Annotated in this window: 56 protein-coding genes and 1 rRNA gene (1 of these 57 only partly in view); 39 read left to right on the top strand and 18 right to left on the bottom strand. The window is 72.4% G+C overall.

The window, feature by feature from the left end; all coding sequences use genetic code 11:
* The 7 genes from coaBC to KBX00_RS22125 form a co-directional block, all read left to right on the top strand.
* Positions 1-262, top strand: the end of a protein-coding gene (gene coaBC, locus KBX00_RS22155) for a bifunctional phosphopantothenoylcysteine decarboxylase/phosphopantothenate--cysteine ligase CoaBC (RefSeq protein WP_210829935.1). The gene continues 950 nt to the left of window position 1, outside the view; 262 of the gene's 1,212 nt are visible here — the last part of the coding sequence; its start codon lies off the left edge, out of view; the stop codon is at positions 260-262.
* A gap of 87 nt (positions 263-349) precedes the next feature.
* Positions 350-1,543, top strand: coding sequence for a methionine adenosyltransferase (gene metK, locus KBX00_RS22150; RefSeq protein WP_210829933.1), 1,194 nt, complete (start codon positions 350-352; stop codon positions 1,541-1,543).
* A complete protein-coding gene (locus tag KBX00_RS22145) occupies positions 1,540-3,519 on the top strand; it encodes a primosomal protein N' (RefSeq protein ID WP_210829989.1) in 1,980 nt (659 codons plus the stop codon). Before metK ends, KBX00_RS22145 begins: the two co-directional genes overlap by 4 nt.
* A gap of 270 nt (positions 3,520-3,789) precedes the next feature.
* The gene (locus tag KBX00_RS22140) at positions 3,790-4,770 is read left to right on the top strand and encodes an AAA family ATPase (protein ID WP_210829931.1); all 981 of its coding nucleotides are present in this window, start codon (positions 3,790-3,792) and stop codon (positions 4,768-4,770) included.
* Between the two features lie 81 nt (positions 4,771-4,851).
* On the top strand, positions 4,852-5,412 hold the full coding sequence (gene def, locus KBX00_RS22135) for a peptide deformylase (protein ID WP_164445161.1): 561 nt from the start codon (positions 4,852-4,854) through the stop codon (positions 5,410-5,412).
* Between the two features lie 4 nt (positions 5,413-5,416).
* Positions 5,417-6,343, top strand: a complete 927-nt coding sequence (gene fmt / locus KBX00_RS22130; protein ID WP_210829929.1) for a methionyl-tRNA formyltransferase — start codon at positions 5,417-5,419, stop codon at positions 6,341-6,343.
* Positions 6,298-7,743 (top strand): transcription antitermination factor NusB, encoded by a 1,446-nt coding sequence (locus tag KBX00_RS22125; RefSeq protein WP_210829987.1) that lies wholly within the window; start codon positions 6,298-6,300, stop codon positions 7,741-7,743. The genes fmt and KBX00_RS22125 overlap by 46 nt, the downstream gene beginning before the upstream one ends.
* 14 nt (positions 7,744-7,757) lie before the next feature.
* On the opposite strand, the gene KBX00_RS22120 is transcribed toward KBX00_RS22125, so the two are convergent.
* From KBX00_RS22120 to KBX00_RS22110, 3 genes are all read right to left on the bottom strand, one after another.
* Complete coding sequence (locus KBX00_RS22120; protein WP_210829927.1) at positions 7,758-8,129, bottom strand: cupin domain-containing protein; 372 nt, start codon at positions 8,127-8,129, stop codon at positions 7,758-7,760.
* Positions 8,130-8,574: 445 nt separating this feature from the next.
* Positions 8,575-9,459 (bottom strand): septum formation family protein, encoded by an 885-nt coding sequence (locus KBX00_RS22115; protein WP_210829925.1) that lies wholly within the window; start codon positions 9,457-9,459, stop codon positions 8,575-8,577.
* Positions 9,460-9,545: 86 nt separating this feature from the next.
* Positions 9,546-10,433, bottom strand: a complete 888-nt coding sequence (locus tag KBX00_RS22110) for a septum formation family protein (RefSeq protein ID WP_210829923.1) — start codon at positions 10,431-10,433, stop codon at positions 9,546-9,548.
* Between the two features lie 247 nt (positions 10,434-10,680).
* On the opposite strand from KBX00_RS22110, the gene rpe reads away from it, so the two are divergent.
* The 6 genes from rpe to ribH all read left to right on the top strand — a co-directional run bounded on the left by rpe (position 10,681) and on the right by ribH (position 16,171).
* Entirely contained in the window at positions 10,681-11,361 is a 681-nt protein-coding gene (rpe, locus tag KBX00_RS22105; RefSeq protein WP_210829921.1) for a ribulose-phosphate 3-epimerase, read from the top strand.
* Positions 11,342-12,343, top strand: coding sequence for a response regulator (locus KBX00_RS22100; RefSeq protein ID WP_307869043.1), 1,002 nt, complete (start codon positions 11,342-11,344; stop codon positions 12,341-12,343). The genes rpe and KBX00_RS22100 overlap by 20 nt, the downstream gene beginning before the upstream one ends.
* A gap of 378 nt (positions 12,344-12,721) precedes the next feature.
* Positions 12,722-13,783: a bifunctional diaminohydroxyphosphoribosylaminopyrimidine deaminase/5-amino-6-(5-phosphoribosylamino)uracil reductase RibD gene (gene ribD, locus KBX00_RS22095; RefSeq protein WP_210829917.1), complete on the top strand. Its 1,062-nt coding sequence runs from the start codon at positions 12,722-12,724 to the stop codon at positions 13,781-13,783.
* Between the two features lie 2 nt (positions 13,784-13,785).
* Positions 13,786-14,406: a riboflavin synthase gene (locus KBX00_RS22090; protein ID WP_210829916.1), complete on the top strand. Its 621-nt coding sequence runs from the start codon at positions 13,786-13,788 to the stop codon at positions 14,404-14,406.
* Positions 14,403-15,665 carry a bifunctional 3,4-dihydroxy-2-butanone-4-phosphate synthase/GTP cyclohydrolase II gene (locus KBX00_RS22085; protein ID WP_210829914.1) on the top strand — a complete coding sequence of 421 codons (1,263 nt, stop codon included), beginning with the start codon at positions 14,403-14,405 and terminating at the stop codon, positions 15,663-15,665. Before KBX00_RS22090 ends, KBX00_RS22085 begins: the two co-directional genes overlap by 4 nt.
* A gap of 5 nt (positions 15,666-15,670) precedes the next feature.
* On the top strand, positions 15,671-16,171 hold the full coding sequence (gene ribH / locus KBX00_RS22080) for a 6,7-dimethyl-8-ribityllumazine synthase (protein ID WP_210829912.1): 501 nt from the start codon (positions 15,671-15,673) through the stop codon (positions 16,169-16,171).
* Positions 16,172-16,236: 65 nt separating this feature from the next.
* On the opposite strand, the gene KBX00_RS22075 is transcribed toward ribH, so the two are convergent.
* Genes KBX00_RS22075 through KBX00_RS22065 form a run of 3 tightly spaced genes read right to left on the bottom strand, consistent with a single transcriptional unit; the run spans position 16,237 to position 18,709 of the window.
* On the bottom strand, positions 16,237-17,004 hold the full coding sequence (locus tag KBX00_RS22075; protein WP_301548384.1) for an amino acid ABC transporter ATP-binding protein: 768 nt from the start codon (positions 17,002-17,004) through the stop codon (positions 16,237-16,239).
* 2 nt (positions 17,005-17,006) lie between these two features.
* On the bottom strand, positions 17,007-17,852 hold the full coding sequence (locus KBX00_RS22070; RefSeq protein ID WP_210829910.1) for an amino acid ABC transporter permease: 846 nt from the start codon (positions 17,850-17,852) through the stop codon (positions 17,007-17,009).
* Complete coding sequence (locus KBX00_RS22065) at positions 17,849-18,709, bottom strand: ABC transporter substrate-binding protein (protein ID WP_210829908.1); 861 nt, start codon at positions 18,707-18,709, stop codon at positions 17,849-17,851. Before KBX00_RS22065 ends, KBX00_RS22070 begins: the two co-directional genes overlap by 4 nt.
* Before the next feature lie 120 nt (positions 18,710-18,829).
* Here KBX00_RS22065 and KBX00_RS22060 point away from each other — a divergent pair, with 120 nt between their 5' ends.
* The 16 genes from KBX00_RS22060 (at position 18,830) to argH (ending at position 34,867) form a co-directional block, all read left to right on the top strand.
* Positions 18,830-19,111, top strand: coding sequence for a phosphoribosyl-ATP diphosphatase (locus KBX00_RS22060; protein WP_166457935.1), 282 nt, complete (start codon positions 18,830-18,832; stop codon positions 19,109-19,111).
* A gap of 45 nt (positions 19,112-19,156) precedes the next feature.
* Entirely contained in the window at positions 19,157-20,002 is an 846-nt protein-coding gene (gene hisG / locus KBX00_RS22055) for an ATP phosphoribosyltransferase (RefSeq protein ID WP_210829906.1), read from the top strand.
* A gap of 75 nt (positions 20,003-20,077) precedes the next feature.
* Positions 20,078-20,548 (top strand): PH domain-containing protein, encoded by a 471-nt coding sequence (locus tag KBX00_RS22050; RefSeq protein WP_210829904.1) that lies wholly within the window; start codon positions 20,078-20,080, stop codon positions 20,546-20,548.
* Between the two features lie 657 nt (positions 20,549-21,205).
* Positions 21,206-21,853, top strand: a complete 648-nt coding sequence (gene infC, locus KBX00_RS22045; RefSeq protein ID WP_210829902.1) for a translation initiation factor IF-3 — start codon at positions 21,206-21,208, stop codon at positions 21,851-21,853.
* A 20-nt stretch (positions 21,854-21,873) separates the two neighbouring features.
* The gene (gene rpmI / locus KBX00_RS22040) at positions 21,874-22,068 is read left to right on the top strand and encodes a 50S ribosomal protein L35 (protein WP_210829900.1); all 195 of its coding nucleotides are present in this window, start codon (positions 21,874-21,876) and stop codon (positions 22,066-22,068) included.
* Positions 22,069-22,100: 32 nt separating this feature from the next.
* Positions 22,101-22,493 carry a 50S ribosomal protein L20 gene (gene rplT / locus KBX00_RS22035; RefSeq protein WP_093404272.1) on the top strand — a complete coding sequence of 131 codons (393 nt, stop codon included), beginning with the start codon at positions 22,101-22,103 and terminating at the stop codon, positions 22,491-22,493.
* Positions 22,494-22,558: 65 nt separating this feature from the next.
* Entirely contained in the window at positions 22,559-23,356 is a 798-nt protein-coding gene (locus KBX00_RS22030; RefSeq protein WP_210829898.1) for an RNA methyltransferase, read from the top strand.
* Between the two features lie 213 nt (positions 23,357-23,569).
* The gene (gene pheS, locus KBX00_RS22025; protein ID WP_210829896.1) at positions 23,570-24,637 is read left to right on the top strand and encodes a phenylalanine--tRNA ligase subunit alpha; all 1,068 of its coding nucleotides are present in this window, start codon (positions 23,570-23,572) and stop codon (positions 24,635-24,637) included.
* Between the two features lie 36 nt (positions 24,638-24,673).
* Positions 24,674-27,250: a phenylalanine--tRNA ligase subunit beta gene (gene pheT, locus KBX00_RS22020; RefSeq protein ID WP_210829894.1), complete on the top strand. Its 2,577-nt coding sequence runs from the start codon at positions 24,674-24,676 to the stop codon at positions 27,248-27,250.
* 204 nt (positions 27,251-27,454) lie between these two features.
* Positions 27,455-28,456 (top strand): N-acetyl-gamma-glutamyl-phosphate reductase, encoded by a 1,002-nt coding sequence (argC, locus tag KBX00_RS22015; protein ID WP_210829892.1) that lies wholly within the window; start codon positions 27,455-27,457, stop codon positions 28,454-28,456.
* Positions 28,453-29,622, top strand: coding sequence for a bifunctional glutamate N-acetyltransferase/amino-acid acetyltransferase ArgJ (gene argJ / locus KBX00_RS22010; protein ID WP_210829890.1), 1,170 nt, complete (start codon positions 28,453-28,455; stop codon positions 29,620-29,622). Before argC ends, argJ begins: the two co-directional genes overlap by 4 nt.
* 114 nt (positions 29,623-29,736) lie before the next feature.
* Positions 29,737-30,624: an acetylglutamate kinase gene (gene argB, locus KBX00_RS22005; protein WP_210829888.1), complete on the top strand. Its 888-nt coding sequence runs from the start codon at positions 29,737-29,739 to the stop codon at positions 30,622-30,624.
* Positions 30,621-31,910: an acetylornithine transaminase gene (locus tag KBX00_RS22000; RefSeq protein WP_301548383.1), complete on the top strand. Its 1,290-nt coding sequence runs from the start codon at positions 30,621-30,623 to the stop codon at positions 31,908-31,910. Before argB ends, KBX00_RS22000 begins: the two co-directional genes overlap by 4 nt.
* Positions 31,907-32,836: an ornithine carbamoyltransferase gene (argF, locus tag KBX00_RS21995; protein ID WP_210829886.1), complete on the top strand. Its 930-nt coding sequence runs from the start codon at positions 31,907-31,909 to the stop codon at positions 32,834-32,836. The genes KBX00_RS22000 and argF overlap by 4 nt, the downstream gene beginning before the upstream one ends.
* Complete coding sequence (locus KBX00_RS21990; protein ID WP_210829884.1) at positions 32,833-33,345, top strand: arginine repressor; 513 nt, start codon at positions 32,833-32,835, stop codon at positions 33,343-33,345. Before argF ends, KBX00_RS21990 begins: the two co-directional genes overlap by 4 nt.
* 58 nt (positions 33,346-33,403) lie before the next feature.
* Positions 33,404-34,867 (top strand): argininosuccinate lyase, encoded by a 1,464-nt coding sequence (gene argH, locus KBX00_RS21985; RefSeq protein ID WP_210829982.1) that lies wholly within the window; start codon positions 33,404-33,406, stop codon positions 34,865-34,867.
* 148 nt (positions 34,868-35,015) lie between these two features.
* Here the strand turns inward: argH and KBX00_RS21980 are convergent, their stop codons facing one another.
* The 3 genes from KBX00_RS21980 to KBX00_RS21970 are packed head-to-tail and all read right to left on the bottom strand — an operon-like array spanning position 35,016 to position 37,236.
* Positions 35,016-35,738, bottom strand: a complete 723-nt coding sequence (locus tag KBX00_RS21980; RefSeq protein WP_210829882.1) for a hypothetical protein — start codon at positions 35,736-35,738, stop codon at positions 35,016-35,018.
* Positions 35,735-36,520, bottom strand: a complete 786-nt coding sequence (locus tag KBX00_RS21975) for a hypothetical protein (RefSeq protein WP_210829880.1) — start codon at positions 36,518-36,520, stop codon at positions 35,735-35,737. Before KBX00_RS21975 ends, KBX00_RS21980 begins: the two co-directional genes overlap by 4 nt.
* Positions 36,517-37,236: an ABC transporter ATP-binding protein gene (locus KBX00_RS21970; protein WP_301548382.1), complete on the bottom strand. Its 720-nt coding sequence runs from the start codon at positions 37,234-37,236 to the stop codon at positions 36,517-36,519. Before KBX00_RS21970 ends, KBX00_RS21975 begins: the two co-directional genes overlap by 4 nt.
* 124 nt (positions 37,237-37,360) lie before the next feature.
* Between KBX00_RS21970 and KBX00_RS21965 the strand changes: the two genes are divergently transcribed.
* The 5 genes from KBX00_RS21965 to KBX00_RS21945 all read left to right on the top strand — a co-directional run bounded on the left by KBX00_RS21965 (position 37,361) and on the right by KBX00_RS21945 (position 41,541).
* A complete protein-coding gene (locus KBX00_RS21965; protein WP_210829878.1) occupies positions 37,361-38,221 on the top strand; it encodes a sensor histidine kinase in 861 nt (286 codons plus the stop codon).
* Positions 38,218-38,910 (top strand): response regulator transcription factor, encoded by a 693-nt coding sequence (locus tag KBX00_RS21960; protein WP_210829876.1) that lies wholly within the window; start codon positions 38,218-38,220, stop codon positions 38,908-38,910. The genes KBX00_RS21965 and KBX00_RS21960 overlap by 4 nt, the downstream gene beginning before the upstream one ends.
* A gap of 99 nt (positions 38,911-39,009) precedes the next feature.
* Positions 39,010-39,615 carry a DNA-3-methyladenine glycosylase gene (locus tag KBX00_RS21955; protein WP_210829874.1) on the top strand — a complete coding sequence of 202 codons (606 nt, stop codon included), beginning with the start codon at positions 39,010-39,012 and terminating at the stop codon, positions 39,613-39,615.
* A gap of 166 nt (positions 39,616-39,781) precedes the next feature.
* Positions 39,782-40,921 (top strand): LLM class flavin-dependent oxidoreductase, encoded by a 1,140-nt coding sequence (locus tag KBX00_RS21950; protein ID WP_210829872.1) that lies wholly within the window; start codon positions 39,782-39,784, stop codon positions 40,919-40,921.
* Positions 40,918-41,541: an FMN reductase gene (locus KBX00_RS21945; protein ID WP_210829870.1), complete on the top strand. Its 624-nt coding sequence runs from the start codon at positions 40,918-40,920 to the stop codon at positions 41,539-41,541. Before KBX00_RS21950 ends, KBX00_RS21945 begins: the two co-directional genes overlap by 4 nt.
* A gap of 116 nt (positions 41,542-41,657) precedes the next feature.
* Here KBX00_RS21945 and KBX00_RS21940 read toward each other — a convergent pair whose 3' ends face one another.
* From KBX00_RS21940 to ppdK, 5 genes are all read right to left on the bottom strand, one after another.
* Positions 41,658-42,503, bottom strand: a complete 846-nt coding sequence (locus tag KBX00_RS21940) for a universal stress protein (protein ID WP_210829868.1) — start codon at positions 42,501-42,503, stop codon at positions 41,658-41,660.
* Positions 42,504-42,570: 67 nt separating this feature from the next.
* Positions 42,571-43,467 (bottom strand): universal stress protein, encoded by an 897-nt coding sequence (locus KBX00_RS21935; RefSeq protein WP_210829866.1) that lies wholly within the window; start codon positions 43,465-43,467, stop codon positions 42,571-42,573.
* A complete protein-coding gene (locus tag KBX00_RS21930; protein WP_307869039.1) occupies positions 43,467-46,106 on the bottom strand; it encodes a cation-transporting P-type ATPase in 2,640 nt (879 codons plus the stop codon). The genes KBX00_RS21935 and KBX00_RS21930 overlap by 1 nt, the downstream gene beginning before the upstream one ends.
* 243 nt (positions 46,107-46,349) lie before the next feature.
* Entirely contained in the window at positions 46,350-46,790 is a 441-nt protein-coding gene (locus KBX00_RS21925; RefSeq protein ID WP_210829862.1) for a hypothetical protein, read from the bottom strand.
* Positions 46,791-46,802: 12 nt separating this feature from the next.
* Positions 46,803-49,463, bottom strand: a complete 2,661-nt coding sequence (ppdK, locus tag KBX00_RS21920; RefSeq protein WP_210829860.1) for a pyruvate, phosphate dikinase — start codon at positions 49,461-49,463, stop codon at positions 46,803-46,805.
* A gap of 129 nt (positions 49,464-49,592) precedes the next feature.
* On the opposite strand from ppdK, the gene KBX00_RS21915 reads away from it, so the two are divergent.
* The 3 genes from KBX00_RS21915 to KBX00_RS21905 all read left to right on the top strand — a co-directional run bounded on the left by KBX00_RS21915 (position 49,593) and on the right by KBX00_RS21905 (position 52,293).
* On the top strand, positions 49,593-50,093 hold the full coding sequence (locus KBX00_RS21915; RefSeq protein WP_210829858.1) for a GNAT family N-acetyltransferase: 501 nt from the start codon (positions 49,593-49,595) through the stop codon (positions 50,091-50,093).
* Positions 50,094-50,141: 48 nt separating this feature from the next.
* Positions 50,142-50,777 (top strand): hypothetical protein, encoded by a 636-nt coding sequence (locus KBX00_RS21910; RefSeq protein ID WP_210829856.1) that lies wholly within the window; start codon positions 50,142-50,144, stop codon positions 50,775-50,777.
* 121 nt (positions 50,778-50,898) lie between these two features.
* Positions 50,899-52,293: a hemolysin family protein gene (locus KBX00_RS21905; RefSeq protein ID WP_210829854.1), complete on the top strand. Its 1,395-nt coding sequence runs from the start codon at positions 50,899-50,901 to the stop codon at positions 52,291-52,293.
* 60 nt (positions 52,294-52,353) lie between these two features.
* Here the strand turns inward: KBX00_RS21905 and KBX00_RS21900 are convergent, their stop codons facing one another.
* The 4 genes from KBX00_RS21900 to KBX00_RS21885 form a co-directional block, all read right to left on the bottom strand.
* Positions 52,354-52,650, bottom strand: a complete 297-nt coding sequence (locus KBX00_RS21900) for a PRC-barrel domain containing protein (protein ID WP_301548380.1) — start codon at positions 52,648-52,650, stop codon at positions 52,354-52,356.
* 4 nt (positions 52,651-52,654) lie between these two features.
* Positions 52,655-53,035 (bottom strand): hypothetical protein, encoded by a 381-nt coding sequence (locus tag KBX00_RS21895; protein WP_210829849.1) that lies wholly within the window; start codon positions 53,033-53,035, stop codon positions 52,655-52,657.
* The gene (locus KBX00_RS21890) at positions 53,032-54,258 is read right to left on the bottom strand and encodes an NRAMP family divalent metal transporter (RefSeq protein WP_210829847.1); all 1,227 of its coding nucleotides are present in this window, start codon (positions 54,256-54,258) and stop codon (positions 53,032-53,034) included. The genes KBX00_RS21895 and KBX00_RS21890 overlap by 4 nt, the downstream gene beginning before the upstream one ends.
* A gap of 201 nt (positions 54,259-54,459) precedes the next feature.
* A complete protein-coding gene (locus tag KBX00_RS21885; protein WP_301548386.1) occupies positions 54,460-54,840 on the bottom strand; it encodes a PaaI family thioesterase in 381 nt (126 codons plus the stop codon).
* 107 nt (positions 54,841-54,947) lie between these two features.
* Between KBX00_RS21885 and tyrS the strand changes: the two genes are divergently transcribed.
* On the top strand, positions 54,948-56,264 hold the full coding sequence (gene tyrS / locus KBX00_RS21880; RefSeq protein WP_374225345.1) for a tyrosine--tRNA ligase: 1,317 nt from the start codon (positions 54,948-54,950) through the stop codon (positions 56,262-56,264).
* A 601-nt stretch (positions 56,265-56,865) separates the two neighbouring features.
* A 16S ribosomal RNA gene (locus KBX00_RS21875) occupies positions 56,866-56,958 on the top strand; the annotation flags it as partial.

The raw sequence follows: 56,958 nt of genomic DNA, 5'->3' as shown, positions 1-56,958 counted from the left end.
GCCGGAGCAGGTGCTGGTGGTGTTCGCCGCCGAGACCGGCGACGCCGAGGCCAACGGACGGGCCAAGTTGGCCCGTAAGCGGGCCGACCTCATCGTCATCAACGAGGTCGGGCCGGACAAGGTCTTCGGCGCCGAGACCAACGCGGCCACCGTCATCAGCGTGGACGGCTCGGTCAGCCGGATGCCCGAGCAGTCCAAGGAGGAGCTCGCCGACGGGGTGTGGGACCTGGTGGTCGCCCGGTTGGCCGGCAACTCCTCCTGACGGCTGGGCCCGAGACGACCGTGGACGATGCCGTCGACGGTTGGTGACTAGACTGCCGCGGAACGACGTCCAAGACTTAGGAGTACCGTGACACGCCGCCTCTTCACGTCCGAATCGGTCACGGAAGGCCACCCGGACAAGATCGCCGATCAGATCAGTGATGGCATTCTCGATGCCTTGTTGACGCAGGATCCGCATAGTCGGGTGGCCGTGGAGACGTTGATCACCACCGGTCAGGTGCATGTTGCCGGTGAGGTGACGACGAAGGCGTACGCCGATATTCCGACGATCGTGCGGGAGACGATTCTGGGTATCGGGTACGACTCGTCGAAGAAGGGGTTCGACGGGGCGTCGTGTGGGGTGAGTGTTTCGATCGGTTCGCAGTCGCCGGACATCGCGCAGGGTGTGGACAACGCGTTCGAGTTGCGGACCGGGGCGTCGGAGAGTGCGTTGGACGCGCAGGGCGCCGGTGATCAGGGGATGATGTTCGGGTTCGCGTGTTCGGAGACGCCTGAGTTGATGCCGTTGCCGATCGCGCTCGCGCATCGGTTGGCGCGTCGGCTGTCGGCGGTGCGTAAGGACGGGACGGTGCCGTATCTGCGGCCGGACGGTAAGACGCAGGTGACCATCGAGTATGAGGGGTTGCGGCCGGTTCGCCTGAACACGGTGGTGGTGTCCAGTCAGCATGCCGCGGACATCTCCCTGGAGTCGTTGCTCACCCCGGATGTGCGGGATCATGTGATCGCCCCGGAGTTGGAGAGTCTGGGTCTGGACACCGAGGGCTATCGGCTGTTGGTGAATCCGACGGGTCGGTTCGAGATCGGTGGGCCGATGGGTGACGCGGGTCTGACCGGGCGGAAGATCATCGTGGATACCTATGGTGGGTACGCCCGGCATGGTGGTGGGGCGTTCTCGGGTAAGGATCCGTCGAAGGTCGACCGGTCCGCGGCGTACGCGATGCGGTGGGTGGCGAAGAACGTGGTGGCTGCCGGGCTGGCGGAGCGGTGCGAGGTGCAGGTGGCGTACGCGATCGGTAAGGCGCATCCGGTGAGCCTGTTCGTGGAGACGTTCGGTACCGAGACGGTGCCGGTGGCCTCGATCGAGAAGGCGGTCACCGAGATCTTCGACCTGCGTCCGGCCGCGATCATCCGGGATCTGCACCTGCTGCGGCCGATCTACGCCCAGACCGCCGCCTACGGCCACTTCGGCCGCGAACTACCCGAACTGACCTGGGAGTCCACCGACCGCGCCGCCGACCTCAAATCGGCCGCGGGAGCCTGACAACCACCCGGCGTGACGACCGGCGGCCCGCTGACGGGTCGCCGGTCGCCCGTGTCTGCGTCGACGTGCCGTTGGCCCATCTGGACCGGCCGTTCGACTACCTGGTTCCGCAGGCGCTCGCCGCCGACGCCGTGCCCGGCGTACGGGTGAAGGTGCGCTTCGCCGGCCAACTCGTCGACGGCTGGCTGCTGGAGCGCACCGAACGATCCGACCACCCCCGGCTGGCGTACCTGGACAAGGTCGTCTCTGCGGTGCCGGTGCTCGCCCCGGAGGTGGCCCGGCTGGCCCGGGTCGTCGCCGACCGGTACGCCGGCAGCCTGGCCGACGTGCTGCGGCTGGCGGTCCCACCCCGGCACGCCCGGGTGGAGAAGGAGATCATCACCGCGGCCCCGCCAGCCGGGGAGCCGGAACCTGAGCCGGAGCCGGAGCCGGAAGGCTGGCGCGACTATCCGGCCGGGCCGGCGCTGCTGCGGGCGCTGGCCGGCGGGCGCTCTCCCCGCGCGGTGTGGTCGGCGCTGCCGGGGGAGGACTGGGCGGCCCGCTACGCCACCGCCGTCGCCGCCACGGTGGCCGCCGGCCGGGGCGCACTGGTGGTGGTCGCCGACGGACGGGACCTGGACCGGCTCGACGCCGCCCTGACCGCGCGGCTCGGCGCGGGCCGGCACGTCTGCCTGTCGGCCGCCCTCGGCCCGGCGCGGCGTTACCGCGCGTTCCTGGCCGCTCGTCGCGGCGACGTCCCGGTGGTGATCGGCACCCGGGCAGCCATGTTCGCCCCGGTCGACCGGCTGGGACTGGTGGCCATCTGGGACGACGGTGACGACCTGCACGCCGAGCCGCGAGCCCCCTACCCGCACGCCCGCGACGTGCTGCTCACCCGGGCCCAGTTGGCGGAGTCCGGTGTGCTTGTCGGCGGCTACGCCCGTACCGCCGAGGCGCAGTTGCTGGTGGAGACCGGCTGGGCCCGCGAGGTGGTCGCCGACCGGGCGGTGCTGCGGGCGCGTACCCCCGCGATCGTGCCGACCGGCGACGACCCGCAGCTGGCCCGCGATCCCGGTGCGGCGACCGCCCGGCTGCCGAGCCTGGCCTGGACCGCGGCCCGGGAGGCACTGCGCGCGGACGCGCCGGTCCTGGTCCAGGTGCCCCGACGCGGTTACCTGCCCTCGGTGGCCTGCGCCGACTGCCGCACCCCGGCCCGCTGCCCGCACTGCGCCGGCCCGCTCGCGTTGCCCTCGGCCGGCGGGTCGCCGGCCTGCCGTTGGTGCGCCCGGATCGCCGCCGCGTACGCCTGTCCCCAGTGCGGCGGGCGGCGACTGCGGGCCTCGGTCACCGGTGCCCGGCGGACCGCCGAGGAGTTGGGCCGGGCCTTCCCGGGGGTGCCGGTGCGCACCTCCGGCCGGGAGGAGGTGCTGGCCGACATCCCCGGCGGCGCCGGCCTGGTGATCGCGACCCCGGGCGCCGAGCCGGTGGCGGCGGGCGGCTACGGCGCCATCCTGCTGCTGGACACCTGGGCGTTGCTCACCCGCGCCGACCTGCGGGCCGGGGAGGAGGCGCTGCGCCGCTGGACGGCCGCCGCGGCCCTGGCCCGGCCGGCCTCCGACGGTGGTCGGGTGGTGGTGGTCGCCGACGGCGCGCTCGCACCGGTGCAGGCGCTGCTGCGCTGGGACGCCGGCTGGTTCGCGGCCCGTGAGCTGGCCGAGCGGCGGGAGCTGGGCTTTCCACCGGCGATGCGGATGGCCAGCGTGACGGGCCTGCCGGTCGCGGTCGCCGACCTGTTGGCGCAGGCGCGGCTGCCCGACGGGGCCGAGCTGCTCGGTCCGGTGCCGGCCGACGGCGAGCGGGAGCGGATGCTGGTACGGGTGCCCAGGGCCAGGGCCGCCGCCCTGGCCGGTGCGTTGCACGCGGCGGCCGGGGTGCGCAGCGCCCGCAAGGCGACCGAACCGGTGCGCCTCCAGGTCGACCCGCTCGCGCTGTTCTGACCCGACCGGTTACGGTGGGTGGCGGCGGATGTCCCCAATCGATGCGATATGTTACTCGATCATGACTGGTAGTAACGGCACATCAGCTCACAGTGGCGTACTCAGGTCGGGCCCTTCAGGGGTGGTAGCATCGCCCGTCATGCCGGTGCGTACGGCGACTCCAGGTCGAGCTGGAGATGTCCGAGGGCGGCGCGACGACGGCGGGTACCGCGTCGGCCCGGCGCGGAAATCGATGATCTCAACCGGCCGGTGATCAGGGGTGGACAAGTCGTGACCGTTCGTCAGTCGATCGTCTTCAACGGTGACCTGGGCAGCGGCAAGAGCACGGTCTCGGTCGAGATTGCCAAGCGACTCGGCCTGCGCCGGGTCAGCGTCGGTGATCTCTACCGGCAGATGGCGCAGGAGCGGCAGATGACCGCGCTCCAGCTGAACCTGCACGCCGAGTTGGACCAGGCCGTCGACGGTTATGTCGATCAGCTCCAGCGCGACATCGCCGCCTCCGGTGAGAGCCTGGTCATGGACTCCCGGCTGGCCTGGCACTTCTTTACCGACGCCCTCAAGGTGCACATGATCACCGAGCCGGGGGAGGCCGCCCGCCGGGTGTTGCTGCGCCCCTCCGGGCCGGCCGAGAGCTACACCTCGTTGGACGAGGCGAAGGCCAGGCTCAGGGAACGCAGCGAGAGCGAGCGTGGCCGGTTCCTGGTCCGGTACGGCGTGGACAAGGCCCGGCTGCGCAACTACGACCTGATCTGCGACACCACCCGGGCGTCCGCCGACGAGGTGATCGACCGCGTCGTCGATGCGTATGAGGGACGGTTGGCGCCGGAGGTGCTGCGGGGCGCGCCGCCGCTGTTGCTGCTCGACCCGGGCCGGGTCTACCCGACCGAGGACGCGGCCGGACTGCGCGGCATGTGGGACTCGACCCCCACCGGCGAGGTCGCCGCCGCCGGGGAGGCCGGCCTGGAACCCCTGGAGATCGGGTACACCGGCGAGTACTTCTTCGTGGTCAACGGGCACCGTCGACTCAGCGCCGCACTGCGCAACGGGTCCCGGCTGGTGGCGGGCCGACTGGTCGCCGAGGTCGAGGAGCCGGTCGTCGGTGGGATGAGCGCGGTCGAGTACTTCGTCGCGCAGGCCAGTCCCAGCCTGATCCACGACTGGGAAGCGGCCCACGACATCCACCTGCCGCTGCCCGAGCACGCCCTGCTCGCCGGCGACGCGGTGCTGGCCGGGGAGAGCCCCGCCGGCTGAGCCCGCCGCCGGCCGGTGCGACCACCGGCAGTCCGTAGACTGGTACGGCACTCCCGTCCCGCCGCGAAGGAGCCGACCCGCGTGACCGTCCAGCCCATCCGTCTGTTCGGGGATCCGGTGCTGCGCACGCCGGCCGATCCGGTGGTCGACTTCGACGTCGAGCTGCGCAAGCTCGTCGAGGACCTGACCGACACCATGCGTGAGCAGGGCGGTGCCGGTCTCGCCGCGCCGCAACTGGGTGTGGGCCTGCGGGTGTTCACCTTCGACGTCGACGACGTGCTCGGCCACCTGGTGAACCCGGTGCTGGAGTTTCCCGACGAGGAGGAGCAGGACGGTCCGGAGGGGTGCCTGTCCATTCCCGGGCTCTACTTCGACACCAAGCGCCGGCAGAACGTGATCGCCAAGGGCTTCAACGGCTACGGCGACCCGATGCAGATCGTCGGCACCGGGTTGATGGCGCGCTGCGTGCAGCACGAGACCGACCACCTCGACGGGGTGCTCTTCCTCGACCGGCTGGATCCGGCCGGTCGCAAGGAGGCGATGAAGGCGATCCGCCAGGCCGAGTGGTACGACGCGGCCGCTCCGCCGACGGTCAAGCTGAGCCCGCACGCCGCCGGCAGCCCCTTCGGCCTGGGGCGGTGACCGGATGCGTGTGATCTTCGCCGGTACGCCGGCCGTTGCCGTTCCGGCCCTGGCCGCCGTGGCCGACTCCCGGCACGAGCTGGTCGCCGTGGTCACCCGGCCGGACGCGCCCGCCGGGCGTGGTCGGGGGCTGGTCCGCTCCCCGGTCGGCGCCTGGGCCGACGAGCGGGGTGTCGAGGTGCTGACCCCGGCGCGTCCGCGTGAGCCGGAGTTCCTGGACCGGCTGCGCGAGTTGGCACCGGACTGCGTTCCGGTGGTCGCCTACGGCGCGCTGGTGCCGCCGGTCGCGCTGGAGATTCCCCGGCACGGCTGGGTGAACCTGCACTTCTCGCTGCTGCCGGCCTGGCGGGGTGCCGCGCCCGTGCAGCACGCGGTGCTGCACGGCGACGAGCTGACCGGAGCCAGCGTCTTCCACCTGGAGGAGGGGCTGGACACCGGCCCGGTCTACGGCACGCTCACCGACGAGATCCGGCCCGGGGACACCTCCGGTGACCTGCTGGAGCGCTTGGCGCACAGCGGCGCCGGGCTGCTGGTGGCGGTGCTGGACGCGCTGGAGGACGGCACCGCCCGGGCCGAGCCGCAGCCCGCCGACGGCGTCTCGCTGGCCCCGAAGTTGACCGTGGAGGACGCCCGGGTGCGCTGGGGCGACCCGGCCTTCGCGGTGGACCGGCGCATCCGGGCCTGTACCCCGGCTCCCGGGCCGTGGACGACCTTCCGGGACGAGCGGGTGAAGCTCGGCCCGGTCACCCCGGCACCGGACGCGCCCGACCTCAAGCCCGGTGAGCTGCTCGTGGAGAAGGCGCGGGTGCTGGCCGGCACGGCCACCGTCCCGGTCCGCCTCGGCGAGGTTCGCGCGGCCGGCAAGCGGGCCATGCCGGCAACCGACTGGGCGCGCGGCGCCCGGGTCGGCGCCGGGGAGGAGTTCGCGTGAGGGAGACCGCCGCCCGCCGTAGCGGGGAGCGTCGGGGGCGGCCGCTGGTCGACCGGCCACGGTACGCGGCGTACGAGGCGGTCGCGGCGGTGCACCGCGATGATGCGTACGCGAATCTGGTGCTGCCGGCGATCCTGACCGACGCGGGACTTTTCGGCCGGGACGCCGCCTTCGCCACCGAACTGACCTACGGCACCCTGCGCCACCTCGGCACCCTCGACGCGATCCTGACCGATGCGGCCGGGCGGGACGTGCAGCGGATCGACCCGCCGGTCCGCGACGCGCTGCGGATCGGCGCGTACCAACTGCTGTACACCCGGGTGCCGGCGCACGCGGCGGTCTCCGCCACCGTCGACCTGGTCCGGGCGGTCGGTCAGGGTGCCACCGGGTTCGCCAACGCGGTGCTGCGCGAGGTCGCCACCCGCGACGCCGACGAGTGGGTGACCCGACTGGCACCACCGGTCGAGAGCGACCCGATCGGTCACCTCGCACTTGCCTACAGCCATCCGCAGTGGATCGTGCGGGCGTTCAACGAGGCGCTCGGTGGTGACCTCGGCGAGACCACCCGCCTGCTGATCGAGGACAATGAGCGCCCGCCGGTGCACCTGTGCGCCCGACCCGGCCTGGCCGACCCGGTCGACCTCGCCGACGAGGTGGGCGGCGCGCCCGGTGCCTTCTCGCCGTACGCTGTCTACCTGGCCGGTGGCGCGCCGGGGGAGTTGGCGGCGGTGGCCGACGGTCGGGCTCACGTCCAGGACGAGGGGTCCCAACTGGTGGCGAACGCGCTCGCGCTGGCCCCGGTGGACGGCCCGGACGGCCGGTGGCTCGACCTGTGTGCCGGGCCGGGCGGCAAGTCCGGCCTGCTCGGGGCCCTCGCCGCGCAGCGGGACGCCCGGCTGACCGCCGTGGAGGTGGCCGAGCACCGGGCCCGGCTGGTCGCCGGTGCCACCCGAGGGCTGCCGGTGACCGTGCTGAACACCGACGGCCGGCTGGTGGGCACCGAGCCGAAACTGCCGGAGGAACACTTCGACCGGGTGCTCGTCGACGCGCCGTGCACCGGGCTCGGCTCGTTGCGCCGCCGCCCGGAGTCGCGCTGGCGGCGTCAGCCGTCCGACCTGTCCGCCCTGACCCGGTTGCAGCGAGAGTTGCTCGCCGCCGGGCTGCGGGCGGCCCGGCCGGGCGGGGTGGTGGCCTACGTGACCTGTTCACCGCACACGGTGGAGACGCACGTGACGGTGACCGAGGCGGCCCGCCGCAGCGGGGTGTCGGTGGACTTCGTCGACGCGCGTACGGTGCTCCCGGCCGGCATGCCGGGGCTGGGCGACGGACCGACGGTGCAGTTGTGGCCGCACCGGCACGGCACCGACGCCATGTTCCTAGCCCTGCTCCGCCGAACCTGACTGCGTACCCGGCGTCAGTCCAGAATCTCGGCGGCTTTGGTCATCGGCCCGCCAACATCACCGGTGTTGAGCGTGCCTGCCGGTTCGAACAGCAGGATCGCGGTCTCCTCGTCTGCCACGGGGCAGTGCTCGACTCCACGGGGGACCACGAACAACTCGCCGGGTTCCAACACCACGTCGCCCTCCCTGAGCTGGATGGTGAGCCGTCCGCTGATGACCAGGAACAGTTCATCCGTGTCCTCGTGGGTGTGCCAGACGAACTCCCCCTTCAGTTTGGCCAGCTTGACCTCGTAGTCGTTGAGCACTGCCACTGTCTTCTGCGACCACAGCTCGCTGAACTGCGACAGCTTCTCGGCGAGGTTGACCGGAAGAACGGACTTGGGCATGCGGCATCCTTCCTCGAGGCCGGGCAATCGGGAGCGGCTTGGGTGCCCTCGATCCGGTGTCACGAGCCTGCCACACACCGATTCCGCCAGTCTTGTACGTTCCTAGGGCCTCGGCGGCCTGCTGCTGCCGCACGGCGTCCCACGACCGTGACAGCGTCACGCGGGACGGACGGGAACCCAGTCGGTGAAGCGTCGGGGGTTTCCTGACCCGACCCGTCCACAAGCGCCCGTTCCACCTGGCAGCGGGCGCCCCGCCAAACCGAGCCGCAAGACCCACCACCACCGATCGATCGCCTCCACACCCGAAATCTCAACCCTCTGCCGAGATCTTGGACGATTTCCGTTAGGCGCTAACGGAAAATGTCCAAGAATACGCGCGGCACCGGCCGCGGTGACGGTTCCGGCTACCGGCGTGCGGGGTGGGGTGGGGTGGGGTGCCGGGGGCTCAGGTGATCGGGAGGGCGCGGGTGCCGGCACCCTTCATCGACCTGGTGAGGGTGCGGTCGCTGATCCAGAGAAAGCACTGCACCGACCGGTTGCCGCTGCGCCACTCGCCTTCCGACGGATGGTAGAAGATGGTGCCGACCCGGTACTGGAGGTTGCCGTCGTCGGGCACCTTCGCGTAGCGGGCGATGGCGCTGCGGCAACCACGATGGCTGCGGGCCGGGTTTTCCACGAACTCCGACCAACTGCTCTCCGGCGCCTGCCACAGGCCCACGAACTCGGCCCGGTGCCGGTCGGTGCACTCGACGGCGACCATCTCGATGACCTCGTCGCCCTCGGTATCGGCGTCGAAGCAGCCGTGCCGCAGCGGCGACGACCCGCCCAACGCGCCGGCCAGGCTGGCCGTACGTCGTACCGGTACCGGAGTGTCGAGTCCGCGCAGCTCGTGGACGTCGCAGCGGAACCACCGGGCGCCGCCGGTCCACGCCTGCGGCGACGGTAGGACGACGGTGAGTCCGATCCGGGCGGCACGCCAGTCGCCGCCCAGGGTCCGCCGGGCCGCCCGGTCGCACTCGCCGAACGCGGCGCGCATCCCCTTGCTGCCGACCGCCGGTGGTCGAGCCCCGGGCACGTCGGTGAGGGCACCGACATGCAGGGTCTCGGCCCGGTGCGGCTGTGCGCAGTCCACCGGCGCGTACGCGCTGAGGTAACCGACCTCCTGCGGCTGTCCGTGGCAGGTGCCGGAGTCGGGAGTGAAGACCGCGGGTACGGCCATCGACGCCCAGTCGTCGACCAGATCACCGTCGATGCCGGCCGGTCTGGTGCAGCCGGTGGTCGCCAGCGTCACCACGGCAGCCAGTGCGACTCCGGTGAACCATCGCCGCATCCCCGCCGACCTCCCGCTGCCGCCCGTCGAAGCGGCAGCATACGGTACCGGGATCGGGCGGTGCCGGGGACGTTCGTGCGCCGTGCTCACGTCACGGGCAGTCCCCGCGGGCCGACGCCGCGCATCGAGCCGGTGAGCTTGCGGTCGTCGCTCCACAGGATGCACCGCACCCCCCGGTCGCCCTCCTCCCACTCCCGCTGGGACGGCGGGTAGAAGATGGAACCGGCACGGTAGGGCAGCTCATCGTTGTTGGGCACGTCCGCGAAGGCGGCGATCAGCTCCATGCACCGCCTGTGGGCCTGGCCGGCGGAACCGACGAACTGCTCCCAGCTCATGTCCCGCTCGACGTAGACGCCGACGAACTCCGCGCCGTGTGGTTCGGTGCACAGCACCGGCGCCATGTAGTTGAGGCTGTCGCCGATCAGCTTCGGATCGAAGCAGCGGTGCACCAGCGGTGAGTCGCCGATCAGCGCGCCACGCAGGCTGCCGGTGCGGTTGACCGGCCGGGTGTTGTCGATGCTGTCGGTCTCGCTCAGGTCGCAGCGGAACCAGCGGGCACCGCCGTTCCAGGCGGGCGCCGACGGCAGCGAGATGTTGAGCGTCAACCGGGCGGTGTGCCAGTCGCCACCCAGCACCAGGCGGGCCCGCTGGTCGCACTCCGCCCGGGCGGTACGCAACGCCGCCGCCCCCGGCTCCGGGCGCTCGCCCACGGCGTCGGCGTCGGTGAACGTGCCGACGTGCACCGTCTCGGCGAGGTGGTTGCGGGCGCAGTCCACGGTCTCGTAGGTGCTCGCCTGCACGACCGAGGTGACCCGGGGCAGGCAGGCGTCGGTGGCCGGGACGAACATGGTCGGTGCCCGCAGTGTCTGCCAGTCGTCGGTGAGATCGCCGTCGGTTCCGCCCGGCCGCACGCAGCCGCTGAGCGCCATCGCAGCCACACTGGCCAGCGCCAGTGCCGCGAGCCACCGTCGCATCGTCCGCCCTTTCCGGGAGCTGCCGCCCGGCTGCCGGCTCCCGCGCCCACCGGCCTGCACGATACCGTCACCGTCCCCGATGGAGTGTTGCCGCGAATCGGTCGTCTGGCCAGTGGAAGCCGAGCTTCATTCCGTTTCACCGGTTCGAAGGTGGTCATTCTGCACCATTGGTCACCTCCGGGTCACGGGGTGTCCCGGTTACTGGCACGCTGCCGTGGCCGCTGGCCACGTTCGTACACTGGCCCCTGTGACCGTACCGTCGCCGATCATCGCGCCCAGCATCCTCGCCGCCGATTTCTCCCGTCTCGCCGAAGAGGTGCGTGCCGTCGAGGACACCGCGGACTGGTTGCACGTCGATGTCATGGACAACCACTTCGTGCCGAACCTGACCATCGGGCTGCCCGTGGTGCAGAGCCTGCGGGCCGCCACCAAGCTGCCCTTCGACGTACACCTGATGATCACCGACCCGCGGCGTTGGGCGCCCGGTTACGCCGACGCGGGGGCGTACAACGTCACCTTCCACGCGGAGGCCTGCGACGACCCGGTGGCCTTGGCCCGGGACCTGCGGGCGGCCGGCGCCAAGGCGGGGCTGGCGATCGACCGGGACACCCCGATCGAGCCGTACCTCGACCTGCTGCCGAGCTTCGACACGCTGCTGGTCATGACCATCAAGGCCGGGTTCGGTGGGCAGCGGTTCCTCCCGCAACTGCTGGACAAGGTCCGTGCCGCACGCCGGCACGTCGACGCCGGCCACCTGGAACTGCGCATCGAGGTCGACGGCGGGATCGCCGCCGACACCATCGAACAGGCGGCCGCGGCCGGTGCCGACGCCTTCGTGGCCGGCACTGCCGTCTACGGTGCCGACGACCCGGCCGAGGCGGTACGCCGGCTGCGCGGGCTGGCCGAGCGTGCGGCGACCCGGGCCTGACGTGGAGACCGCCGACGACCGCAAGGACGTGATCCTCGTCGTCGACGACGACGAGGACATCGCCCGCTTCGTCGAGTTCAACCTGCGTCTGCAGGGCTTCGAGGTGATCCTCGCCGCCGACGGCCAGGAGGCGCTGGAGCTGATCGAACGCCAGCGGCCCGACCTGGCCGTGGTCGACCTGATGATGCCCCGGGTGGACGGGCTGGAACTGACCCGTCGCCTGCGTGCCGACCCGATGACCGCGGCCCTGCCGGTGATCATGCTGACGGCCAAGGGGATGACCCAGGACAAGGTTCACGGGCTCAACGCCGGTGCCGACGACTACCTGGTCAAGCCCTTCGACAACGCCGAGCTGGTCGCCCGGGTCAGCTCCACGCTGCGGCGCAACAAGGAGTTCCGGGAGGTCTCCCCGCTGACCGGCCTGCCGGGCAACAGCCGGATCCGCCGGGAGATCGCCGACCGGGTTCGCGGTGGTGCCGACTACGCCGTCGGCTACATCGACATCGACCGGTTCAAGAGCGTCAACGACAGGTACGGGTTCGTCCGGGGCGACGGCTTCATCTCCGCGCTGGCCCGCAGCCTGCACCGGGCGGTGGTCGCGGTGGCCCTGCCGCCGGCCTTCCTCGGCCACGTCGGCGGTGACGACTTCGTCTTCGTCTGCACGCCCGAGCAGGTGCGGCCGCTCACCCTGCGGGTGTCGGTGGACTTCGAGAAGGCCGCGGACGCCCTCTACGATCCCACCGACCGGGAACGCGGCTACGTGGAGTTGAAGGACCGGCGCGGCAACATTCGCCGGGCGGCGCTTGTCACCCTCTCGATCGGGGTCGCGATCTCCGACACCGACAAGCGCATCACCGACCCGCTGGAGGCGATGACGGTCGCCTCCGAGATGAAGACCGTGGCCAAGAGTCAACCCGGCTCGTACGTGGCGGTCGACCGCCGTCGCGGTGTCGCCGACCCCGGTCACCGTCATGTGAAGTAGCTCGCCCGGGTGGCCCGGCGCCCCGCCGGGCGTGTAAGACTTTGCTCAGTACCCACCACGCGCTGGCGGGACTCGGTGTAATTCCGAACCGGCGGTGATCCACGGTCCGACCGTGGTAAGCCCGCGACCCGGGAGCGGTTCGTCCGCCCGGTGGACCTGGTGAGAATCCGGGGCCGACGGTTGGGGGCGGCTCGTCCGCGCCCAGACAGTCCGGATGGGAGACAGCGCGCGGGACGGAAGGGGGCCGTGTGGCTCGCCGGGTTTCGGCGTGCGCGCGTCCCGACCGGGGCGGCTGTGCCGTACCCGGACTCCGCCTGCCCGTGGCCACCCGGCCGAACTCCCTGCCCGCGCGTACGAGCGAGAGGGCAACGGCAGGCGATGGCGAGCGTCTCCGTGGACGAGGCGATGCGTCGGGCGATCGAACTCGCGGCGCGCGGGCTCGGCACCACAAGTCCCAATCCCGTCGTCGGCTGTGTGCTGCTCGACGCCGACGGCGAGGTGGTCGGCGAGGGCTTCCACGCGTACGCCGGTGGACCGCACGCCGAGATCGTCGCGCTGGCCCAGGCCGGCAAGCGGGCCAAGGGCGGCACCGCGGTGGTCACCCTGGAACCCTGCGACCACGTCGGCCGCACCAGCCCCTGTAGCACCGCGCTGGTCCAGGCAGGGGTGGCCCGGGTGGTCATCGCGGTGCCGGATCCCAACCCGGTCGCCACCGGCGGCGCGGCCACCTTGCGGTCCGCCGGCATCCGGGTCGACGTGGGGGTGCGCGAGGCCGAGGCGGAGGCCGGCAACGTGGCCTGGTTGACCGCCATGCGCCGAGGCTGGCCGTACGTGATCTGGAAGTACGCGGCGACCCTGGACGGTCGTTCCGCGGCGGCCGACGGCACCAGCATGTGGATCACGTCCGAGGCCGCCCGGATGGACGTGCACGCGCTGCGGGCCACCGTCGACGCGGTGGTCGTCGGCGTCGGCACGGTCCTCGCCGACGACCCCCGACTCACCGTGCGCAACCTGCGCGACGGCAGTCTGGCCATCCGGCAGCCGCTGCGCGTGGTGGTCGACTCGAATGGACGTACCCCTCATGACGCCCGGGTGCGCGACGGCGCCGCCCGCACCTGGGTGGCCACCGCCGATGAGGTGGGCACCGGCCCGGACGGCGGCGTGGACCTGCCGGCGCTGCTCGCCGCCCTGCACACCCGTGGGGTACGGGCGGTGCTGCTGGAGGGGGGTCCCCGGCTCGCCGGGGCGTTCCTCGCCGCCGGCCGGGTCGACCGGGTGGTCGGGTACCTCGCGCCCCGGCTGCTCGGGGCCGGGCCCGCCGCGCTTGTCGACGCGGGTGTGACCACCATCGCCGAGGCCATCGATCTGGAACTCACCGACGTTACGCAGGTCGGTCCCGACTTGCGGATCACCGCGCTGCCCCGGAAGAGGGAGGGCTAGGCATGTTCACCGGCATCGTCGAGGAACTGGGCGAGGTCGTCGGGGTGACCCCGACGGCGGAGGACTCGACCCTGGTAGCGGTCCGTGGCCCACTGGTCACCTCCGACGCACGGCACGGCGACTCGATCGCGGTCAACGGGGTCTGCCTGACCGTCGTCGACGTCGACGGCGGGGTGTTCACCGCCGACGTGATGGGCGAGACGCTGCGGCGCTCGGCGCTGGGCGCGTTGCGGGCCGGCGACCGGGTCAACCTGGAGCGCGCCGCCGCGCTGGGCAGCCGCCTCGGCGGTCACCTGGTGCAGGGGCACGTCGACGGCGTGGGCGAGGTGCTCTCCCGCGAGCCGGCGCAGCGGTGGGAGACGGTCCGGTTCCGGTTGCCCGCCGCGCTGTCCCGCTACGTGGTGGAGAAGGGGTCGATCACCGTCGACGGGGTCTCGCTGACCGTGGCCGAGGTGGGCGACGACTGGTTCGCCGTCGGCCTGATCCCCACCACCCTGACGGCGACCACCCTCGGCACCCGGTCCGTCGGTGATCCGGTCAACCTGGAGATGGACGTGCTGGCCAAGTACGTCGAGCGGCTGCTGGGCGCTCGCCCGGCCGACGTGGCGGAGGTGGCGGCATGACCTTCGCCGACATCGAGCAGGCCCTGGCCGAGATCGCCGCCGGCCGTCCGGTCGTGGTGGTCGACGACGCCGACCGGGAGAACGAGGGCGATCTGATCTTCGCGGCCGAGCTGGCCACCCCGGAGCTGCTGGCCTTCACGGTGCGGCACACGTCGGGCTTCATCTGCGTACCGCTCACCGAGAGCGAGTGCGACCGGCTCGACCTGCCGCCCATGCACCACACCAACCAGGACCGGCGGCAGACCGCTTACACGGTGACCGTCGACGCCCGGGAGGGGGTGACCACCGGCATCTCGGCGGCCGACCGGGCGCACACCATCCGGCTGCTCGCCGACCCGACCACCGGCCCGACGGACCTCGCCCGCCCGGGGCACGTGGTGCCGCTGCGGGCCCGGCCGGGTGGGGTGCTGCGACGTCCCGGGCACACCGAGGCGGCCGTGGACCTGACCCGGCTGGCCGGTCTGCGCCCGGCCGGGGTGCTGTGCGAGCTGGTCAACGACGACGGCACCATGATGCGGCTGCCGGACCTGGAGAAGTTCTGCGCCGAGCACTCGCTGACCCTGATCACCATCGCGGACCTGATCGCGTACCGGCGGCGTACCGAGAAGCAGGTCGAGCTGGTGGCCGACGCCCGGATGCCCACCGAGCACGGGGTGTTCCGGGCGCTGGGCTACCGCAGCGAGTACGACTCGGCCGAGCACGTGGCGTTGGTGATGGGCGACATCGGCGACGGCCGCGACGTGCTGGTCCGGGTGCACTCGGAGTGCCTGACCGGCGACGTCTTCTCGTCGGTGCGCTGTGACTGCGGCCCGCAGCTCAACGCCGCCCTGGACCGGGTGGCTCGCGAGGGGCGGGGCGTGGTCCTCTACGTGCGTGGCCACGAGGGGCGCGGCATCGGGCTGCTGCACAAGCTCCAGGCGTACCAGTTGCAGGACCAGGGCCGTGACACGGTGGACGCGAACCTCGACCTCGGCCTGCCGGCCGACGCGCGGGACTACGGCACCGGCGCGCAGATCCTCTACGACCTCGGGGTACGCACGATGCGGCTGCTGACGAACAACCCGGCCAAGCGGGCCGGGCTGGAGGGCTACGGCCTGACCATCACCGGCCGCGAGGGGCTGCCGGTGCGTCCGCATCCGGAGAACGTACGTTACCTGCGGACCAAGCGGGACCGGATGGGACACCTGATAGACCAGCTCGACGAGGCTGCCGAGGCGCCGCTGGGGCGTACGGTGCCCGGGACAGAGATCGGAGCGTAGGCAAGATGGCGGGTTTCGGGGAGCCGGGTTCGGCTCCGGTCGACGCGGCCGGGATGACCGTCGGTGTGGTCGCCGCGCGCTGGCACGGCGACCTGACCGACCACATGCTCGACCGGGCGGTGGCCGCCGCGCAGGCGTGTGGTGCCCGGGCGGTGGTGGCTCGGGTGGCCGGCTCGGTGGAACTGCCCGTGGTGGCCCAGGCGCTGGCGCGGCGTTGTGACGTGGTGGTCGCCCTCGGCGTGGTGGTACGCGGTGCCACCGCCCACTTCGACTACGTCTGCCGCTCGGTCACCGACGGCCTGACCCGGGTCGCCCTCGACGAGGGCAAGCCGGTCGCCCACGGCGTGCTGACAGTCGACACCATCGACCAGGCCCGCGACCGCGCCGGCCTGCCCGACTCCGCCGAGGACAAGGGCTGGACGTCGACGGTGGCGGCCCTCGACGCCGCCCTGGCCATCCGCCACGCCACCACCGCCCCCACCCACCCCGTCGGCTTCACCACCTGACCCCCCTTCGGCGATCATGAAGTTGTTGTCCCGGAGAGCGTTTGCCCGTGACAATAACTTCATGATCAACCTGGCAGGCGGCCGGCTTCGATGATGCGGGACAGGAACTGGCGGGTGCGGGGGTGGGTCGGGGCGGCTAGGACCTGTTCGGGTGGGCCGGACTCGATGACCCGGCCGGAGTCGAGGAAGCAGACCTGGTCGGCGACGTCGCGGGCGAAGGTCATCTCGTGGGTGGCCAGGACCATGGTCATCCCGTCCGCCTTGAGGTCGCGGATCATCGTCAGCACCTCGCCGACCAGCTCCGGGTCCAGCGCCGAGGTGACCTCGTCGAGCAGCAGCAGCCGCGGTGAGTTGGCCAGCGCCCGGACGATCGCGACCCGCTGCTGCTGGCCGCCGGAGAGCCGGTCCGGGTAGGCGTCGGCCTTCGCCGCCAGCCCCACCCGGTCCAGCAGGGCCCGGGCCCGGGCCTCGGCCTCGGCGCGGGAGCGCCGGTGCACCCGACGTGGGGCGAGGGTGATGTTGTCCAGCACGCTCAGGTGCGGGAAGAGGTTGTACGACTGGAAGACCAACCCGATCCGGCGGCGTACCCGGTCCGGGTCGACGCCCGGGGCGGAGATCTCCTCGCCGTCCAGCTCGATGGTGCCGTCGTGCAGCTCCTCAAGCAGGTTGACGCAGCGCAGCAGCGTCGACTTGCCGGACCCGGACGCCCCGATCAGCGCCACCACCTGATGCTCGGCGACGCTCAGGTCGAGCCCGTCGAGGACGACCTGGCCACCGAACTCCTTGCGCAGTCCCCGGCACCGCAGCACCTCCGGGGCCGGCTGCACGTTCATGGTCAACCTCCGGACTGGCGTCGGGCGGCCCGCAGCGTCACCTGGTCGGTGACCGCGATCAGCGGGATCGCGAGCAGGACGAAGAGCACCCCGGCCACGATGTACGGCGTGTAGTTGAAGGTCTGGGCGCTGGCCAGCTGCGCCGCCCGGACCGCGTCGATCGGGCCGGCCAACGAGATCAGCCCGACGTCCTTCTGCAACGCCACCACGTCGTTGAGCAGCGGTGGCGCCACCCGACGCACGGCCTGCGGCAGCACCACGTGTCGCATGGCCTGCCGGTAGCTGAGCCCCAGCGACCGGGCCGCGGCGAGCTGACTCGGATGCACCGACTCGATGCCGGCGCGGAACACCTCGGCCAGGTAGCCGGCGTAGGTGAGGATCAGCGCCAGCGCGCCCAGCACCAGCACCGACGGTGTGCCCTGCACCCGCAGCCCGGGCACGCCGAAGGCGAACAGGTAGAGCACGATGATCAGCGGCAGGCCGCGGAAGGTGTACGTGTAACCGGCCGCCAGGGCCCGGACCGGGAAGAAGACCGGCCCGCGCAGGGTCCGCAGCACCGCGATCAGCAACCCCAGCAGCAACGCCCCGATCGCGCAGCAGACCAGCAGCCGGAGGTTGAGCCAGAGGCCGGTCAGCACCCGGGGCAGCGCGTCGCGGGCGATCTGCGGGTCGAGGAACGTCTGGCGTACCCGTTCCCAGCCGGGTGCCCCGGTCACCGAGACCGCCAGCAGGGTGCCGACCGCCGCCGTGGAGGCGGCGGCGACCAGCACGCTGAACCTGGTCTGCCGACGGCGGTACGCGTCCCTCGCCCGCTGGGCGGGCGAGGGCTGGTGCAGGAGCGTGCTCACGTGAGTTCGGGCGCTCCCGCCACCTGGCCCAGCCACCGCTGCTCCAACTGCTTGAGTACGCCCTCGGAGGCGAGCTGCCCGACCGCCGCGCTGACGCAGCCGGTGAGTGGCGAGTTCTTGTCCAGCACCAGCCCGAACGCCTCCGGGCTGCCCACCTGGGGCAGCTGCCCGACGATCACCGCGTCGTCGATCTCCGCGCCGGTGATGTAGAACGCGGTGGGCAGGTCCACCACGAGGCCGTCGATCTGCCCGTTCTGCAGGGCCTTCTTGGCGTCGTCGTTGTTGTTGTAGACCCGTGGCTCGGACGTCGGCTGCACCACGTCGGTGATGGCCTGGTAGCTGGTCGTGCCGACCTGAGCGCCGAGCCGGGCCGTACGCAGGTCGGCAAGCGAGGTCCGGCCAGCGATCTTGGAGGATTCCAGCGCGATGACCGTCTGCCGCACGAGGTAGTACGGCGCGGAGAAGTCGACCGCCTGCTTGCGCTCCTCGGTGATGGAGAACTGGCTGATGTCGAAGTCGAAGGTCTTCGGCCCGGGTGCGATGGCGGTGTCGAACCGCACCCGGGTCCAGGTGACGTCGTCCCGGGCGTAGCCGAGCTGCTCGGCCACCGCGTAGGCCACGGCCGACTCGAAGCCCTCACCGTTCTCGGGCTTGTCGTCGACGAACCACGGCGGGTACGCCGGTTCGTCGGTGGCGATGGTGAGCTTGCCCGGCGTCTGGGTGGGCAGGCCGTCCTTGACGCAGGCCATCGACACGGTCGGCATGGGCGCGGGCTGGGCCTGCGGCGTGCAGGCACTGGCCGCGAGCAGGACGGCCGCCGCGGCGGCGAACGCGAGAGTACGCAGGGTGGTGACCATGGCGGACAGCGTACGACCAACATAGGCGAGGATCGAAGGGCTGTCCCACCCGTCCCGGTAGATGTGCCGATCCCGTCCACCGGTCACCACGGACCCGGTGCTCGGGTCGACCCTGGGCGACTGCGAGAATCCGTCTCCGTGAAGACGTTCGAGGAGTTGTTCGCGGAGTTGCAGGCCAAGGCCGCGGCCGGCACCCCCGGCTCGGGCACGGTCGCCGCACTGGAGAAGGGCGTGCACTTCATCGGCAAGAAGGTCGTCGAGGAGGCGGCCGAGTCGTGGATGGCCGCCGAGCACGAGGGGCCCGAGCGCACGGCCGAGGAGATCTCCCAGCTGCTCTACCAGGTCCAGGTGCTGATGCTCGCCAGCGGTCTCGACCTCAAGGACGTCTACCGACATCTGTGAGTGCCCCCACCGTCGACCCGGAACCGATCGAAGGAGCACTCCGTCATGCTGCGCGTCGCCGTACCCAACAAGGGCGCCCTGGCCGATTCGGCCGCCCAGATGCTGCGCGAGGCGGGCTACCGCCAGCGCACCGACACCAAGGACCTGGTCTGCCGCGACCAGGCCAACGACATCGAATTCTTCTACCTGCGGCCGAAGGACATCGCCACCTACGTCGGCTCCGGTGACCTGGACGTCGGCATCACCGGCCGGGACCTGCTCATCGACTCCGGCGCGCCGGCCGAGGAGGTGGTGGACCTGAACTTCGGCCGGGCCACCTTCCGGTTCGCCGCCCGCCCGGACGACGTCGACGACGTACGGGAGCTGGGCGGGCACCGGATCGCCACCGCGTACCCCGGACTGGTCGAGCGGCACCTCGCCGAGCTGGGCGTCAAGGCCGACGTCATCCGCCTCGACGGTGCGGTGGAGAACGCCATCCGGCTGGGTGTCGCCGACGTGGTCGCCGACGTGGTCGAGACCGGCGCCACGCTGCGCCAGGCCGGTCTGGTGGTCTTCGGTGAGCCCCTGCTGAAATCCTCGGCGGTGCTGGTCCGCCGCACCGGCGCGGCCCCGCACCCGCAGGCCGAGCAGCTGCTGCGCCGGCTGCACGGGGTGCTGGTGGCCCGCCGCTACGTGATGCTCGCCTACGACGTGCCGGCCGGGTTGCTGGACCGGGCCAGCTCGCTCACCCCGGGCATCGAGTCACCGACGGTCTCCCCGTTGCACCGCGAGGGTTGGGTGGCGGTGCAGGCGATGGTGCTCCGCGACGACGTGCACCGGATCATGGACGAACTCTACGAACTGGGTGCCCGCGCGATCCTGGTCACCAACATCCACGCCTGCCGGCTCTGAGGGCTGTCGGGCCGGTACGTCGCGGCTCTGTGTGGCGCTGGGTGCCCGGGTACGGCCGGATGGCAGACTGGTGGGGTGAGTGACACCGACGTGGTCCGGGTGCGACCCCGGCGAATCCGGCTGGTCTGCTGGGTGTCGGCCATCCTGCTGGTCGTGGTCTTCGCCCTGGTCGCCACCACGCTGACCGGTCCCACCGGAAATGGGTACGGCACCTTCCAGCGCGGCGACCAGCTGGCCATGATCGGGCTCGGGATCCTGTTCGCCCTGGGCACCCTGCTGTTCACCCGACCCCGGGTCGAGGCGGACGTGCGGGGGGTGCGGGTCCGCAACATCATCGGCTCGTACGAGCTGCCCTGGGAGGTCGTGCGCGGCGTCCGGTTCGACCGGGATGCCCCGTGGGCGGCGCTGGAGCTGTACGACGACGACCTGCTGCCGGTGGTCGCCCTCCAGGCCGCCGACAAGCAGCTCGCCGTCGACGGCGTGCGTGCCCTGCGCCGCCTGCACCAGGCGCACCTGACCGCCGTCGCCGAACGCGCGGCTCGCTGATCCGTCCGCCGCGGCGGCTCGACCTGTCGGTTCGGTCGCCGTTCCGCTCGTCACGCGGGCGGTACGGGGTCGCCGGTGTCGCTCGGCGGACACCGCCTCCGTCGCCTCGTCGAGCAGGTTGGCTCTTTGATCGCCTCGGCGACCGACATGCCGGTAGCCGGCCGCTGTCGAGCTGAGCGCGTCAACGGATCGCCGGAGCGGCGACCCGGGTGACGGCGTCGGCGGTTCAGCTCGACAGGGCGCGAACCGGGGCGGCGGGGCCGCCCGGTGTACGAACCTGAGCAGCGTGCGCCGCGCGGTGTGCGAGCCTGAGCAGCGTCCGCCGCGCGGTGGCGGACCGGGCTGGGCCGGTTTGAGGTCCCGGTTACCGAGGGTGTAGTGTTGTTGAGTCGACCAGCTGTCCTAGCCGTTAGGACAGCCTTGAAAGCGGAGCGCCTGCTCCCACCCGAGTCGCCGCCTGTGGCGTCCGGGTCCGGTCACCGGTTCCGGGCACGTCCCGGCGCCGGATGCGCGATCCTGTGATCGTGCCGACCGGTCGAGCAGGCCCTGGCATACGCCGGGGCCTTCTACTTTCCGGGCCGGCTCCCACCGGGAGCCGCCGGGTCGGCCACGCATGAAGATCCGACTCGAGGAGGCCCCATCAGCGTCGAACCACGCGTGAACGAGCAGATCCGGGCACGTGAGGTCCGACTGGTCGGCCCCGAGGGTGAGCAGGTGGGCATCGTCCCGCTGGAGCGCGCCCTTCAGCTGGCCGCGGACGTCGATCTGGACCTGGTCGAGGTTGCGCCGATGGCGCGCCCGCCGGTGTGCAAGCTCATGGACTTCGGCAAGTTCAAGTACGAGAGCGCACTGAAGGCGCGCGAAGCGCGGCGTAACCAGCAGCAGACCGTCATCAAGGAGATGAAGCTCCGGCCGAAGATCGATCCGCACGACTACGAGACCAAGAAGGGTCACGTGGTGCGGTTCCTCAAGGCCGGCGACAAGGTCAAGGTGACGATCATGTTCCGCGGTCGCGAGCAGAGTCGCCCGGAGCTGGGCTACCGGCTCCTGCGCCGCCTCGAGTCCGAGATCACGGAACTGGGATACGTGGAGTCCGCTCCGAAGCAGGACGGCCGAAACATGATCATGGTTCTCGCTCCGCACCGGGCCGTGAAGGCCTCCGCGGTCGCCGCCACGGCGTCCCGTGGTGGACCACGGGAGCGGACCGCGGAGGAGCCCGCCGCCGCGGCCGCCGAACCTGCGGTGACAAGTGAGAGCGCAGCAGCCGGTGAGACCGGCGCGACCGCTGACACCAGCGGTCAGTAACAGGGGAGAAGACGTTCCACATGCCGAAGATGAAGAGCCACACCGGCACGGGCAAGCGGGTCCGGGTGACCGGCAAGGGCAAGCTCATGAAGGAGCAGGCCAACAAGCGCCACCTCCTGGAGAAGAAGCCCTCCACCCGTACCCGCCGGCTGACCGGCGTGGTCGCGGTGGCCAAGGCCGACGTCAAGCGCATCAAGAAGCTGCTCGGCCGCTGACGCGCGCCACCTGAATCCAAGAAGGAGTTGAGATGGCACGCGTCAAGCGGGCTGTGAACGCCCAGAAGAAGCGCCGTACCCTGCTGGAGACCGCGAGCGGATACCGCGGTCAGCGCTCCCGGCTGTACCGCAAGGCCAAGGAGCAGGTGCTGCACTCGATGCAGTACGCCTACCGGGACCGTCGCGACCGCAAGGGCGACTTCCGGCAGCTGTGGATCCAGCGGATCAACGCGGGTGCCCGCGCCAACGGGATGACCTACAACCGGCTGATCCAGGGCCTGCGCCTGGCCGGCATCGAGGTCGACCGCAAGATCCTGGCTGACCTGGCGGTCAACGACGCCGCCGCGTTCGCGGCGATCGTCGAGCTGGCCCGGGCCGCCGTGCAGGCCGAGGGCACCGGCGGCGCGCCCGCCCAGGCCGCCTGAGTCCCACGCAGCGCACCGAGGCGTCCCCCGTCGCCGGGGGACGCCTCGCGCGTACGGCCGAGACCATGCTTTTCACACCGCGTACGCCCCGGGTGGTGGCCGCGCGCCGACTGCACCGGCGCCGCGACCGCGACGCCTCGGGTCGGTTCCTGGCCGAGGGGCCCCAGGCGGTCCGGGAGGCCCTGAGCCGACCCCGCACCGTGCTGGAGCTGTTCGGCACCCCCGCCGCCCTCGACCGGTACGCCGACCTCGCGGCGAGCGCCGCCCGCGACGACGTACCCGTCTCCGAGGTGACCGACGAGGCACTCGCCGCGCTCGCCGAGACCGTCGCCCCGCAGGGGTTGGTCGCCGTCTGCCGGCACCTCGACGTGTCCCTGGCCGTGGCGTTGTCCCGCGGCCCCCGGCTGGTGGCCGTGCTCGCCGGGATCCGGGACCCGGGCAACGCCGGCACGGTGCTGCGGACCGCCGACGCGGCCGGCGCCACCGCGGTGATCTTCGCGGGTGACGCCGTCGACCCGTACAACGGCAAGTGCGTCAGGTCGTCCGCGGGCAGCCTGTTCCACGTCGACGTAGTCCGGGAACGCGACCCGCTCGCGGCGCTCACCGCGGCGCGGGCCGCCGGGCTGACCGTGCTCGCCGCGACCGGCCACGGCGAATCCGATCTCGACGACCTGCTCGACGCCGGCCGGCTGGCCGCACCGACCGCCTGGCTGTTCGGCTCCGAGGCGCACGGTCTGCCCGTCGAACTGGCCGAGGCCGCCGACGCCCGGGTCCGGGTGCCGCTGCACGGGCGGGCCGAGAGCCTCAACCTGGCTGCGGCGGCGGCCGTCTGCCTGTACGCTTCGGCCAGAGCACAGCGCTGACCTGAGATCACGCGCACACGACGGAGGAGACGCGACCCCGATGGTGAACGCGCCACGGCGTTCGTTTAGCCAGCCCGCCGGTGTCGGCGGGCGGCGGGTCTGACCTGCTCTCCACGCGACTCCCACCGGCGGGCTGCGGCGCAGCCGCGCGTCCGTAGACTCGCCTAGCCGCCCGCGAGGGCCGGCGCCGTCGTGAGGGAGTGCCCGTACGCCATGACTTACCGCAACGATCCGTACGACCCGAAGCAGGTCGCCCTGCTCGACCCGGCCGCACTGGCCGAGGCCGTGACCGAGGCCGAGAAGGCGTTCGCCGCCGCCGGTGACCCCGACGCGCTGGCCGCGGTGCGCCCGGCGCACCTGGGCGACCGGGCCCCGGTCTCGCTGGCCCGCCGCGAGATCGGCGCGCTGCCGCCGGCCGCCAAGGCCGACGCCGGCAAGCGGGTCAACGAGGCGCGTCGCGCCATCGAGCAGGCGCACGCCGCCCGCGCCGAGGTGCTGGAGCGCGAGCAGGCCGAGCGGGTCCTGGTCGCCGAACGAGTCGACGTGACGCTGCCGTACGACCGGCACCCGCGCGGCTCCCGGCACCCGATCACGCTGCTGATGGAGCAGATCAGCGACCTGTTCATCGGGATGGGCTACGAGGTGGCCGAAGGCCCCGAGGTCGAGCTGGAGTGGACCAACTTCGACGCGCTGAACATTCCCGCCGACCACCCCGCCCGGGGGCTGATGGACACCTTCCACATCGCACCGGAGGGTTCCGGTCTGGTGCTGCGTACGCACACCTCGCCGGTGCAGGCGCGCACCATGCTGACCCGCAAACCACCGATCTACGTGGTCGTGCCCGGCCGGGTCTACCGGACCGACGAGTTGGACGCCACCCACTCGCCGGTCTTCTACCAGGTGGAGGGCTTGGTGGTGGACAGGGGCATCACGATGGCGCACCTGCGCGGCACCCTCGACCACTTCGCCCGGGCGATGTTCGGTGCGGGCGCGAAGACCCGGTTCCGGCCGCACTACTTCCCGTTCACCGAGCCGTCGGCCGAGTTCGACGTGTGGTTCCCGGAGCACCGTAAGGGCCCGCAGTGGGTCGAGTGGGGTGGCTGCGGCATGGTCAACCCGCGGGTGCTGCGGGCGTGCGGTATCGACCCGGAGGTCTACTCCGGCTTCGCCTTCGGCATGGGCATCGACCGCACCGTGATGTTCCGGCACGGGGTGGGCGACATGCGGGACCTGGTCGAGGGCGACGTCCGGTTCACCCGGGCGTTCGGTCACGGGGCTTAGTGCGGGCGCGAGTTACGGAGACGGTGGTTACACATCATGCGAGTTTCTCTGAGTTGGCTGCGGGAGTACGTCGACGTACCCGAACTGCCCGCTGACGAGTTGGAGCGGGCCCTGGTCGACCTCGGCATCGAGGTCGAGTCCATCGTGGACCTGTCCGGCACGGTCACCGGGCAACTGGTGGTCGGCGAGGTCCTGGAGATCGAGGAGCTGACCGGCTTCAAGAAGCCGATCCGGTTCTGCCGGGTGAACGTGGGCGCCGCCAACGGCACCGGCGAGCCGCAGGAGATCGTCTGCGGTGCCCGCAACTTCGCCCCGGGCGACCGGGTCGTGGTGATCCTGCCCGGCGGGGTGCTGCCGGGTGGCTTCGCCATCGGTGCCCGCCGCACGTACGGGCGCAACTCCAACGGGATGATCTGCTCGGCTCGGGAGCTGGGCCTGGGCGACGATCACTCCGGCATCCTGGTGTTGCCCGAGCACGTGGTGGCCGAGCCCGGCGACGACGCGCGTCCGGTGGTCGGCCTCAACGACGTCATCGTCGAGGTGGAGATCACCCCGGACCGGGGCTACCAGATGTCCCTACGCGGGCTCGCCCGCGAGCTGGCGCACGCCCTCGGCCTGGACTACTCCGACCGGGGCCGGATGCCCGCGACGCCCGGTACACCCGAGCCGGCGTACCCGGTCGAGGTGCGTGACCCGGTCGGCTGCGACCGGTTCGCGGCCCGGATGGTGCGCGGCGTCGACCCGGCGGCGCAGACCCCGGAGTGGATGCGGCAGCGACTCACGGTCGCCGGCATCCGCAGCATTTCGCTGCCGGTGGACATCACCAACTACGTGATGCTCGAACTCGGCCAGCCGATGCACGCCTTCGACGCCGACCGGATCGCCGGCCCGCTGGTGGTGCGCCGGGCGGTACCGGGGGAGAAACTGACCACGCTCGACGGGGTGACTCGCGCGCTCGCCCCCGAGGACATGGTCATCTGCGACGCCGGGCTGCCGAACCCGGTCGCCGCCGAGGGCGACGGCACGCCGATCTCGCTCGCCGCCGTGATGGGCGGCGAGACCAGCGAGGTGTTGCCGGGCACGGTCAACGTGCTCTTCGAGGCCGCACACTGGGACCCGGCGATGGTGGGCCGCACCGCGCGCCGGCACAAGCTGTTCAGCGAGGCGGCGAAGCGCTGGGAGCGCGGGGTCGATCCGGCGCTGCCGCTTGTCGCCCTGGACCGGGCGGTCGGGCTGCTCACCTCGTACGCGGGCGGCACCGCCGGCGATCAGGTGCTGGACATCAACCACGTCCGGCCGCGTACCCCGGTCACCCTGCCGGCCGACCTGCCCGGCCGGCGGGTCGGGGTGGACTACCCGCCGGCCCGGGTGGTCGCCCTGCTGGAGCAGGTCGGCTGCACCGTGGCGCGCGGCACCGACCGGCTGGCCGAGGACCCGGGCGAGGTGGCGGTGGCCGCCGGTGGCGGCGAGACGCTCAGCGTCACCCCGCCCACCTGGCGGCCCGACCTGACCGACCCGGCAGATCTGGTCGAGGAGGTGGTCCGCCTCGACGGGTACGACAAGGTGCCGTCGGTGCTGCCGACCGCGCCACCCGGCCGGGGCCTGACCTGGCAGCAGCGCCGCCACCGGGCGGTGTCCCGTTCGCTTGCCGAGCGCGGCTACGTCGAGGTCCTCGCGCACCCGTTCGTCGCCACCGAGCTGGCCGACCAGCTCGGCCTGCCCGCCGACGACCCGCGCCGCCGGGCGGTGCGGCTGGCCAACCCGCTGTCGGAGGAGGAGCCGCTGCTGCGCACCACGCTGCTCGGCCCGCTGCTCGGCATCGTCCGGCGCAACCTCGGCCGGGGCCTGCGGGACCTGTCCCTCTACGAGATCGGCACGGTCTTCCACCCCCGGCCGGACGCCGGCAGCCCGCCGGAGATGGGCGTCGACCGCCGTCCCACCGACGCCGAGTTCGCCGCCGCCGACGCGGTAGTTCCGCACCAGCCCCGGCACGTCGCCGTCGTGCTCACCGGCGATGTCGAGCCGGCCGGCTGGTGGGGCAGCGGGCGGGCGGCCGGCTGGGCGGACGCCGTGGAGGCGGGCCGCGCGGTGCTCGCCGCCGCCGGGGTACCCGACCGGCAGGTCGAGGTGCGGTCGGCCGAGTACGCACCCTGGCACCCGGGCCGCTGCGCGGAGCTGCTGGTCGACGGGACGGTGATCGGTCACGCCGGTGAGCTGCACCCGCAGGTGGTGGCGACGCTGGAACTGCCGAGGCGGACCTGCGCCATGGAACTGGACCTGGACGCCCTGCCGGTGGCCCCGCCGGTCGGCGCGCCGACGGTGTCGACGTTCCCGCCGGCCCTGATCGACGTGGCGCTGGTGGTGGCCGACCCGGTGCCGGCGGCGCAGGTGCGTCAGGCGCTCGTCGAGGGTGCCGGCGAGTTGCTGGAGTCGGTCAGCCTGTTCGACGTGTACGCCTCGGAGCAACTCGGCGCCGGCCGCAAGTCGCTCGCCTACAAGTTGACCTTCCGGGCGCCGGACCGGACGTTGACGGTCGAGGAGGCGGTGGCCGCCCGCGACGCCGCCGTCGCCCGGGCCACCGAACGCTGCGGAGCCACCCTGCGCGGCGCGTGACCGCAAGGAAGGACCCCTTCTCGACGCGCCGCCCGCCAGCGGGTAGAGAAGGGGTCACTTCCGGGGTTCCCCGCGCGGCCGACGAGGGCAGACTGTAGAACGACCCCCGATCGGGTGCTTTATTACCATGCGGCTCTCTGTATGAACTTGCAGTTCGAGGTGCACTCCTGTTAATCTTCGCCGCATATTCATGCGGAGGTGGGTATGGGGATTCGGGCCGCGGTCGCGGGAGCGAGTGGATACGCCGGTGGTGAACTGCTCCGCCTGCTCGCCGGGCACCCCGAGTTCGACCTGGTCGCCGCGACGGCGCACAGCCAGGCCGGGCAACCGCTCGACGCCGTCCATCCGCAGCTGACCGGGCTGGAGATGACCCTCGGCGCGACCACGGCGGAGGTGTTGGCCGAGGCCGACCTGGTCTTCCTCGCCCTGCCGCACGGCGAGTCCGCCGCCCTGGCGGCGCGGCTGCCAGCCGGGGTCCGGATCGTCGATCTCGGCGCCGACCACCGGCTCGTGGACGCCGACGCCTGGGCCCGCTACTACGGCGGCCCGCACGCGGGTGCGTGGACCTACGGCCTGCCCGAGCTGCCCGGCCAGCGGGCCCGGATCGCCGCCGCCGACCGGGTGGCCAACACCGGTTGCTACGCGGCGACGATCACCCTGGCGCTGGCCCCGCTGATCGCCGCCGGCGCCGCCAGACCCGACGACGTGGTGGTCGTCGCCGCGTCCGGCACCTCGGGCGCGGGCCGAGCCGCCAAGGCGCACCTGCTGGCCAGCGAGGTGATGGGCGACCTGTCGCCCTACAAGGTGGGCGCGCACCAGCACGTACCGGAGATCAAGCAGGCCACCGGGGCGACCGGGCTGTCGTTCACGCCGGTGCTGGCGCCCATGCCGCGCGGCATCCTGGCCACGGTCACCGCGCTGCCGGCCGGCGAGACCGACCCCCGCGAGGTGCTGGCCCAGGCGTACGCGGACGCACCGTTCGTGCATCTGCTGCCCGAGGGGCGGTGGCCGCACACCGCCGCCACGGTGGGCGGCAACTCCTGCCACCTGCAGGCCGCCGTCGACGTCGACTCCGGCCGGCTGATCGTGGTCGCCGCGCTGGACAACCTCGGCAAGGGGGCCGCGGGCCAGGCGGTGCAGAACGCCAACCTGATGTTCGGTCTGCCCGAAACCACGGGCCTGTCCGTGTGGGGGACCGCGCCATGACCGTGACCACTCCCGAGGGATTCCGGGCGGCCGGGGTCGCCGCCGGCCTCAAGACCGGCGGCGCACCGGACGTGGCGCTGGTGGTCAACGACGGCCCCGACGCCGCCGTCGCCGGTGTCTTCACCGCCAACCGGATAAAGGCCGCGCCGGTGCTCTGGTCCCAGCAGGTCGTCCGGGGCGGCACCGTGCGGGCGGTGGTGCTCAACTCCGGTGGTGCGAACGCCTGCACCGGGCCGGCCGGCTTCCAGGACACCCATGCCACCGCCGAGCACACCGCCGCCGCGTTGACCTCGGCCAACGCGTACCAGATCGGTGCCGGTGAGGTGGCGGTCTGCTCCACCGGCCTGATCGGCGAGCGGTTGCCGATGCCCGCCCTGCTCTCCGGGGTGGACGCTGCGGCGAGCGGGCTGACCCGGGAGGGCGGGCCGGCCGCCGCCGAGGCGATCATGACGACGGACACCCGGCCGAAGACCACAGTCGTCGCCGGCGACGGCTGGACCGTCGGCGGCATGGCCAAGGGCGCCGGCATGCTGGCCCCGGCCATGGCCACCATGCTCTGCGTCCTCACCACCGACGCGGTGGCCGGGCCGGAGGCGCTCGACGCCGCGTTGCGGGCGGCCACCCGGGTCACCTTCGACCGGGTCGACTCCGACGGCTGCATGTCGACGAACGACACGGTGCTGCTGCTGGCCAGCGGTGCCTCGGGTGTCGCGCCGAGCGAGGCGGAGCTGGCCTCGGCGGTCACCGCCGCCTGCCACGACCTGGCCCGGCAACTGATCGCCGACGCCGAGGGCGCCACCAAGGAGATCGCCATCGAGGTGGTCGGCGCCGCCGACGAGGACGACGCGGTCGAGGTGGGTCGGGCGGTGGCCCGCAACAACCTGGTCAAGACCGCGCTGTTCGGCAACGACCCGAACTGGGGTCGGATCCTCGCCGCCGTCGGCACCACCGCCGCCGCCTTCGAGCCGGACGCCGTCGACGTGGCGGTCAACGGCATCTGGGTCTGTCGGGCCGGCGCGGCCGCCGAGGACCGCTCGAAGGTCGATCTCTCCGGCCGGGAGGTCACCATCCGGATCGACCTGCATGCCGGTGCGGCTGAGGCGACGGTGTGGACCAACGACCTGTCGCACGCCTACGTGCACGAGAACTCGGCCTACTCGACATGAGCGCGAGGAATGCAGCGCAGCGGAGTCCCGCAGTCGCGAACGGAAGGTTGGCCCGGTGAGCGCGAGGAATGCAGCGCAGCGGAGTCCCGCAGTCGCGAACGGAAGGTTGGCCCGGTGAACCTGACCTCCGATCTGGCCCTTGCCCAGGCCAAGGCGGCCACGCTGATCGAGGCGCTGCCCTGGCTGGCCCGCCTGTCCGGCGCCACGGTCGTGATCAAGTACGGCGGCAGCGCCATGGTCGACCCGGAGCTGCGGCGGGCCTTCGCCGCCGACATGGTGTTCCTGCGTTACGTCGGCCTCAAGCCGGTGGTGGTGCACGGCGGCGGACCGCAGATCTCGGCCATGCTCGGCCGGCTGGGCATCGCCAGCGAGTTCCGAGGCGGCCTGCGGGTGACCACCCCGGAGGCGATGGACGTGGTCCGGATGGTGCTGGTCGGCCAGGTGGGCCGCGAACTGGTCGGGTTGATCAACGCGCACGGTCCGTTCGCGGTCGGTCTCTCCGGCGAGGATGCCGGGCTGTTCACGGCGGTGCGGCGGTCCGCGTACGTCGACGGGCAGCCGGTCGACGTCGGTCAGGTCGGCGACGTCGAGTCGGTGGACGTCTCGGCGGTGGACGACCTGATCGCGGCCGGCCGGATCCCGGTGATCTCCACGGTGGCGCCGGACGCGGACGGGGTGTTGCACAATCTGAACGCCGACACCGCCGCCGCCGCGCTGGCGGTCGCCCTGCGGGCGCGCAAGCTGGTCGTGCTCACCGACGTGCCCGGCCTGTACGCCGACTGGCCGGACACGTCCAGCCTGCTCAGTGAGATCAACACCGACGAGTTGGCGAAGCTGCTGCCGTCGCTGGAGTCGGGCATGGTGCCGAAGATGGAGGCGTGCCTGCGGGCCGTCAACGGAGGAGTGCCGGCCGCACACGTCGTTGACGGTCGGGTCGCCCACTCCACCCTGCTGGAAGTGTTCACCCCGGAAGGCTTCGGAACGATGGTGATTCCCTCATGAGTGCCCTGGTCAGCCGGTGGCGGCAGGCGATGATGGACAACTACGGCACGCCGCCGCTGGCGCTGGTGTCGGGCTCCGGCGCCGTCGTGGTGGACGAGGCCGGCCGGGAGTACGTCGACCTGCTCGGCGGCATCGCCGTCAACTCCCTCGGGCACGCCCATCCGGCGGTGGTGGCGGCCGTGTCGAAGCAGGTCGCCACGCTCGGCCACGTCTCCAACCTGTACGTCTGCGAACCGCCGGTGGCGCTCGCCGAACTGCTGCTGGCACTCGCCGGCCGGCCGGGTCGGGTGTTCTTCGCCAACTCCGGAGCCGAGGCCAACGAGGCGGCGTTCAAGCTCTCCCGGTGCACCGGCCGCACCGAGGTGGTGGCCACCGTCGGCGGCTTCCACGGCCGCACCATGGGCGCCCTCGCGCTGACCGGCCAACCGGGCAAGGCCGACCCGTTCCGGCCGCTGCCGGGCGAGGTCACCCATGTCCCGTACGGTGATGTGGCCGCCCTGGCCGCGGCGGTGACCGACGCCACGGCCATGGTGATTCTGGAGCCGATCCAGGGCGAGAACGGGGTGGTCGTCCCGCCCGCCGGCTACCTCGCCGCGGCCCGCCGGATCACTTCCCGGCACGGTGCCCTGCTGGTGCTCGACGAGGTGCAGACGGGTGTCGGCCGGACCGGGCACTGGTTCGCCCATCAGGCCGACGGCGTCGAACCGGATGTGGTGACCCTGGCCAAGGGGCTCGGTGGCGGGTTGCCCATCGGCGCGACGCTCGCCTTCGGCCCGGCCGCCGACCTGCTCGGCCCCGGTTCGCACGGCAGCACCTTCGGCGGCAACCCGGTCAGTTGTGCCGCCGCGCTGGCCGTCATCTCCACGATCGCCAGTGAGGGGTTGCTCGACCATGTCAAGCGGCTCGGTGAGCGGCTGCGTCGGGGGATCGAGTTGCTCGGTCATCCGCTGGTGGCCGGCGTACGCGGTGCGGGCCTGCTGCTCGGCGTCACCCTGACCGCACCGGTGTCCGCTGCCCTCGCCGGGGCGCTGCGCGAGGCCGGCTTCCTGGTCAATCCGATCCAGCCGGACGTGATCCGGCTGGCCCCGCCGTTGATCCTCACCGCCGCGCAGGCCGACGCCTTCCTGGCGGCGCTGCCGGCCGCCCTGGCCGCGTCCACGAGTGCCCCGGATCGGGTTGCCCAGGTCGCGCCGTCCCATGGCGCGATCCCGACCGCCCCCGTCGAGGGGAGTGCTCGTACCAGAGTCTCGACCGACCCGCTGACGCCGAGGGAGGCTTCCGCGTGACCCGGCATTTTCTGCGTGACGACGACCTGTCACCGGCCGAGCAGTCCACGGTCCTCGACCTGGCCGGCCGGATGAAGACCGACCGGTTCGCGTTCACCCCGCTGGCCGGGCCGCGCTCGGTGGCGGTGCTGTTCGACAAGCAGAGTCTGCGTACCCGGATCTCCTTCGACGCCGGCATCGCCGAACTGGGCGGCCACCCGCTGGTGGTGGACACCCAGGTCACCCACTTCGGCCGGGGTGAGGCGCTCGGCGACGCCGGCCGCGTGCTGTCCCGCTACGTGGCCGCGATCGTGCTGCGTACCCATGGCGACGACCGGATCGCGGAGGTGGCGGCCGGAGCCACCGTGCCGGTGGTCAACGCGCTGACCGACGGGTTCCACCCGTGCCAGCTGCTCGCCGACCTGCTCACCATCCGCGAATGGTGCGGCGGCACCGTGGGGCGGACGCTCGCCTACGTCGGGGATGCGGCGAACAACATGTCCCACTCGTACCTGCTGGCCGGCGCGACCGCCGGGATGCACGTGCGGGTCGCCGGCCCGGCCGGTTTCCACCCGCACCCGGATGTGCTGGCCCGGGCCGAGGCGATCGCCGCCGGCACCGGCGGCTCGGTCCGGGTGCTCACCGACCCGGTCGCCGCCGTCCGCGACGCCGACGTGGTGGCCACCGACACCTGGACCTCGATGGGGCAGGAGGCTGACGGCTTGGACCGCAGCACCCCGTTCCTGGCGTACCAGGTCAACAAGGCACTGCTCGGGCACGCCGCGCCGGAGGCGATCGTGCTGCACTGCCTGCCGGCGCATCGCGGCGAGGAGATCACCGACGAGGTGCTCGACGGTCCGCGCAGTGCCGTCTTCGACCAGGCGGAGAACCGGTTGCACGCCCAGAAGGCCCTACTGACGTTCCTCCTCCACGGGGAACCGACATGACCGCACCGCTGACCCGGGGCGCCCGGCATGCCCGCATCGTCGAGCTGATCCGCGACCGGGCGGTCCGCTCGCAGACCGAGCTGGCCGAGTTGCTCGGCGCGGAGGGCATCCAGGTCACCCAGGCCACCCTCTCGCGGGATCTCAAGGAACTCGGTGCGGTCACCGCGCGGGGCGGCGACGGCCGCGCCGTCTACGTGATTCCCGAGGACGGCCACCGCCCGCTGCGCGACGCCGAGGCGGCACCGGCCCGCCTGGTGCGGCTGCTGCGTGAGCTGCTCAACGAGGTCGACTCCAGCGGCAACATCGCGGTGCTGCGTACCCCGCCGGGGGCCGCACACTACCTGGCCAGCGCGTTGGATCGGGCGGGCCTGTCGGAGGTCGTCGGCACCATCGCCGGCGACGACACCATTTTCGTCGTGGCGCGCGCCGCCGACGGTGGCGCCGCGCTCGGCGAACGGCTCGCCGGCTGGGCCCGCCGGGACGACAGTGTCGAAGGGAGTACGCCATGACCGAGGTTGTGCCGGACGCGGGTGCCCGGTTGGGGGACGGCTGATCGTGGGGACCACAATTGACCGGGTGGACGACAAGAGCCTGACCGAGAACAGCGCAGCCGCCAACCGGACGAGCCTGTGGGGAGGCCGGTTCGCCGGTGGCCCGTCGGAGGCCCTGGCCCGCCTGTCGGTGAGCGTGCAGTTCGACTGGCGACTGGCCCCGTACGACATCGCTGGTTCCCGGGCGCACGCCCGGGTGCTGGCCGGTGCCGGCCTGCTCGACCCGGAGGAACTGGGCCGCATCCTCGCCGCCCTCGACGACCTGGAGGCGGCCTGCGCCTCGGGCTCGTTCCGTCCCACCGTCGACGACGAGGACGTGCACACCGCCCTGGAGCGTGGCCTGCTGGAACGGCTCGGCAGTCTCGGCGGCAAGCTGCGCGCCGGCCGGTCCCGCAACGACCAGGTCGCCACCGACCTGCGGCTCTATCTGCGCGACCACGCCCGGGGTGTGGCGGCGCGGCTGGTGGAGCTGGCCGAGGCGCTGGTCGAGCAGGCCGGGCGGCACGTGGACACCGCCGCGCCCGGCATGACGCATCTGCAGCACGCCCAACCGGTCACCTTCGGCCACTGGCTGCTCGCCCACGTGCAGCCGCTGCTGCGGGACCTGGAGCGGCTGCGCGACTGGGACCACCGGGCCGCGGTCAGTCCGCTCGGCGCGGGGGCGCTCGCCGGTTCGGGGCTGCCGCTGGATCCGGTGGCGGTCTCGAAGGAGCTGGGGTTCCGCACGTCCTTCGCCAACTCGATGGACGCGGTCGCCGACCGGGACTTCGTCGCCGAGTTCCTCTTCGTCACCGCGATGATCGGGGTGCACCTGTCCCGGCTCGGTGAGGAGGTGGTGCTCTGGACGTCGCAGGAGTTCGGCTGGGTCGAGTTGGACGACGCCTTCGCCACCGGCTCGTCGATCATGCCGCAGAAGAAGAACGCGGACGTCGCCGAGCTGGCCCGGGGCAAGTCCGGCCGGTTGGTCGGCGGGCTGGTCGCGGTGCTGACCATGCTCAAGGGCCTGCCGATGACGTACGACCGGGACATGCAGGAGGACAAGGAGCCGGCCTTCGACGCGGTCGACACCCTGGAACTGCTGCTGCCGGCGCTCGCCGGGATGATCTCCACGATGACGGTACGCGTCGACCGCCTGGTCGCCGCCGCGCCGGTGGGCTTCTCCCTGGCCACCGAGGTGGCCGACTGGCTGGTCCGCAAGGGTGTGCCGTTCCGCGACGCGCACGAGATCACCGGCAAGCTGGTGGCGCTCTGCGCGGCCCGGGACTGCGCCCTCGACGAGGTCTCCGACGCCGACCTGGCCACCGTCAGCGAACACCTCGACCCGAGCGTCCGCGACGTCCTCTCGGTCCGCTCGGCGCTGGCCGCCCGGATCACCCCCGGCTCCACCGGCCCCGGCCCGGTCGCCGACCAACTGGCCACCGCCGCCGACCACTTGACCACCTGGCGCCACTGGTCCGCCGAGCAGGTTGTCCCCCGCTGACCCGTACCCCTTCCCGGTTTCTCGTGCAGTTTCGGGGAAACTGTCGCCTCCAGGCGTGCTGAGGCGACAGTTTCCCCGAAACTGCCGCCTCGACGCGCCCGGTTCGGGTGCCTCTCCACCCACCAGGTGAGGATGAGACGCGGCGGGCTCAGGCGTCCCGGCGTCGGAAGGCAGCCACCGCCCCACTCCCGATGACGACGACCCAACCGAGCAGAACGAGCAGGCCGGTGGCGGGCGTCAGGATCCGTGCCGGGTCGGGAAGGTAGAGCAGGCCACCAGCCCGGTCCGGCAGGTAACGAGCGTGCGGGGTGACGGCGTCCAGCACCGGCGAGGCGACCAGAACCAGGCTGAGCGTGACGACGAGAGCGGAAACGACGGCCCGCAGGAGCGCGGCCAGAGCCAGCCCGAGCAACCCGATGAGCGCGAGGTAGGCCGCCGCGCCGACGACTTTCCACGGGAAACCGTCGGTGACCACCGGGACGTCCCGCGTGGCCAGCGCGATTCGGGCCGTGAGCAGCCCGACGGCGAGCGCCGCGACGGCGGTTACGGCAGCCCAGGCCAGGTAGGCGAGGGTCTTGGCAGCCGGTACGGCCAGGCGGTCCGGCACGCACCGCAGGGTGGTGTGGAGCTGCCCATCGGCGTACTCGGTCCCGACCGCGAGGACGCCGAGCGAGATGGTGCCGGCCTGGAGGTACGGCACCGCCTGGAGGACGACTGCGACCGGCTCGTTCGCCCCGACCGGCGAGGCTGCCAACGCCCCGGTGACGGCGACGGCTGCGCCGATCGTGCCGAAGACCGCGGCCAGCACCGCCGGCAGGCCGAACAGCTTGGTCAACTCCGCGGCGGTGGCGCCGGCGTAGGAGCGGATCACGCGTCCCGCCGCAGGAAAACCGCACTGGCCAGCGCGAGTAGCCCAGCCGTCCAGGTGGCCATGACCAGGCCGCCCGTGACCGGGGCGAGCGCGTCGTCGAACGCCAGCAGGTCACCGGCGAACATGCTCATGCCCGCGAGATCCGGCAGGAACCTCGCGAGCGGGGTGAGGTGCGACAGCAGCACGGAGACCGAGACGAGCGCGCTGTTCACCACGAGCACGATGATCGGGACGATCCCGTTGCGGGTGAAGACCGTTACCGCGAGGGCGATCAGCGCCGTGAGCAGCCAGTAGATCCCGGCACCGACAGAGCGGGAGAGCACCCCTTCCGGGGCCGGCGGAGCGTCGGTGCCGACTATCCCGCCCGCCAGCGCCAACGAGGCGGGAATCACCACCAGAGCCGCGACGGCGACCAGCAGGACGACGGTGACGGCCTTGGCGGCCAGCACGCCGAGGCGGTCGGGGGTGGCGGTGAGGGTCGTGGTGATCTGCCGACCGCCGCCGATCCGGGCACTGTTCGTGGTGTACTCGCCGCCAACGGCGACGACGCCGAGGACCACCGCGCCGACCGTGCCGATCGGCACCGCGGAGAAGACCGCCTCGACAGGCGAGGTGTAGGCCGTCAACTCGGGCCGTCCGCTGCGCAGCGCGGCGCGGACACCGACGGCGTTGATCAGAGTGATCGCGACCGGACCGAGCACCGTGACGGCCAGCGCGACAATGGCCGCCGGCAGCGTCGCCGTCTTTCGAATCTCGGCGGCGACCGTGTCGAAGAAGGTCATCGCCCACCTGCCGTCGGCCCGGTGAGGGCGAAGAAGGCATCCTCCAGGGTCGGGTAGCCGGCCGTGACCTCGCGGATCGGGCCGGCGGCGACGACCCGGCCGTGGGCGACGACGACCAGGTCGTCGGCGATCTCGTCCACCTCCCTCATCAGGTGGCTGGAGAGCAGCACGGTGCCACCGGCGTCCGCGTGCCCGCGCAGCAGACCGCGGATCCAGCGGATGCCCTCCGGATCGAGCCCGTTCACCGGCTCGTCGAGCACGAGTGCACGGGGTTCGCCGAGCAGCGCGGCGGCCAGCCCGAGCCGCTGGCACATGCCGAGCGAGAACCGGCCGACCCTGGTTCCTCCGGCGGCACCGAGCCCGACCTGATCGAGCACCTCGGCCACCCGTCGGATCGGGATGCCGTTGCTGCGCGCCATCCAGGTGAGGTGGTTGCGCGCGGTACGGGAGCGGTGTGCGCCGGAGCCCTCCAGCATCGACCCGACGGTCCGTAACGGCTGGCGCAGGCGCCGGTACGGTTGGCCGTCGACCAGGGCCGTGCCGGCATCCGCCCGGTCCAGGCCCAACAGGATGCGCAGGGTGGATGACTTGCCCGCACCGTTCGGCCCCAGCAGACCTGTCACCCGGCCCGGTGCGGCCCGGAAGGTGACATCGGTGAGGATCTCGCGGGAGCCGCGCCGCTTGACCAGACGCTCGACTGACAGCATGAGCACCATGTCAGCTCAGCGTGCCGGTCCGCGTCATCGGACCAGAGCCGGGACTTCCGCCAGCCCGCCCACCCCAGGTCGCTCCGACCCAGGTCCGATGTCAGGTCACGGTCCGGGTTCCTAGACTCGCGAGATGGCACCTGACGGGCGACCGACATGGCGGCCCTGGCTGTCCGTCGTCGCCGTCTCGGTGCCGGTGGCTCTGCTGCTCTGCCTGATGACGGCGGGCACCGTCGGGCCGGCCGGGACGCTTGTGCTGACGCTGATCACCACGACCGCCGTCGCAGCGTTGCTCTGGGCGGTGATCGGCGCTCGTCAGCAACGGCGGGTGTACGAGGACCGGCTGACCGCATGGGCGGCTGAGCGGGCCGCGGCGGCGGAACGGTTGCGCATCGCCCGTGAGCTTCACGATCTCGTCTCGCACGGCCTGGGCCTGGTCACCGTGCGTGCCGCCACGGCCGCTCGGGTGACCGGGTCAGCCGGTGAGGCCGAACGGGCGGCCGCCCTGTCCGACATCGAACAGGTCGGTCGGGAGACCACGGCCGAACTGCGGCGGATGCTCGACGTGCTCCGCGCACCTGGCGCCGAGCCCGCTCCCTTACGACCGCCCGACACACTCGACGCCCTACCGGAGATCGTGCGGTCCACGACCGCCGCCGGGACCGCCGCCACTGTCGAGGTGCGGAAGGTCGGTGAGGTGCCACCCGGCGTGCAGCTCGCCGTGTGCGCGATCGTCCGCGAGGGCCTGAGCAACACGGCCCGGCACGCCGGGCCGACCTGCGTGCACGTCACCGTGGATCGCGACGGCGACGCGATCGTGGTGGAGGTACGGGACACCGGTCCCAGCCCGGGCTGGCGACCCCGCCCGGGGGCCGGCCACGGCCTGGATGGTCTGCGCGAGCGGGTGAGCATGCTCGATGGTGCCTTGCGCGCCGGCCCGGCCGGGCCGGGCTTCCAGCTCACGGCGCGCCTGCCGGCCCGGCGGTCCGGATGACAACTGACTCGGGAGGCCCACCCACAAGCATCCGGGTGCTCGTCGCGGACGACCAGCCGCTCCTGCGGCACAGCCTCGCCCTGCTCATCGACGGCACCCCGGGCCTCACCGTCGTCGGTCAGGCCGCCACCGGACACGAGGCCGTGTCGCTCACCCGTGCACGCCGCCCCGACGTCGTCCTGATGGACATTCGGATGCCCGACGGCGACGGCATCGACGCGACCGGACGCATCGCCGCCGCCCCCGACCTGAGCGGTACCAGGGTTCTCGTGCTCAGCATGTTCGCCCTCGACGAGTACGTGGCTGCCGCGCTGCGCGCCGGGGCGCACGGCTTCCTGCTCAAGGACGCCCACCCGGACCAACTCGTCGACGCGATCCGACGGACCCACGCGGGCGAGTCTCTCTTCGCGCCCAGCATTCTCACCCGCTTCGTCGCGCACTACCTCGACCGGCCCGGCCCGCGCGAGGTCCGTAAGATCGACAGGCTGACCGGCCGCGAGACCGAGGTGCTGTCTCTCGTGGCCCGCGGCCTGTCCAACGACGAGATCGCCCGGACACTCACCATCTCGGTCAAGACCGTCAAGACGCACGTCGGCAACCTGCTCGCCAAGCTCGACGCCCGTGATCGAGCCCAGCTCGTCATCGCCGCCTACGAGAACGATCTCGTCGCACCTCGATCCTCTGCGTGATCTTCGCGTTCCGCTGCCGCATGTCGGCGGGCGTGGCCCGGTCGGACCAGCGTGCGAGCGCGGCTTGCCGGTTGGGTCCCGGCCGGGTTACCTGGAGGCGTGCACCACCCCTGGCTGAGCGCCCCGGCCGCCGACGTCGCGCGGACGGCGCGGGGCCTGCTGGGCTGGGAGCTGTCGGCCAACGGGGTACGGGTCAGGCTGACCGAGGTCGAGGCGTACGCCGGCACCGGTGCGGATCCCGCCTCGCACGCGCATCGCGGGCCGACGCCCCGCACGACGGTGATGTTCGGGCCGGCGGGGCACGCGTACACCTACTTCGTCTTCGGCATGCACTGGTGCCTCAACGTCGTCTGCGGTGAGGAGGGGGAGGCGGCGGCGGTCCTGCTGCGCGCCGGTGAGGTGGTCGACGGTATGGACCTGGCCCGCAAGCGGCGTGGCGAGGTGGCCGACCGGGACCTGGCCCGGGGGCCGGCCCGGCTGGTGGTCGCGCTCGGCGTCGACGCCTCGGCCAACGGCACCTGCATGCTCGACGGGACCGGGCCGTTGCTGCTGACGCCACCGACCCGCCCGGTCGTGCCGTCGGCCGTCTCGGCCGGCCCGCGCGTCGGCGTGGCCGCCGCGCACGACGTTGCCTGGCGGTTCTGGATCACCGGCGACCCGACCGTCAGTCCGTACCGGCGGCACGCGCCGCGCCGCCGAACCTGACCCTGTTGTCCGGTCCCGTCGGCGACGTTGCCGGTCGCGGCCGGGATGGGATCGGCGTGACGGGGGACACTGGTGCGAGGCGGGCTCGCGGAATAGTTGACTCGTCAAATATGTTGTCGGGGGCGTCGGGCACCACCGCCCGGTCGGACGACACGAGGGAGCGGTCATGCAGTTCGGAGTCTTCACCGTCGGCGACGTCACGGTCGACCCGACGAACGGCCGGGAGCCCACCGAGGCCGAACGGATCAAGGCGATGGTGACCATCGCGCTGAAGGCCGAGGAGGTCGGCCTCGACGTCTTCGCCACCGGCGAGCACCACAACCCGCCGTTCGTGCCCTCGTCGCCGACCACCATGCTGGGCTGGATCGCCGCCCGCACCGAGCGGCTGCTGCTGTCCACCGCGACCACGCTGATCACCACCAACGACCCGGTGAAGATCGCCGAGGACTACGCGATGCTGCAACACCTCGCCGACGGTCGGGTCGACCTGATGATGGGCCGGGGCAACACCGGGCCGGTCTACCCGTGGTTCGGCCAGGACATCCGCAACGGCATCCCCCTCGCGATCGAGAACTACGACCTGCTGCGCCGGTTGTGGCGCGAGGACGTGGTCGACTGGAAGGGCAAGTTCCGCACCCCGTTGCAGTCGTTCACCTCGACGCCGCGCCCGCTCGACGGCGTACCCCCGTTCGTGTGGCACGGCTCCATCCGCAGCCCGGAGATCGCCGAGCAGGCCGCGTACTACGGCGACGGCTTCTTCGCCAACCACATCTTCTGGCCCGCCGAGCACACCCGACGGATGGTCGGCCTGTACCGGCAGCGCTTCGAACACTACGGCCATGGCTCCGCCGACCAGGCGATCGTGGGCCTGGGTGGCCAGGTGTTCATGCGACGCAACTCCCAGGACGCGGTGCGTGAGTTCCGTCCCTACTTCGACAACGCGCCGGTCTACGGTCACGGCCCCTCGCTTGAGGAGTTCACCGCCCAGACCCCGCTGACCGTGGGCAGCCCGCAGCAGGTCATCGACCGTACGCTCGGCTTCCGCGACTACGTGGGTGACTACCAGCGGCAGCTGTTCCTCGTCGACCACGCCGGGCTGCCGTTGAAGACCGTCCTGGAGCAGCTCGATCTGCTCGGCGAGGAGGTGGTGCCGGTGCTGCGCAAGGAGTTCGAGTCGCTGCGGCCGGCGCACGTGCCGCTGGCACCGACCCACGCCTCGCTGCTGGCCGCCGCCGGTGGTGGCGGCGACAGCACCGTGCACGCCGTCGACGACGTCACCGGCCGGGCACCGGAGGCCGCCCGATGAGCGTGCGTACCCTCGCCGTGGTCTCGGCCGGTCTCAGCCAGCCCTCGTCGACCCGGTTGCTCGCCGACCAGCTCGCCGCGGCCACCCGCGACGAGTTGGTCCGGCACGGCGAGCAGGTCGAACTGCGCCCGGTCGAACTGCGCGAACACGCCCACGACATCGTCAACCATCTGCTCACCGGCTTCCCGTCGGAGCCGCTGCGGCAGGTACTGGACGAGGTCACCGGCGCCGACGGGCTGATCGCCGTCAGTCCGATCTTCAACGCCTCGTACAACGGTCTGTTCAAGTCGTTCTTCGACCTGGTCGACGCCGACGCGCTCGGCGGCCGTGCCGTCCTGCTCGGCGCGACCGGCGGTACCGCACGGCACTCCCTGGCGCTGGAGCACGCGCTCCGTCCGATGTTCACCTACCTGCGCGCGGTGGTGGCACCGACCGCCGTCTTCGCCGCACCGGAGGACTGGTCCGGTGGGGCCGTCGACGGTGCGCTGCGCGCCCGGATCGATCGCGCCGGCCGGGAACTTGCCGACCTGGTACGGCGCAGCGCACCGTCCAGCGGACCCGCCGACCCGTTCGCCCTCACCACCAGCTTCGACCAACTGCTCCACGGCCGCGACGCCTGACCGCGCCGCTGAGGGAACGCCGCCGGTCGTCGGCCCGACCGGCCCACCGGTGCGTTCCCGGACCCCGCACCCAGGTCGACCGGGCCGCCGACGTCGCCGGCCCGGTCGACCGGCAGTCACGGCTCCGGCTGGTACGGGTGGGCGATGAGCACCGGGCAGCGGGCGTGGTGCACGAGCGTCTGGCTGACCGAGCCGAGCAGCAGCCCGGCGAAACCGCCCCGACCGCGCGATCCGGCCACCACCAGCGCCGCGTCCCCGGTCGCCTCGATAAGCGCCTGGTCCGCCTTTGGCGCGGTGATCAGCCGCTCCTGCACGGTCAGCCCCGGGCGGCTGCCGCGCGCCGCCGCACCGGCGGTGGCGAGCAGGGCCTTCGCCTCCCCGGCGTCGTCGCCTTCACCGGCCACGTGCACCAGCACCAGCGTCCCACCGCGCCGGCCGGCCTCCTCGGCGCCATAGCCGACGGCCAGTTCGGCCGACTCCGAACCGTCCACCCCAACCAGCACCGGCCCCTCGGTGGGCAGCGGCCGATCGGGCGGACGGATCACCAGCACCGGGCAGTGGCCGTGCGCGGCGACCTGGGTGCCGACCGAGCCCAGCAGCAACCCGGCGAAGCCGCCCAGGCCCCGGCTGCCCACCACCAGCAGCTCGGCCCGGCGGGACTCCTCGACGAGCGTCGCACCCGGCCCGCCGGCCACCTGACGCACCTCGACCGCCAGCCCCGGCCACCGGTCGACCAGTTCGGCGGCGGTCTGTTCCAGCATCTTGCGGCCGTCCTCCGACGCCGCCGGCACGCCCACCTCGTACGGGTTGATCGGCACGCCGTAGCCGAGCGGGTGCAGGTAGCCGTGCACCAGATGCAGCGGGCGGGATCGCCACACCGCCGCCTGTGCCGCGTGCTCCGCGGCCACCAGGCTCGGCGGTGATCCGTCCACCCCCACCACGACAGGTCGGTTCATCGTCACTCCATGGGTCGGTCGGGGTTCATTGTCGAGGCGGTCCCGCCGCCGGGTCGCGTCGACACACCACCGGTCAGGTCCCCTCGACCGTACGCAGCTTCTGGACGATCGCCAGCGGGCAGTGGGCGTGGTGCAGCACGGCGTGACTGACCGAGCCGAGCAGCAGCCCGCCCAGCGCACCACGCCCCCGCGCGCCGACCACCACCAGTTGGGCGGTGCGGGACTCCTCCACCAGTGCCCGACCCGGGGAACCGCGCACCAACCGCCGCCGCACCGGCACCTCTGGATAGCGCTCGGACCAGCCGGCCACCGCCTCGGCGAGGACGCGCTCCTCCTCGTCCCGGAAGGCGTCCAGGTCGTAGACCAGAGGCAGGATGTCGCCGGGACCGGCCGGGGTCGGATAGAGCCAGGCGTGCACCGCGACCAGCTCGGTGCCACGCCACGCCGCCTCCTCGAAGGCGAACCGGACGGCCTCCTGGGACAGCTCCGAACCGTCGACGCCGACCACCACCGGCCCGTCCGCCCGCGCTTCGCCGCGCACCACCAGTACCGGGCCGTCCGCGTGGGCGCTGACCTGCACGGCCACCGAACCGAGCAGCAGGCCGGCGAAGCCGCCCAGGCCTCGGTTGCCGTGTACGACGAGCGCCGCGTCCCGGGCCTCGGCGAGCAGGACGGTGCTCGCCGACCCGTCGACCACCGCAGCGGTCACCGTCACCTCCGGGGCGACCTTGCCGGCCTCGGCGACGGCGTCGGCAAGGTGCCGTTCTGCCTGGTTGCGCAGCCCACCATCGGCCGGTGCCCCGGGCGCGGGGCCCAGCGGCACGCCCATCAGCGGCCAGATGAACGCATGCACGATCCGCAGCGGACGGTGCCGGTACGCGGCCTCCCGCGCGGCGGCGCGCACCGCGTCCAGGGCGATCTCGGAACCATCCACGCCCACCACGACGGGGGCGCCGGTGTTGCTGGTCATCACATCTCCTTCTCGACTCCGCTGTCAGCCTCGCGCACCGACGGCGTCAGGGTGGACAGATCGGCGCCCGGCCTCCGCCGGGTCAGCCGCAGCACCAGACCGGGCAGGACGCTCACCGCGGCGCAGGCCAGCAGCTCGGTGCTGTCGAGCACCTCGGTGCCGAGCAGCTCCCGCAGCGGCGGCAGCAGCACCCCGGCCACCTGAAGCAGCGCGGAGGCGGCGACCGCGAGCGGCAACGCCAGGTTGCCCCGCCGCTGTCCGGGCGGCCGTGGTGCGCGTACCGCCAGGGCGACCCCGAGTTGGGCCAGGCCGAGAACGGTGAAGATGACCGACTGCCACGGCCGGTCCCAGTGGGCGGCGAGCACGCCCGCGCCCAGGGTCACCGCCGAGATCAGGGCGCCGCCGACCAGGATCTGCCGCCCGAGCCCCGCGCCGAGCACCGACTCCTGCGGCGAGCGTGGCACCCGGCGCAGGGAGCCGGGTTCGGCCGGTTCGGCGCCCAGCGCCACCCCGGGCACCCCGTGGGTGAGCAGGTTGATCCAGAGGATCTGGGCCGGCAGCAGCGGCACGGGCAGGCCGAACAGCGGTCCGAGCAGCATCACCGCGATCTCGGCCACCCCACCGGAGAGGGCGTAGCGCAGGAACCGGCGGATGTTGTCGTAGATCCGGCGACCCTCACCGATCGCGGCCGTCACGGTGGACAGGTCGTCGTCCACCAGCACCAGGTCGGCCGCCTGCCGGGCCACCTCGGTGCCACCGCCCATCGCCACCCCGATGTCGGCCCGGCGCAACGCCGGGGCGTCGTTGACGCCGTCGCCGGTCATCGCCACCACATGCCCCCGGGACTGCAACCCGGCGATGATGTCGAGCTTCTGCTCCGGCTGCGTGCGCGCGTACACCCGGGTGGCCGGTGGTGCCGCGGCGGGATCACCGTCGTCGCCGCGTACCACCGGGTCGCCCTCGGCCCACAGGCCCAGCTGGCCGGCGATGACCGCTGCGGTCGCCGGATGGTCCCCGGTGACCAGCACGAGCCGTACGCCCGCGTCGGCGAAACCGTCGGCGATGTCCGGCGCTGCGGCGCGCAGCGGGTCGCCGACGGCGACCAGCCCCACCGGGCGCAACCCTTCGGGGTGGGCGGGGTCGGCCGGTGGGGTGTCCACCAGGGCGGCGGCCAGCGCCAGCACCCGCAGCCCGGCACCGGCCAGCCGGTGCGCGGCGGCGGTCAGGGCGGCCAACTCGTCGGCGTCGGCGTCGAGCAGCGGCGTGGTGAGCACGTTCTCCGGTGCGCCCTTGCACACCACCAGGTAGCGACGGTCGCAGGAGCGGTGCACCGTGGTCATGCGGCGTAGCTGCTGGTCGAAGGGGTGCTCGGCGACCCGGGGCCAGGCGTCGCGGGTGGTCTGTGGATCCAGGCCGCAGCGGGCCGCGAAGGCCACCAGGGCCGCCTCCAGCGGATCGCCCACCGCGCCCCAGCGGGGTCGCTCCTCGGTGGGCGGGGCGAGGGTCGCGTCGTTGCAGAGCAGCCCGGCCCGGGCCAGCCGGCGCAGCTCGTCCGGCACCGCGACCGGCGCGCCGTCGCGGTGCACGGTGCCGTGCGGGGCGTACCCGCTGCCGGTGACACCGAACCGAGCACCGTCGCCGGTGACCGCCTGCTGCACGGCCATCCGTCCCTCGGTCAGGGTGCCGGTCTTGTCCGAGGCGATCACGGTGACCGAGCCGAGCGTCTCCACCGCGTGCAGCCGGCGGGGGATCGCCCGGGCCGCCGCCATCCGACGGGCCCCCAGTGCCAGCGCCAGTGTCACCACCGCCGGCAGCGACTCCGGCACCGCGGCCACCACCAGGCTCACCGCGGTGACCGCCATGTCCACCAGGGACCGACCGCTGAGCACACCGATGGCGAAGACCAGGCCGGACAACGCCACGGCGGCGAGGCCGAGGATCCGGCCGAGCGCGGCGAGCCGCCGTTGCAGCGGCGTGGCCGTCGGTCGGGTGGTGGCCGCCAGGGTGGCGATCCGGCCCAGCGCGCTGGCCGCGCCGGTGCGTACCACGGTGCCGGCGGCCCGACCGGTGGTCACCACCGTGCCGGCGCTGGCCTCCTCGCCCGCCGCCCGGGACACCGGCACCGACTCGCCGGTCAACGCCGATTCGTCCAGGTGCAGCCGGCTCGCATCGTGCAGCAGCAGATCGGCCGGTACCACGTCGCCGGCCTCGACCCGGACCAGGTCGCCCCGGACCAGCTCGGTGGCGGGCAGCACCGCATCCCGGCCGTCGCGGACCACCCGAGCGGTCGGCGCGGCGAGCTGGTCGAGCGCGGCGATGGCCCGGTCGGCGCGGACCTCCTGCATCACCCCGATCGCCGTGTTCACGGCGACCACCAGCAGGATCACCACGGTGTCGGGGTAGTCCCGCAGCACCGTGGTGACCACGGCGGCGGCGAGCAGCAGTGCGACCAGGGGATCGGAGAGCTGATGCACGACCCGGGCAGCCAGGTGCCGGCGGGGCGGTGTCGCGGCGGCGTTGGGTCCGTCGACCCGCAGCCGCCGGGCGGCCTCGGTCGAGCTGAGCCCGCTGTCGGGTGCCGCCGCGACGATGCTCTCCGTGCGTACGTTGCCGTCCGCGACCTGGACCTGTCCGGCCACCGTCCGCTCCGCCCTGTGCATCGGGCGTACCACGGACGGCACGCCCCTTCGACACCAGCCTCGCCGGGACCGGCGCCGCCCGGCAGGGGCGATCCGCCCGCGCGCCCCGGGACCAACGGCCCTGCCGCTCGGTGTGCGTCGACGTGGTCGTGACCGCAGCAACATCGGTGACGTTGCTGCCTCCGGCCGAGGCAGCAACATCACCGGAAGTGCTCGCCCGCTGGCGGCACCTCGTCGCGGGGCTCAGCGTTCGGCGACCAGGCGGCGGGCCCGCAACAAGCGGGCCCACCAGGGGCGGGCAGCCCGGGGGCCCGGAGCGCGTACCCCTCGGAAGCTGACCCAGCCGCCCGGGCCCATGGTCAACCGCGCGACCGCGGGTGGCCTGCGCCGACCCAGCACCGTCACCCCGGCGGTGACCAGCCCGACGGCCAGCACCCCGGCGGTGGCGACCAGCAGCCGGTCCGGATCGGGCAGCGGCCGGTACCGGACGCGCCCGCCGGTGGCGACGAACACGCCGATCGGACGCCCGTCGCGGGTCACCGGCACCAGAGCGGCCGGCGGCGTGCCGGGCAGTTCCTGCACCGGCCCGACCGACAACGGCGCCACCGGCTGCGGCGCCGGTTCCGGGGCCGGTCGGGGCTGGGCCAGCGGCACCGGCCCGGTGGCGTTGAAGATGGCAGTCATCTCGGGTACCTCCTATCGGGCGTCGGAGCCGACGCAGTCCTGCGCCACCGCGGCCCGGCCGGCGGCCAGGCGGGCGATCGGCACCCGGTACGGCGAGCAGGAGACGTAGTCGAGTCCGGCCTCGGCGAAGAACTCGATCGATTCCGGGTCACCGCCGTGCTCACCGCAGACCCCCACCGCCAGCCCGGGTCGCGCCGCGCGGCCCTCGGCCACCGCCAGGCGGACCAGCCGACCCACCCCGGCGACGTCGACGGTCTCGAACGGCGACGCCTCGACGATGCCCCGCTCCAGGTAGTCGCCGAGGAACGAGCCCTCCCCGTCATCGCGGGAGAACGCCCAGGTGGTCTGGGTCAGGTCGTTGGTGCCGAGGGAGAAGAACTCCGCCTCACCCGCGATCGCCCCGGCGGTCAGCGCCGCACGCGGCGTCTCCACCATCGTGCCGACCGGGATCGGCGGCGCACCCGGCACGGTGGCCAGCACGTCGGCCACCTCGGCCCGCACCACGGCCAGCTCGTGCGCGTCGACGACGAGCGGCACCATGATCTCCGGGCGCGGGTCGCCGCCCTCGGCCACCCGCCGTGCCGCCGCCTCCGCCACGGCCCGGACCTGCATCGCGAACAGGCCCGGCACCACCAGACCCAGGCGGACGCCGCGCAGGCCCAGCATCGGGTTGCTCTCCTGCATCCGGCGGACGGCGGTCAGCAGAACCGCGTCGTGACCCGGGTTCTGCCCGAGCGCCTCCGCCCGGGCCACCCGCGCGACCAGTTCGGGCAACGCGGGCAGGAACTCGTGCAGCGGCGGGTCGAGCAGCCGGATGGTCACCGGCAGGCCGTCCATCGCCGCGAGGATCGCGACGAAGTCCTCCCGCTGCAACGGCAGCAGCTCCGCCAGCGCGGCGTGGACCTCGTCCAGCCCGTCGGCCAGGATCAGCCGCTCCACCAGGGTCCGGCGGTCACCGAGGAACATGTGCTCGGTACGGCACAGCCCGACCCCGTCCGCGCCGAGCGTCCGGGCCCGCGTCGCGTCGGCGGGAGTGTCGGCATTGGCCCGTACGCCGAGCTGCCGCACCGAGTCGGCGTGCCGCAGCAGCCGGTCCACCGCCGACACCAGCCGGTCGGACTCCGGCGCCAGCTCACCGGCGAGGTAGCGGGTCACCGGGGACGGACGCACCGGCACCTCGCCGAGGTAGATCCGCCCGGTGGTGCCGTCGATGGAGATCAGGTCACCGGCCCGGACAGTCCGCCCGTCGACGCGGAACTCACCGCGATCCGGGTCGATCTCCAGAGCCTCCGCCCCGCAGACGCAGGTGCGTCCCATGCCCCGGGCGACCACGGCGGCGTGCGAGGTCTTGCCGCCCCGGGCGGTGAGAATCCCGGCGGCGGCGATCATGCCGGGCAGATCGTCCGGGTTGGTTTCCCGACGGACCAGGATCACCGGTCCGTCCGCCGCGGTCGCGGCGGCGTTGTCGAAGACCACCCGGCCGGCGGCGGCTCCGGGCGAGGCGCCGACGCCGGTGGCCACCGGCTCCGGCGTGGCCTCCGGGTCGAAGGTGGGGAACATCAGCTGGGCCAGTTGCGCCCCGCTGACCCGGGTCAACGCCTCGTCCCAGCTGATCAGACCCTCGTCGGCCAGCTGGGCGGCGATCACGAACGCCGCCGCCGCGGTGCGCTTTCCGACCCGGGTCTGCAACATCCACAACCGGCCCCGTTCGATGGTGAACTCCACGTCGCACAGGTCCCGGTAGTGCCGTTCCAACGTCGTCATGATCCCGGTCAGCCGCCGGTAGCTGGCCGGGTCGAGCCGGGACAACTCGTCCAGCCCCACCGTGTTGCGGACCCCGGCCACCACGTCCTCGCCCTGGGCGTCGGACAGGTAGTCGCCGTACACCCCGGGTGCGCCGGTGGCCGGATCACGGGTGAACGCCACCCCGGTACCCGAGTCCGGGCCCCGGTTGCCGAAGACCATCGCCATCACGTTGACCGCCGTGCCCAGATCGTCGGGAATGTGCTCGCGGCGTCGGTAGAGCACCGCCCGGGAGGCGTTCCACGACTCGAAGACCGCCCGGATCGCCAGGTACAGCTGCTCGTGCGGGGCCTGCGGGAAGTCGTGACCAACCCGGTCGGCGAACACCTTCTTGTACGTCTCGACCAGCCCGTGCAACTGCTCCGCCGTGGGGCCGTCCGGCCCGGCGGTGGCCCGCAGCGCGTTCAGTTCCCGGTCGAACTCCTCGGCCGGCACGCCGTGCACCGTACGACCGAACATCTGGATCAACCGTCGGTACGAGTCCCAGGCGAAACGCTCGTCGCCGCTGATCCGGGCCAGCCCGGTCACGGTGGCATCGTTGAGCCCGATGTCCAGGATCGTCTCCATCATCCCGGGCATCGAGTAGCGTCCGCCGGAACGGACGGCCAGCAGCAGCGGCTCGGCCGGGTCGCCGAGCCGCCGGCCCAGCCGTCCCTCGACCTCTCGCAGATGAGCGTTCACCTCGTCGAAGAGCCCTTCGGGCACGGTCTTGTCGGCGAGGTACGCCCGGCAGGCGTCGGTGCTGACGGTGAAGCCGGGCGGCACCGGCAGCCCGAGCCGGGTCATCTCGGCGAGGTTGGCGCCCTTGCCGCCGAGCAGGCCGGCCATGCCCCGACCGCCTTCGATGAAGTCGTACACGTACCTGGTCATGACCCGGCCTCCACTTCGCCGTCGATGCCTCTGCCTCGTTGGTAGCAACACCGGCCCTGGCGGGGTCAGGGCCGAAAGCCGATCCGAACCGGGCCGCTGGTCCCCAACCGGACCGCGTATCGTCGGCCGGTGACCGATGACCTGCGGCTACGCCCGGTACGCGAGGACGACCTGGTGGAGTTCTTCACGCACCAGCTCGACCCGGAGGCCAGCCGGATGGCCGCGTTCGGTGCCGCGGATCCGACGGACCGGCGGGCGTTCGCCGCGCACTGGGTCCGCATCCTCACCGGCCCGGACAACCTGGCCCGCACGGTGACCGTCGACGGCACGGTGGTCGGTCACGTGCTGGCCTTCCCGGTCGGCGACGAGTTCGAGGTCAGCTACTGGATCGACCGGGCGCACTGGGGCCGTGGGTACGCCACTCGCGCGCTGACCGCGCTGCTGCGGGAGGTCACCCGCCGGCCACTGTTCGCGCGGACGGCCGTTGACAACGCCGCGTCGCTGACGGTGCTGCGCCGCTGCGGCTTCGTCGTGCGCGGCACCGACCGGGCGTACGCCCCGGGCCGCGGTCACGAGATCGACGAGTACGTCCTGGAGTTGCCGGCCGCACCTCGCACCGATCCGGCGTGATCCGCCCCTGGCACCCGGGCTGACCAGGGCAGCGACTACCCTCGCGGGGTGAACTGGCTGGAACTGGTCGGCTGGGCCGGCTCCGCGTTGCTGGTCTGGTCGCTGCTGCAGACGCGCATCCTGCGGTTGCGCGCCCTGAACCTGGTCGGCTGCGCCGTCCTGATCGGCTACAACGCCACGATCCGGGTGTGGCCCATGGTCGGGCTGAACGTGGTGCTGGCCGTGATCAACATCTGGTACCTGCGGCGGCTGCTCAGCACCCGCCACGACGAGCAGACCTACCAGGTGGTGGAGGTGGGTGCCGACGACGCGTTCCTGGCCCACACGCTGCGGGTGCACGCCGCCGACATCGCCCGGTTCAACCCGGGTTTCCGTCGGGACCGGCTGACCGGCCGTTCCGCCTTCCTCGTCGTACGCGCCGACGAGGTCGTCGGTGTGGTACTGGTCCGCGACGCCGGAGACGGAGTGGCCCAGGTCGACCTGGACTACGTCACCCCGCCGTTTCGTGACTTCACCCCCGGCGAGTTCGTCTACCGGCGCAGCAGCCTGTTCACCGACCGCGGGTTTCGCCAGGTGCTGAGCCCGCCGGGCATGATCGCCCCGTACTACCACCGCCTCGGGTTCCGCCGCGCGGGGCAGTCGTACGTACTGGACCTGCCGGCACCGGCGCTGCCGCAGGGCTGAGCGCCCCTGGCCGCGGCGGGTGATGATTCACCGTCGGGGCGAGTGGGCATAGGCACCGCTACGCCGGCGGGGCCACCACCGGCGGCGCCACGGGGCGCGGTCCAGCGAAGGAGAACCAGGCGTGCAGAGCTACTGGAGCCAGCTGGCCCTGGTCGCAGTCCTGATCGTGGTGAACGCGATCTTCGCTGGCAGCGAGCTGGCCCTGGTGTCGTTGCGCGACAGCCAGCTCCAGCGGCTGGAACGCAGCGGACGCACCGGCCGGGTGCTGGCCCGGCTGGCCCGCGACCCCAACCGTTTCCTGGCCACCATCCAGATCGGCATCACGCTCGCCGGGTTCCTCGCCTCGGCCGCCGCCGCGGTGTCGCTGGCCCAGCCGCTGGTTCCGCTGCTGGACGGCGTCTTCGGCCGGGCCGCCGGCCCGATCTCCGTGGTGCTGGTCACGTTGGTGCTGACCTTCGTCACCCTGGTCTTCGGTGAGTTGGCCCCGAAGCGGATCGCCATGCAGGTTCCGGAGCGGTGGGCGCTGCTCGTCGCCCGCCCGCTGGATCTGCTCGCCGCTTTCACCCGGCCGGTCGTCTGGGTGCTCGGTGCCACCAGCGACCTGGTGGTACGGCTGTTCGGGCTGGACCCGAAGCCCGAGCGGGACGAGATCAGCCCGGACGAGCTGCGGGACATCGTGGCCGGCCACCACGGCTTCACCAAGGAGCAGCAGACCATCATCGCCGGCGCGGTGGAGATCGCCGAGCGGCGGCTGCGGGCCGTGCTGGTGCCGAGGTTGCGGGTCTTCTGCCTGGACAGCGGCACCACCGCGGAGGCCGCCCGACTCGTGCTGGCCGCCTCCGGGCACTCCCGCGCGCCGGTGGTCCGCCACGGCGGCCTGGACGACTCGGTGGGCGTCATCCACCTGCGGGATCTGGTCGGCGTCGGTGACGACCAACCGGTGGACGAGTACGCGCGCCCGCCGCTGCTGCTACCGGACTCGGTGCCGGTGGTCGACGCGCTGCGCCGGTTCAAGGCCGAACGCCAGCACATGGCGCTGGTCGTCGACGAGCGCGGTGCCGTCGAGGGCATCGTCACCCTGGAGGACATCCTCGAGGAGATCGTCGGGGAGATCTACGACGAGACCGACCGGGATGTCGGTACGGTGCGCACCGATGACGACGGGGCACTGCTGCTGCCGGGCACCTTTCCCGTCCACGACCTGCCCGACATCGGCGTGGAGCTGCCCGGACGGCCGGACGGCGACTACACCACCGTGGCCGGGCTGCTGCTGGCCGGTCTCGGCCGGATCCCCCGCGTCGGGGAGCAGTTCACCGTCGACGGCTGGCGGCTGGAGGTGACCCTCGCCGACGACCGGGCGGTCTCCGGTGTCCGGCTGCGTCGGGTGGCGGCGGCATCCGCGGACGCCGCCGAGACGGCCGCGTCGGCGGAACCGGACACGCCAGAGGCGCAGCCGGACGACGCGGTGGACCCCCGGGCCGACGCCCCGTCGGTGCTGGACGGCACCCGACGCTGAGAGCTGTGCGAGCGGGCCCGCCGGCCAGGCCGGGCATGGCCCGCTCGGACACGTTCCGAGTCAGCTCCGCGCCGCCCGACCCGGATCGGGCGGGTCGGGCAGCGGCGGGTCCAACCGCACCCGGTGCACCGGCACCTGCCAGGTGCTCCGACCGAGCAACCGGGCCAGCGTCCGGATCGCCCACGGGCCCGACGGATGCCGCTGCGGACCGATGAGCCGCCCGCTCAACCGGCCGTACCAGTGCCGGGTGACGACCAGGTCGGTCAGCCGCAGTGGGCCGTCGGCGGGGCCGCGCAGCACCAGGTCCACCACCCGACCCAGGCGACGGCCCTGAGGGTCGTACGCGGTCCGTCCCAACAGTTCACCCGCTCGCACGGTGTGCCCCCGGAATCCGATCGATCACGTGCCGGCGTAACCACTCCTCCACCGGCGAGGTGGGTAGTTCGTCGGCGCGCACCCGCAGCCACACCGCGCTGTCGACCCGGTCGACAAGCGCGTACGGGATGCGCAGCGGCGCCATCGGCCGGTCCGTGACGAACCGCTCGGCGGTCAGCACCAGCATCCGGCCCAGCCGACCGCCGACCCGCTGCCCGAGCGCGCCCGGCCCGCTGAGCAACGACCGCAGGTACGGCACCCCGTCCGCGTCGAGCCCGAACTCCACGTCGTCGACCTTGCCGACCAGCCGCCCGTCCCGGTCGACGAGCTGCCGGTCGAGCAGCTCCTGGCTGACCTGGATCCTCACTGGCCCATCCTCGTACCGATCGCCAGCGGTACGGCGACGATCGAGGCGGCGAGGATGACCAGCAACAGCACCGCGCCCAGCAGGTTGAGGGCCCGGCCGTTGACCCGGTCACCCAGGTAGGTGCGGTCGTTGGCGACCACCAGGATCGGCAGGTAGGTCAGCGGCAGCGCCACCGCACTGATGATCAGCATGTATTCGGTGAGGGTCACCGGGTCGACCGTGGTGAGCAGCATCAGCACCCCGAGCAGCACGCTGACCAGCAACACGGTGTGGAAGCGGGCCGCCTCGTGCGGGCTCACCCGTTTGCCCCACTGCCAGCCGAAGTACTGCGCGGCGGCGTACGCGGCGGACAGCCCGGTCTCCAGGGCGGCGCCGAAGGTGACCGCGAAGAACGCAAGTGCCGCCACGGCCAGGCCGGCCGCGCCGAAGGCCAGCACCACCGGATGCGCGACCTGGTCGAGGCTGTCCACCGACAGGCCGGCGGGGCGCAGCACCACCGCCGCCGTGGCGATCAGGGACAGGGCGAGGAAGCCGCCGACCGGAAAGCCGACAAGCACGCTGAAGCGGGCGTCGGCCAGGTCTGCGGCGCTCCACCGTTCCTCGACCCCGCCCGAGGAGAAGAAGAAGACCTCGTACGGGCTGACCGTCGAGGCGAACAGCGCCACCGCGACGAACCAGTACGCCCCCCACCCCTGACCGGAGTCGTCGGGCGTCACCGCGCCGCGGCCGAGCGCCGCCCAGTCGGTCGGCAGCCAGAACAGGGCCACGGCGAACACCACCAGGGCGAGCCCGGCCAGGCCGAAGACCCGTTCCATCACCGGAAACCGCATCCGCCACAGCACCAACCAGACCACGATCCCGGCGACCGGCACCCAGAGCAGGTAGGGCACGCCGGTCGCCAGCCGCAACGCCAGCGCCACCCCGCCCAGCTCAGCGGCCAGGGTGATCACCGTGACCAGGTACGACGCCACCAGGTTGAGCAGCGCCATCCGCGCGCCGAGCCGCTCCCGGACCAGGTCGAACACCGCCCGGCCGGTCACCGCCGCGATCCGTCCGGCCATCTCCGCGTACGCGCAGATGGCGACGACCCCGAGCAGCAGCACCCAGGCGTGCGCCATGCCGAAGCGGGCACCGGCCTGACCGGCGGCGACCAGGTCGCCGATGTCGACGAAGCCGCCGACCGCGGACAGGATGCCGAGCGTGGCGGCGAGGAGCTTCCTCACGTCGGCGGTGCGGGCTCGGTCATCGACGCGACGATAACCCCACCGGTAACGCTATCTACGCAAAACGTCTCTCATCCCTGCTCCGGAATGGGAGCACGACGACGAGTGGCGGTCCGGCCGGGCCCAACACCGAGTCGAGGGTGTGCTGCCGCTCGGCGAGCGTCGTCGGTTCGCTGAGCCTTGTCGGTTCGCTGAGCCTTGTCAGCCGGCGGCCGGATAGAGGTTCTGTAGGCGGACCTGGCCACGGGCGACCAGCCGCCGGTCCGCGTCCGTGATCTCCACCTGCCACAGCTGCTGGCTCCGCCCCCGATGCACCGGGGTGCCGACCGCGACCAACTCACCCTCGTCCACGGCCCGCAGGAAGTCGGTCTGGTTGGACACCCCGACCACCCGCCCGCGCTCACCCAGCCAGACACCGGCGCCCAGGCTCGCCGCCGTCTCCACCACCGAGCAGTGGACCCCGCCGTGCAGGATGCCGTACGGCTGGTGCAGCTCCGGGCGGACCCGCCAGCGGATCGTGACCCGGTCCCCGCTGATCTCGTCCAACTCCAGCCCGAGCAGGGCGAAGAAGCCACCCGACATCGTCGACACGTCCACGGCCACCTCCATGATCTTGGACTCGCCAGCCTAGTGCCGATGCCGGTCGCCGGAACCCGGTAGGGCAGGTCGGTGCTGATAGGGGACAATCGGTGACCGTGACCGACAGCACCTTCCCGCCGGTCCGGCGGGACTCCCTGACCGATGACCTGCGCTGGCGGGGTCTGCTCCAGGACTCCACCGACCCGGACGAGTTGCGCTCGCTGCTCGACGGCCCGGGAGCCGCTTTCTATGTGGGCTTCGACCCGACCGCGCCGAGCCTGCACGTCGGCCACCTGATGCAGGTCACCACCGCTCGTCGCCTCCAACTCGCCGGGCACCGCCCATTGCTGCTGGTCGGTGGCGCGACCGGGCAGATCGGTGATCCGAAGGAGAGCGCGGAACGGACCCTCAACCCGCCGGAGGTGGTGGCGAGCTGGGTCCAGCGCATCCGTGACCAGCTCGCACCGTTCCTCTCGTACACCGGGAATCATGCCGCCCGCCTGGTCAACAACCTGGACTGGACCGGCGAGATGTCGGTGGTGGAGTTTCTGCGCGACGTGGGCAAGCACTTCCCGGTCAACCGGATGCTGGCTCGCGAGGTGGTCCGGGCCCGGCTGGAGAGCGGCATCAGCTTCACCGAGTTCAGCTACCAGCTGCTACAGGCCAACGACTTCTTCGAGCTGCACCGGCGGCACGGCTGCCAGCTTCAGTTCGGTGGCTCGGACCAGTGGGGCAACATCACCGCCGGAGTCGACTACGTCCGGCGACGCGGGCTCGGGCCGGTTCAGGCGTTCACCACCCCGCTGGTGACCAAGTCGGACGGCTCGAAGTTCGGCAAGACCGAGGGCGGCGCGATCTGGCTCGATCCCGAGATGACCAGCCCGTACGCCTTCTACCAGTTCTGGATCAACGTCGATGATCGGGACGTGGGCCGTTACCTGCGCTACTTCAGCTTCCGCTCCCGCGAGGAGCTGGAGGAACTGGAGAAGGAGACAGCAGAGCGGCCGGCGTCCCGGGCCGCCCAGCGCGCTCTCGCCGAGGAACTGACCACCCTGGTGCACGGCGAGCGGGAGATGGCCCAGGTGGTCGCCGCCAGCCAGGCACTCTTCGGCCGGGGCTCACTCGACGAGCTGTCGGCGGTGACGCTGCGCGCCGCACTCACCGAGGCCGGCCTGGTACGCCTCGACGAACTGCCGGACGACGTGGCCACCCTGTTCAAGGAGTCCGGCCTGGTGCCGAGCATGAAGGAGGCTCGGCGGGTGATCGCCGAGGGCGGCGCCTACGTCAACAACACCCGCGTCGTCGAGGCGGACGCCGGGGTCTCGCCGGCGGAGTTGCTGCACGGCAGGTACCTCGTGCTACGTCGGGGAAAGCGTTCCTTCGCCGGGGTGGAGGTCGACGTCCTGACCGCCGAACGACAGGTGTGACGCGGGACGCGCCCGGCGGATTTGACGATCAATCGGCCGGGCGCGTAACTTTCTCTCTGCCAGCGCGGAACGGATGAAACGGGGCGAAAGCCTCAGGCCGGAGCGTAGCTGGACCATTCGGGCAAGTGGCCAACGGTCAAGTGCGCGAACCGGGCGGTGCCCCAGATTCGTCGGGAGGCGGATTTGGCGGGGCGAAACCGACCGGGTAAGGTTTACGACCGGCAGGGCCCCAGGCGCGCTCGCGGGAGACCGCAGCGGCTGGCCTGCCACAACCACGACAGGAACGGCGGAAGCCGGCTTGATCGTGGTGCCCGGAGAAATGGGTGGAAGTTGCGACAGACCGGTGCAAGCCGGTTTGACACGACCGAAACAACCGGGTAACGTAGTAAGAGTGCCCGGCGCGGTTGTGTTGGGTGTGGTGCCCCGGATGGTGGCCCTTGTGGGGGTTGTCTGATGGTGTGTGGTTGTTCTTTGAGAACTCAACAGGGTGCTTGATAAGCCAGTGCCAAATTTGTTTTTTCCCGGGCTGGCCAGTTTTTCTGGTTGGTTTGGATTCCTTTGGCAACATTTTTGTTGCTGGGATGGATTTTTCGACAGGTTTTTGTTGGAGAGTTTGATCCTGGCTCAGGACGAACGCTGGCGGCGTGCTTAACACATGCAAGTCGAGCGGAAAGGCCCTTCGGGGTACTCGAGC

Source organism: Micromonospora sp. C95, assembly GCF_018070465.1.
Lineage (GTDB): Bacteria > Actinomycetota > Actinomycetes > Mycobacteriales > Micromonosporaceae > Micromonospora.
The sequence above is the reverse complement of the archived record's forward strand: the minus strand, read 5'-3'. Positions and strand labels throughout refer to the sequence as shown.

What these genes read in the sequence shown, in the direction of transcription:
- fmt (WP_210829929.1), top strand. Translation starts at nt 5,417, where the DNA reads ATGCGTGTGATCTTCGCCGGTACGCCGGCCGTTGCCGTTCCGGCCCTG.
- KBX00_RS22120 (WP_210829927.1), bottom strand. Translation starts at nt 8,129, where the DNA reads ATGCCCAAGTCCGTTCTTCCGGTCAACCTCGCCGAGAAGCTGTCGCAG.
- KBX00_RS22115 (WP_210829925.1), bottom strand. Translation starts at nt 9,459, where the DNA reads ATGCGGCGATGGTTCACCGGAGTCGCACTGGCTGCCGTGGTGACGCTG.
- KBX00_RS22110 (WP_210829923.1), bottom strand. Translation starts at nt 10,433, where the DNA reads ATGCGACGGTGGCTCGCGGCACTGGCGCTGGCCAGTGTGGCTGCGATG.
- ribD (WP_210829917.1), top strand. Translation starts at nt 12,722, where the DNA reads ATGGCGAGCGTCTCCGTGGACGAGGCGATGCGTCGGGCGATCGAACTC.
- KBX00_RS22090 (WP_210829916.1), top strand. Translation starts at nt 13,786, where the DNA reads ATGTTCACCGGCATCGTCGAGGAACTGGGCGAGGTCGTCGGGGTGACC.
- KBX00_RS22085 (WP_210829914.1), top strand. Translation starts at nt 14,403, where the DNA reads ATGACCTTCGCCGACATCGAGCAGGCCCTGGCCGAGATCGCCGCCGGC.
- ribH (WP_210829912.1), top strand. Translation starts at nt 15,671, where the DNA reads ATGGCGGGTTTCGGGGAGCCGGGTTCGGCTCCGGTCGACGCGGCCGGG.
- KBX00_RS22075 (WP_301548384.1), bottom strand. Translation starts at nt 17,004, where the DNA reads ATGAACGTGCAGCCGGCCCCGGAGGTGCTGCGGTGCCGGGGACTGCGC.
- KBX00_RS22065 (WP_210829908.1), bottom strand. Translation starts at nt 18,709, where the DNA reads ATGGTCACCACCCTGCGTACTCTCGCGTTCGCCGCCGCGGCGGCCGTC.
- hisG (WP_210829906.1), top strand. Translation starts at nt 19,157, where the DNA reads ATGCTGCGCGTCGCCGTACCCAACAAGGGCGCCCTGGCCGATTCGGCC.
- rpmI (WP_210829900.1), top strand. Translation starts at nt 21,874, where the DNA reads ATGCCGAAGATGAAGAGCCACACCGGCACGGGCAAGCGGGTCCGGGTG.
- rplT (WP_093404272.1), top strand. Translation starts at nt 22,101, where the DNA reads ATGGCACGCGTCAAGCGGGCTGTGAACGCCCAGAAGAAGCGCCGTACC.
- KBX00_RS22030 (WP_210829898.1), top strand. Translation starts at nt 22,559, where the DNA reads ATGCTTTTCACACCGCGTACGCCCCGGGTGGTGGCCGCGCGCCGACTG.
- pheS (WP_210829896.1), top strand. Translation starts at nt 23,570, where the DNA reads ATGACTTACCGCAACGATCCGTACGACCCGAAGCAGGTCGCCCTGCTC.
- pheT (WP_210829894.1), top strand. Translation starts at nt 24,674, where the DNA reads ATGCGAGTTTCTCTGAGTTGGCTGCGGGAGTACGTCGACGTACCCGAA.
- argC (WP_210829892.1), top strand. Translation starts at nt 27,455, where the DNA reads ATGGGGATTCGGGCCGCGGTCGCGGGAGCGAGTGGATACGCCGGTGGT.
- argJ (WP_210829890.1), top strand. Translation starts at nt 28,453, where the DNA reads ATGACCGTGACCACTCCCGAGGGATTCCGGGCGGCCGGGGTCGCCGCC.
- KBX00_RS22000 (WP_301548383.1), top strand. Translation starts at nt 30,621, where the DNA reads ATGAGTGCCCTGGTCAGCCGGTGGCGGCAGGCGATGATGGACAACTAC.
- KBX00_RS21990 (WP_210829884.1), top strand. Translation starts at nt 32,833, where the DNA reads ATGACCGCACCGCTGACCCGGGGCGCCCGGCATGCCCGCATCGTCGAG.
- KBX00_RS21975 (WP_210829880.1), bottom strand. Translation starts at nt 36,520, where the DNA reads ATGACCTTCTTCGACACGGTCGCCGCCGAGATTCGAAAGACGGCGACG.
- KBX00_RS21970 (WP_301548382.1), bottom strand. Translation starts at nt 37,236, where the DNA reads ATGGTGCTCATGCTGTCAGTCGAGCGTCTGGTCAAGCGGCGCGGCTCC.
- KBX00_RS21965 (WP_210829878.1), top strand. Translation starts at nt 37,361, where the DNA reads ATGGCACCTGACGGGCGACCGACATGGCGGCCCTGGCTGTCCGTCGTC.
- KBX00_RS21960 (WP_210829876.1), top strand. Translation starts at nt 38,218, where the DNA reads ATGACAACTGACTCGGGAGGCCCACCCACAAGCATCCGGGTGCTCGTC.
- KBX00_RS21950 (WP_210829872.1), top strand. Translation starts at nt 39,782, where the DNA reads ATGCAGTTCGGAGTCTTCACCGTCGGCGACGTCACGGTCGACCCGACG.
- KBX00_RS21945 (WP_210829870.1), top strand. Translation starts at nt 40,918, where the DNA reads ATGAGCGTGCGTACCCTCGCCGTGGTCTCGGCCGGTCTCAGCCAGCCC.
- KBX00_RS21935 (WP_210829866.1), bottom strand. Translation starts at nt 43,467, where the DNA reads ATGACCAGCAACACCGGCGCCCCCGTCGTGGTGGGCGTGGATGGTTCC.
- KBX00_RS21925 (WP_210829862.1), bottom strand. Translation starts at nt 46,790, where the DNA reads ATGACTGCCATCTTCAACGCCACCGGGCCGGTGCCGCTGGCCCAGCCC.
- ppdK (WP_210829860.1), bottom strand. Translation starts at nt 49,463, where the DNA reads ATGACCAGGTACGTGTACGACTTCATCGAAGGCGGTCGGGGCATGGCC.
- KBX00_RS21885 (WP_301548386.1), bottom strand. Translation starts at nt 54,840, where the DNA reads ATGTCGGGTGGCTTCTTCGCCCTGCTCGGGCTGGAGTTGGACGAGATC.